The organism is Polaromonas sp. CG_9.7, assembly GCF_015752205.1.
Classification (GTDB): Bacteria; Pseudomonadota; Gammaproteobacteria; order Burkholderiales; family Burkholderiaceae_C; genus Polaromonas.
The window spans coordinates 115,343-169,925 of sequence record NZ_JADOVG010000009.1 but is presented as its reverse complement, the minus strand read 5'-3'; the positions used below and the strand labels follow the sequence as shown (position 1 = coordinate 169,925).

The 54,583-nt window shown below is 60.6% G+C and carries 58 protein-coding genes and 2 pseudogenes (2 of these 60 cut by a window edge); 23 read left to right on the top strand and 37 right to left on the bottom strand.

The window, feature by feature from the left end; translation table 11 throughout:
- Together IWX87_RS11370 and IWX87_RS11365 are read left to right on the top strand one after the other, a co-directional pair.
- Positions 1–255: the 3' portion of a DUF1415 domain-containing protein gene (locus tag IWX87_RS11370; RefSeq protein WP_196863631.1), read on the top strand. It extends 294 nt beyond the left edge of the window; 255 of the gene's 549 nt are visible here — the last part of the coding sequence; its start codon lies off the left edge, out of view; its stop codon occupies positions 253–255.
- An 82-nt stretch (positions 256–337) separates the two neighbouring features.
- Positions 338–2,671 carry a DUF1631 family protein gene (locus IWX87_RS11365; RefSeq protein WP_196863630.1) on the top strand — a complete coding sequence of 778 codons (2,334 nt, stop codon included), beginning with the start codon at positions 338–340 and terminating at the stop codon, positions 2,669–2,671.
- Between the two features lie 99 nt (positions 2,672–2,770).
- Here IWX87_RS11365 and IWX87_RS11360 read toward each other — a convergent pair whose 3' ends face one another.
- The 3 genes from IWX87_RS11360 to IWX87_RS11355 form a co-directional block, all read right to left on the bottom strand.
- Positions 2,771–3,394: a class I SAM-dependent methyltransferase gene (locus IWX87_RS11360; protein ID WP_196863629.1), complete on the bottom strand. Its 624-nt coding sequence runs from the start codon at positions 3,392–3,394 to the stop codon at positions 2,771–2,773.
- Positions 3,395–3,570: 176 nt separating this feature from the next.
- Positions 3,571–3,708: a DNA methyltransferase gene (locus tag IWX87_RS20045; RefSeq protein ID WP_370583868.1), complete on the bottom strand. Its 138-nt coding sequence runs from the start codon at positions 3,706–3,708 to the stop codon at positions 3,571–3,573.
- Between the two features lie 66 nt (positions 3,709–3,774).
- The gene (locus IWX87_RS11355) at positions 3,775–4,662 is read right to left on the bottom strand and encodes a LysR family transcriptional regulator (protein WP_196863628.1); all 888 of its coding nucleotides are present in this window, start codon (positions 4,660–4,662) and stop codon (positions 3,775–3,777) included.
- A gap of 103 nt (positions 4,663–4,765) precedes the next feature.
- On the opposite strand from IWX87_RS11355, the gene IWX87_RS11350 reads away from it, so the two are divergent.
- Both IWX87_RS11350 and IWX87_RS11345 read left to right on the top strand, forming a co-directional pair.
- Entirely contained in the window at positions 4,766–5,113 is a 348-nt protein-coding gene (locus tag IWX87_RS11350) for an HPF/RaiA family ribosome-associated protein (protein WP_196863627.1), read from the top strand.
- A gap of 38 nt (positions 5,114–5,151) precedes the next feature.
- On the top strand, positions 5,152–5,613 hold the full coding sequence (locus IWX87_RS11345; RefSeq protein WP_196863626.1) for a TerB family tellurite resistance protein: 462 nt from the start codon (positions 5,152–5,154) through the stop codon (positions 5,611–5,613).
- Between the two features lie 19 nt (positions 5,614–5,632).
- Here IWX87_RS11345 and IWX87_RS11340 read toward each other — a convergent pair whose 3' ends face one another.
- On the bottom strand, positions 5,633–6,097 hold the full coding sequence (locus tag IWX87_RS11340) for a TerB family tellurite resistance protein (protein ID WP_196863625.1): 465 nt from the start codon (positions 6,095–6,097) through the stop codon (positions 5,633–5,635).
- Between the two features lie 372 nt (positions 6,098–6,469).
- On the opposite strand from IWX87_RS11340, the gene IWX87_RS11335 reads away from it, so the two are divergent.
- Positions 6,470–7,075, top strand: coding sequence for a hypothetical protein (locus IWX87_RS11335; protein WP_196863624.1), 606 nt, complete (start codon positions 6,470–6,472; stop codon positions 7,073–7,075).
- Between the two features lie 211 nt (positions 7,076–7,286).
- Here IWX87_RS11335 and trxC read toward each other — a convergent pair whose 3' ends face one another.
- Positions 7,287–7,724 (bottom strand): thioredoxin TrxC, encoded by a 438-nt coding sequence (trxC, locus tag IWX87_RS11330; protein ID WP_196863623.1) that lies wholly within the window; start codon positions 7,722–7,724, stop codon positions 7,287–7,289.
- Positions 7,725–7,889: 165 nt separating this feature from the next.
- Here trxC and IWX87_RS11325 point away from each other — a divergent pair, with 165 nt between their 5' ends.
- Positions 7,890–8,441, top strand: a complete 552-nt coding sequence (locus IWX87_RS11325; protein ID WP_196863647.1) for a DUF2242 domain-containing protein — start codon at positions 7,890–7,892, stop codon at positions 8,439–8,441.
- A 3-nt stretch (positions 8,442–8,444) separates the two neighbouring features.
- On the opposite strand, the gene IWX87_RS11320 is transcribed toward IWX87_RS11325, so the two are convergent.
- The 3 genes from IWX87_RS11320 to IWX87_RS19685 form a co-directional block, all read right to left on the bottom strand.
- Positions 8,445–9,011, bottom strand: coding sequence for a pseudouridine synthase (locus IWX87_RS11320; protein ID WP_196863622.1), 567 nt, complete (start codon positions 9,009–9,011; stop codon positions 8,445–8,447).
- On the bottom strand, positions 9,011–9,721 hold the full coding sequence (locus tag IWX87_RS11315; RefSeq protein WP_196863621.1) for a haloacid dehalogenase type II: 711 nt from the start codon (positions 9,719–9,721) through the stop codon (positions 9,011–9,013). The genes IWX87_RS11320 and IWX87_RS11315 overlap by 1 nt, the downstream gene beginning before the upstream one ends.
- Positions 9,722–9,952: 231 nt before the next feature.
- Entirely contained in the window at positions 9,953–10,258 is a 306-nt protein-coding gene (locus tag IWX87_RS19685; RefSeq protein ID WP_231374741.1) for an SPFH domain-containing protein, read from the bottom strand.
- Positions 10,259–10,484: 226 nt separating this feature from the next.
- Here IWX87_RS19685 and IWX87_RS11305 point away from each other — a divergent pair, with 226 nt between their 5' ends.
- On the top strand, positions 10,485–11,441 hold the full coding sequence (locus IWX87_RS11305) for a YcjF family protein (RefSeq protein WP_196863620.1): 957 nt from the start codon (positions 10,485–10,487) through the stop codon (positions 11,439–11,441).
- 192 nt (positions 11,442–11,633) lie between these two features.
- Here the strand turns inward: IWX87_RS11305 and IWX87_RS11300 are convergent, their stop codons facing one another.
- The 4 genes from IWX87_RS11300 to IWX87_RS11285 all read right to left on the bottom strand — a co-directional run bounded on the left by IWX87_RS11300 (position 11,634) and on the right by IWX87_RS11285 (position 14,482).
- Positions 11,634–12,062 carry a hypothetical protein gene (locus IWX87_RS11300; RefSeq protein ID WP_196863619.1) on the bottom strand — a complete coding sequence of 143 codons (429 nt, stop codon included), beginning with the start codon at positions 12,060–12,062 and terminating at the stop codon, positions 11,634–11,636.
- 107 nt (positions 12,063–12,169) lie between these two features.
- Entirely contained in the window at positions 12,170–12,772 is a 603-nt protein-coding gene (locus tag IWX87_RS11295) for a DUF938 domain-containing protein (RefSeq protein ID WP_196863618.1), read from the bottom strand.
- Positions 12,773–12,891: 119 nt separating this feature from the next.
- Complete coding sequence (locus IWX87_RS11290) at positions 12,892–13,785, bottom strand: M23 family metallopeptidase (RefSeq protein WP_196863617.1); 894 nt, start codon at positions 13,783–13,785, stop codon at positions 12,892–12,894.
- 484 nt (positions 13,786–14,269) lie between these two features.
- Positions 14,270–14,482 carry a hypothetical protein gene (locus IWX87_RS11285; RefSeq protein WP_370583866.1) on the bottom strand — a complete coding sequence of 71 codons (213 nt, stop codon included), beginning with the start codon at positions 14,480–14,482 and terminating at the stop codon, positions 14,270–14,272.
- A 391-nt stretch (positions 14,483–14,873) separates the two neighbouring features.
- Between IWX87_RS11285 and IWX87_RS11280 the strand changes: the two genes are divergently transcribed.
- Entirely contained in the window at positions 14,874–15,617 is a 744-nt protein-coding gene (locus IWX87_RS11280; protein ID WP_196863615.1) for an SOS response-associated peptidase, read from the top strand.
- 78 nt (positions 15,618–15,695) lie between these two features.
- Here the strand turns inward: IWX87_RS11280 and IWX87_RS11275 are convergent, their stop codons facing one another.
- From IWX87_RS11275 to IWX87_RS11255, 5 genes are all read right to left on the bottom strand, one after another.
- Entirely contained in the window at positions 15,696–15,923 is a 228-nt protein-coding gene (locus IWX87_RS11275) for a hypothetical protein (protein WP_196863614.1), read from the bottom strand.
- 275 nt (positions 15,924–16,198) lie between these two features.
- On the bottom strand, positions 16,199–16,618 hold the full coding sequence (locus IWX87_RS11270; RefSeq protein ID WP_196863613.1) for a hypothetical protein: 420 nt from the start codon (positions 16,616–16,618) through the stop codon (positions 16,199–16,201).
- A complete protein-coding gene (locus IWX87_RS11265; protein WP_231374740.1) occupies positions 16,593–17,228 on the bottom strand; it encodes a nucleotidyltransferase domain-containing protein in 636 nt (211 codons plus the stop codon). Before IWX87_RS11265 ends, IWX87_RS11270 begins: the two co-directional genes overlap by 26 nt.
- Before the next feature lie 105 nt (positions 17,229–17,333).
- Positions 17,334–18,206 (bottom strand): GIY-YIG nuclease family protein, encoded by an 873-nt coding sequence (locus tag IWX87_RS11260; RefSeq protein ID WP_231376541.1) that lies wholly within the window; start codon positions 18,204–18,206, stop codon positions 17,334–17,336.
- Positions 18,206–20,071 (bottom strand): glutamine--tRNA ligase/YqeY domain fusion protein, encoded by a 1,866-nt coding sequence (locus IWX87_RS11255; protein WP_196863610.1) that lies wholly within the window; start codon positions 20,069–20,071, stop codon positions 18,206–18,208. Before IWX87_RS11255 ends, IWX87_RS11260 begins: the two co-directional genes overlap by 1 nt.
- A 134-nt stretch (positions 20,072–20,205) precedes the next feature.
- On the opposite strand from IWX87_RS11255, the gene IWX87_RS11250 reads away from it, so the two are divergent.
- Positions 20,206–20,697: a PXPV repeat protein gene (locus IWX87_RS11250; RefSeq protein WP_196863609.1), complete on the top strand. Its 492-nt coding sequence runs from the start codon at positions 20,206–20,208 to the stop codon at positions 20,695–20,697.
- A 121-nt stretch (positions 20,698–20,818) separates the two neighbouring features.
- On the opposite strand, the gene IWX87_RS11245 is transcribed toward IWX87_RS11250, so the two are convergent.
- From IWX87_RS11245 to IWX87_RS11230, 4 genes are all read right to left on the bottom strand, one after another.
- The gene (locus tag IWX87_RS11245) at positions 20,819–21,409 is read right to left on the bottom strand and encodes a DUF3455 domain-containing protein (protein WP_196863608.1); all 591 of its coding nucleotides are present in this window, start codon (positions 21,407–21,409) and stop codon (positions 20,819–20,821) included.
- 126 nt (positions 21,410–21,535) lie between these two features.
- A complete protein-coding gene (locus IWX87_RS11240; protein WP_196863607.1) occupies positions 21,536–22,183 on the bottom strand; it encodes a DUF924 family protein in 648 nt (215 codons plus the stop codon).
- 206 nt (positions 22,184–22,389) lie between these two features.
- The gene (locus IWX87_RS11235; RefSeq protein ID WP_196863606.1) at positions 22,390–23,715 is read right to left on the bottom strand and encodes an MFS transporter; all 1,326 of its coding nucleotides are present in this window, start codon (positions 23,713–23,715) and stop codon (positions 22,390–22,392) included.
- 45 nt (positions 23,716–23,760) lie between these two features.
- A complete protein-coding gene (locus IWX87_RS11230) occupies positions 23,761–25,377 on the bottom strand; it encodes a GMC family oxidoreductase (protein ID WP_196863605.1) in 1,617 nt (538 codons plus the stop codon).
- 162 nt (positions 25,378–25,539) lie between these two features.
- Between IWX87_RS11230 and IWX87_RS11225 the strand changes: the two genes are divergently transcribed.
- Positions 25,540–26,316 carry an IclR family transcriptional regulator gene (locus IWX87_RS11225; protein WP_196863604.1) on the top strand — a complete coding sequence of 259 codons (777 nt, stop codon included), beginning with the start codon at positions 25,540–25,542 and terminating at the stop codon, positions 26,314–26,316.
- Between the two features lie 81 nt (positions 26,317–26,397).
- The gene (locus IWX87_RS11220; protein ID WP_196863603.1) at positions 26,398–27,231 is read left to right on the top strand and encodes an undecaprenyl-diphosphate phosphatase; all 834 of its coding nucleotides are present in this window, start codon (positions 26,398–26,400) and stop codon (positions 27,229–27,231) included.
- Between the two features lie 958 nt (positions 27,232–28,189).
- Here the strand turns inward: IWX87_RS11220 and IWX87_RS11215 are convergent.
- From IWX87_RS11215 to mutS, 3 genes are all read right to left on the bottom strand, one after another.
- Entirely contained in the window at positions 28,190–29,032 is an 843-nt protein-coding gene (locus IWX87_RS11215; protein WP_196863602.1) for an alpha/beta hydrolase, read from the bottom strand.
- A gap of 89 nt (positions 29,033–29,121) precedes the next feature.
- Positions 29,122–29,949 carry a proteasome-type protease gene (locus IWX87_RS11210; protein ID WP_196863601.1) on the bottom strand — a complete coding sequence of 276 codons (828 nt, stop codon included), beginning with the start codon at positions 29,947–29,949 and terminating at the stop codon, positions 29,122–29,124.
- 50 nt (positions 29,950–29,999) lie between these two features.
- The gene (gene mutS / locus IWX87_RS11205; RefSeq protein WP_196863600.1) at positions 30,000–32,612 is read right to left on the bottom strand and encodes a DNA mismatch repair protein MutS; all 2,613 of its coding nucleotides are present in this window, start codon (positions 32,610–32,612) and stop codon (positions 30,000–30,002) included.
- Between the two features lie 742 nt (positions 32,613–33,354).
- On the opposite strand from mutS, the gene IWX87_RS11200 reads away from it, so the two are divergent.
- From IWX87_RS11200 to IWX87_RS19680, 8 genes and pseudogenes are all read left to right on the top strand, one after another.
- Positions 33,355–34,242 (top strand): NAD(P)-dependent oxidoreductase, encoded by an 888-nt coding sequence (locus IWX87_RS11200; RefSeq protein WP_231374738.1) that lies wholly within the window; start codon positions 33,355–33,357, stop codon positions 34,240–34,242.
- A 386-nt stretch (positions 34,243–34,628) separates the two neighbouring features.
- Positions 34,629–35,084, top strand: coding sequence for a DUF1499 domain-containing protein (locus IWX87_RS11195; protein ID WP_196863599.1), 456 nt, complete (start codon positions 34,629–34,631; stop codon positions 35,082–35,084).
- Between the two features lie 318 nt (positions 35,085–35,402).
- Complete coding sequence (locus IWX87_RS20040) at positions 35,403–35,492, top strand: hypothetical protein (RefSeq protein WP_370583864.1); 90 nt, start codon at positions 35,403–35,405, stop codon at positions 35,490–35,492.
- Positions 35,464–35,790 carry a transposase gene (locus IWX87_RS11190; protein ID WP_196863598.1) on the top strand — a complete coding sequence of 109 codons (327 nt, stop codon included), beginning with the start codon at positions 35,464–35,466 and terminating at the stop codon, positions 35,788–35,790. The genes IWX87_RS20040 and IWX87_RS11190 overlap by 29 nt, the downstream gene beginning before the upstream one ends.
- A gap of 39 nt (positions 35,791–35,829) precedes the next feature.
- Positions 35,830–36,033, top strand: a complete 204-nt coding sequence (locus IWX87_RS11185; protein WP_196863597.1) for a transposase — start codon at positions 35,830–35,832, stop codon at positions 36,031–36,033.
- 408 nt (positions 36,034–36,441) lie between these two features.
- Positions 36,442–37,140, top strand: a complete 699-nt coding sequence (locus tag IWX87_RS11180; RefSeq protein ID WP_196863596.1) for a glutathione S-transferase family protein — start codon at positions 36,442–36,444, stop codon at positions 37,138–37,140.
- The gene (locus tag IWX87_RS11175) at positions 37,137–37,838 is read left to right on the top strand and encodes an SDR family NAD(P)-dependent oxidoreductase (RefSeq protein WP_196863595.1); all 702 of its coding nucleotides are present in this window, start codon (positions 37,137–37,139) and stop codon (positions 37,836–37,838) included. Before IWX87_RS11180 ends, IWX87_RS11175 begins: the two co-directional genes overlap by 4 nt.
- Positions 37,839–37,843: 5 nt before the next feature.
- Positions 37,844–38,285 (top strand): annotated as a pseudogene (locus tag IWX87_RS19680) (glutathione S-transferase N-terminal domain-containing protein); the annotation flags it as partial.
- Positions 38,286–38,504: 219 nt separating this feature from the next.
- On the opposite strand, the gene IWX87_RS11165 reads toward IWX87_RS19680, so the two are convergent.
- The gene (locus tag IWX87_RS11165) at positions 38,505–39,491 is read right to left on the bottom strand and encodes a tripartite tricarboxylate transporter substrate binding protein (protein ID WP_196863593.1); all 987 of its coding nucleotides are present in this window, start codon (positions 39,489–39,491) and stop codon (positions 38,505–38,507) included.
- Between the two features lie 687 nt (positions 39,492–40,178).
- On the bottom strand, positions 40,179–41,672 hold the full coding sequence (locus IWX87_RS11160) for an amidase (protein ID WP_196863592.1): 1,494 nt from the start codon (positions 41,670–41,672) through the stop codon (positions 40,179–40,181).
- 416 nt (positions 41,673–42,088) lie between these two features.
- Between IWX87_RS11160 and IWX87_RS11155 the strand changes: the two genes are divergently transcribed.
- Entirely contained in the window at positions 42,089–42,307 is a 219-nt protein-coding gene (locus tag IWX87_RS11155; protein ID WP_196863648.1) for a hypothetical protein, read from the top strand.
- Here IWX87_RS11155 and IWX87_RS11150 read toward each other — a convergent pair.
- From IWX87_RS11150 to IWX87_RS11140, 3 genes and pseudogenes are all read right to left on the bottom strand, one after another.
- Positions 42,242–42,792, bottom strand: a pseudogene (locus IWX87_RS11150) (IS630 family transposase); the annotation flags it as partial. The gene IWX87_RS11155 and the pseudogene IWX87_RS11150 overlap by 66 nt on opposite strands.
- A gap of 311 nt (positions 42,793–43,103) precedes the next feature.
- Positions 43,104–45,338, bottom strand: a complete 2,235-nt coding sequence (locus IWX87_RS11145) for an FUSC family membrane protein (protein ID WP_196863591.1) — start codon at positions 45,336–45,338, stop codon at positions 43,104–43,106.
- Between the two features lie 85 nt (positions 45,339–45,423).
- The gene (locus IWX87_RS11140; protein WP_196863590.1) at positions 45,424–46,413 is read right to left on the bottom strand and encodes an inositol monophosphatase family protein; all 990 of its coding nucleotides are present in this window, start codon (positions 46,411–46,413) and stop codon (positions 45,424–45,426) included.
- A 148-nt stretch (positions 46,414–46,561) separates the two neighbouring features.
- Between IWX87_RS11140 and IWX87_RS11135 the strand changes: the two genes are divergently transcribed.
- Complete coding sequence (locus IWX87_RS11135) at positions 46,562–47,389, top strand: RNA methyltransferase (protein ID WP_196863589.1); 828 nt, start codon at positions 46,562–46,564, stop codon at positions 47,387–47,389.
- A gap of 10 nt (positions 47,390–47,399) precedes the next feature.
- Positions 47,400–48,182, top strand: coding sequence for a serine O-acetyltransferase (cysE, locus tag IWX87_RS11130; protein WP_196863588.1), 783 nt, complete (start codon positions 47,400–47,402; stop codon positions 48,180–48,182).
- Between the two features lie 28 nt (positions 48,183–48,210).
- Here cysE and IWX87_RS11125 read toward each other — a convergent pair whose 3' ends face one another.
- The 3 genes from IWX87_RS11125 to yjgA form a co-directional block, all read right to left on the bottom strand.
- Positions 48,211–48,594, bottom strand: a complete 384-nt coding sequence (locus IWX87_RS11125; RefSeq protein ID WP_196863587.1) for an ABC transporter substrate-binding protein — start codon at positions 48,592–48,594, stop codon at positions 48,211–48,213.
- A 99-nt stretch (positions 48,595–48,693) separates the two neighbouring features.
- Positions 48,694–49,284, bottom strand: coding sequence for a molybdopterin adenylyltransferase (mog, locus tag IWX87_RS11120; protein WP_196863586.1), 591 nt, complete (start codon positions 49,282–49,284; stop codon positions 48,694–48,696).
- On the bottom strand, positions 49,281–49,874 hold the full coding sequence (gene yjgA, locus IWX87_RS11115; protein ID WP_231374737.1) for a ribosome biogenesis factor YjgA: 594 nt from the start codon (positions 49,872–49,874) through the stop codon (positions 49,281–49,283). Before yjgA ends, mog begins: the two co-directional genes overlap by 4 nt.
- Positions 49,875–49,895: 21 nt before the next feature.
- Between yjgA and pmbA the strand changes: the two genes are divergently transcribed.
- Positions 49,896–51,305, top strand: a complete 1,410-nt coding sequence (gene pmbA / locus IWX87_RS11110; RefSeq protein WP_196863584.1) for a metalloprotease PmbA — start codon at positions 49,896–49,898, stop codon at positions 51,303–51,305.
- Positions 51,306–51,448: 143 nt separating this feature from the next.
- On the opposite strand, the gene IWX87_RS11105 is transcribed toward pmbA, so the two are convergent.
- The 5 genes from IWX87_RS11105 to ybiB all read right to left on the bottom strand — a co-directional run.
- Positions 51,449–51,910, bottom strand: a complete 462-nt coding sequence (locus IWX87_RS11105) for a GatB/YqeY domain-containing protein (RefSeq protein ID WP_196863583.1) — start codon at positions 51,908–51,910, stop codon at positions 51,449–51,451.
- Between the two features lie 113 nt (positions 51,911–52,023).
- Positions 52,024–52,236, bottom strand: coding sequence for a 30S ribosomal protein S21 (gene rpsU, locus IWX87_RS11100; protein ID WP_011484193.1), 213 nt, complete (start codon positions 52,234–52,236; stop codon positions 52,024–52,026).
- 116 nt (positions 52,237–52,352) lie between these two features.
- Complete coding sequence (locus IWX87_RS11095) at positions 52,353–53,603, bottom strand: NAD(P)/FAD-dependent oxidoreductase (RefSeq protein WP_196863582.1); 1,251 nt, start codon at positions 53,601–53,603, stop codon at positions 52,353–52,355.
- A gap of 132 nt (positions 53,604–53,735) precedes the next feature.
- The gene (gene cobA, locus IWX87_RS11090; RefSeq protein ID WP_196863581.1) at positions 53,736–54,503 is read right to left on the bottom strand and encodes a uroporphyrinogen-III C-methyltransferase; all 768 of its coding nucleotides are present in this window, start codon (positions 54,501–54,503) and stop codon (positions 53,736–53,738) included.
- Positions 54,500–54,583: the 3' portion of a DNA-binding protein YbiB gene (gene ybiB / locus IWX87_RS11085; RefSeq protein ID WP_196863580.1), read on the bottom strand. Its footprint extends 822 nt past the window's final position; the window shows 84 of its 906 coding nt (coding positions 823–906); its start codon lies beyond the right edge, outside the window; it ends in the stop codon at positions 54,500–54,502. Before ybiB ends, cobA begins: the two co-directional genes overlap by 4 nt.

Sequence of the window (54,583 nt, the reverse complement as noted above, 5' to 3'; positions counted from 1 at the left end):
CATGAACTCGAAGGGGTGGTGCAACTGGCCAGCTTTCATCCAAAGTTCCAGTTTGACGGCACCGAGGCGGACGACATTGGCAATTACACTAACCGCGCGCCGTTTGCGATGATTCATCTGCTGCGCGAGGAAAGCATAGAGCGTGCAGTGGCGTCATTTCCCCGTGCCGAAGCCATTTTTGAAGAAAATATCCGAACGCTTGAAAAGCTCGGGCACAACGGCTGGCAGGCCTTGAGCGCGGGTTCCTGGGTTTGATCCATGCCCAATAAAAAAAGGCTGTTGCCTGGATTCACTGTTCTGTTTTGCAAACTTTTGTCTGAATTGAGATAGCCACGTCATGACAAACCCAATACCCGCTCCCAGTGTGGCCTTCACGTCTTGCATTGACGAAGTCTTGAAGCAGAGTCCTTTTTTGATTGACCGGTGGACTGCCAAACTTGCGGATGCAATGCATGAACGTTCCATAAGTGTTGCCGATTCCTGGGAGCGGCATCAGCTTCAGGACGCGATCTCAGTGCTCAGGAAGTACCGGATCAGTATCGAACAAGGTTTTCCAGAGCGACTGGAAAAAGCCATTGCTGCAGATGGCCTCACCAAAAGTTCAGGCAAAAAGGCGGTCTCCTCCGGTCGTCTGCTGTCGTCTGTCAGCTTTGATGATCTCGAATTGATGGGCGAACACCAGGTCCAGCAAGCTGTGGAAAACGCGCGCATGCTCCAACTGGTAAAACTAGGCTGCGAAGCCGGATTGGCCAGTTTTTCCGCTCGGATGAGCACTGCACAGGGGTTGCGGGCAGTCAAGAATGACAGCAATCCCCTGCGCCCGGAAATCATGGCGCTGGTCTTGATTGAATTGCTCCAGTCCCTTCCCATGTCGGCTCAAACACGAGCCTACTGGCTGCTGGATGGCTCCAGGATCATGGGCGAGGAACTTCAGTCGCTGTATGTGTGGCTGAATGATTTCCTCGCCGCTCAGGGCGTTGCTTCTGCGGTTTATGAAGTCATGGGTGCATCCCAGGCCGGGACTTCAGGCGGCTGGCCGCCCAGAAAGCTTGTTGCAGCCGCACCTGACACCTTATTTCCCGAGCAACTCGACATTCCCAAACAGGAATCTGCCGATGAAAATACCGCCGCACCTGTCGCGCGCAAGCCCATGCTCACGCTGGATCACCTGCACCATCTGCTGGTCGGGGACTATGACGTTTCGGACCACGAACCGACTTCTTTTTCCGAGTTTGGCGTTGAAGAACTGACGCAACAGGATTTTGCGCACACGGTGCCTGCCGCGCTTGATGCACTGACCGAACTGGAAGAGATGGGCCTGGTTTCCGCCAAGACGAAATTGACCCGGCCGTTGCCCCCGACGCCGGTGGCAGACCTGCGGGCGCAGTTAAAGACCGATGCCAAGACGCTGGGCCAGTCATTGGCCATTGAAGTGGTTGGACTGATGATCGAGCAGATGGCCAACGACGAGCGGCTGCTGACGCCGGTGCGGCGGATGATTGCAAATGCGGAACCCGCGTTTTTGCGTCTGGCGGTGACCGACCCCCGGTTTTTCAGTGATAAAAGCCATCCCGCAAGAAAGCTGCTGGAAGCCATCACCCGCGCAAGCCTGGGATATGCAAGTGAAAACGCGGCGGGTTTCCCGGAATTTTTGCAACACTTGCGCGAACTCGCTGTCCTGCTTGCAGACGAGCAGGTCTGTGATTCCGAAAATTTCGCCAGATTGCTGAAGGACTTCGAACGCAGGCAGGGACGCAATAACCCTGCAAATCGAAAGGTGCAACGCCTTGCCGTCCAGACTCTTCTTCAGGCCGAACAACGAAACCTGATGGCGGTCAAGATTGCTGCTGAAATCAGGGCGCGCCCTGACTTCATCAACGACAACCGCATCATCACCGCCTTTCTGACCGGTCCCTGGTCGCAGGTCCTGGCCCAGGAGCGGCTGTCCGTGCAGGGCAAAACTCCGGGCAGTGTTCCCCTGACATTCAGCCTGACTTTGGACGATGTTCTCTGGAGCCTGAATGTCGAGCAGGTGACCCGGCACCGCAAACGGCTTCTCACATTGATCCCGAAGTTGCTCGACTCGCTGAAGCAGGGGCTGTTGTCCATCGATTTTCCAGTCGACCAGTCCCAGCCATTTTTTGATGAACTCATCCTGGTCCACCGTGCCGCACTCAAACCGGTGCCTGACATGCCTGCGCAGCAGGAAAAAGCCAGTCAATCGCTGGGCAAGATGTTTGTCGAAAATTCCGGTTTGATGCCGCTGTGGCTGGCACCGTCCGAGGTGCAGGATTCCGGCTTCATGGATGACCAGGACGATCCCATCCCATCGTTGCCCACAGTCAGCCTGCAAGAGTCTGAAGTCAGCGGGTTTGGCTCCCCGATTGATGTGAATGCAAAGATCGCGCTGGAGCTGGGCGACTGGGTTGACCTGCTCGTGGACATGCAGTGGCTGCGCGCAGAACTGACATGGGTCAGCCCGCTGGGCACCTTGTTCATGTTCACCAGCCAGGGCGGGCGCAAGCATTCGATGACCTCCCGCGTGCTGCGCAAACTGCTTTCGCTGAATCTGGTCAAGATTGTCAGTCAGCAAGGCATGGTTGAAGGCGCCTTGGACAGCGTTGCCCGCACAGCCATGCAAAACAGCGTATTGAACAAGGGCAGCGCTTGATTTGACTGAGGTTTGACTTAAAACGCAAACCTCACTGGTGCGGCCTGCGCCTGATCTTCACTGGGTGTCAAAGGCCCACCATGCTTTTGACACCCGAACTCAACCCGATAGCGTTTCACCCCAGTAGTGAAAGGTGAAGGGCCTGGGACCGGGCAGGTAGCGGGTGTGCAAACTCGCTACAGTGAAGCCAGCCTCTTGCAGCAATGCCGGAATGTCGCGCCCCAGGTGGCAGCCGCCCGCCACTTTTCCCCACAGCGGCTGCAGCCGCTCCTGCCAGCGCTGCACCGACGCATCGGGTGCGCGCCCATGCTCGCAAAACAGCAACTGTCCGCCGGGCGCCAGCACGCGGCGCATTTCCCGCAGCGCCGCCAGCGGGTCGGCAATGGTGCACAGCGTGTAGGTGACCAGCACCGTGTCAAAGCTGGCATCAGGTCGTGGAATTTTCTCGGCTGACAGGCCCACCAGTTCCACCTCCAGCCCGGCCTCGGCAATGCGTTCACGCGCCCGTGAATGCAGTTGCAAAGCGGGGTCCAGCCCGGTGATACGGGTGACGCGGGTTTTGTCGTACCACGGCATGTTCAGTCCGGTGCCAATGCCGACTTCCAGCACCCGGCCGCGCGCCAGCGGCACGATCAACTGGCGCTGGCGGCTGACAATCGGCAGGCCGCAGGCAAAGTCCAGCGCCGGGGGGAGGATGTAGCGGTCGTACCAGGAGGGGTTCATGGGTTCAGGTGCGCGTGTTTTGAGACGCTGGGCATTGCAACTTCAGCGAATTCATTATGTCGGACAGGCTCATGGTCATCCTCCACTTGACCCAAGAAAATTCTTGAATACTTTTTGTCATGGTGGGGCCTGTGCTCCGCAGGGGTGATGAGCGGACGTGCACGCCGCGCCGCTGGCTACGCCCTTGTTCCCGGTCTGGCCCGAAGACGCAACTCACGGTAACTGATGCGCAAAAAATTTCCGCATCCGCAGGCCGGGTCAAAAAACGTCAATCTGCGCAGCTTTTTTGTGAAATTCACACAGCGTGTGAGCATTTTTAGCTACTGAAAAAAAAGCATCAGTGCGATATCAAGATGCCCTTTTTTAAAGGGTCTGCGCGTTCACGCCCCCGGCTTGGCCAGCAGCATCCTGACCAGTGGATGCAGCACTTTCTTGTGCGCGGCAATGGCAAAAAAATGCTCCGCCACGCCATCGCAGGCACCGACGCGCGCCACGCCATAGTGGCTGGTCAATTCCTCATGCACCAGCGCGGCCGCCGGAAAAACGCCCATGCCGCTGGCACCAAAGGTCTTGAGCAGTGCGCTGTCCTCGAACTCGCCAACGATGTGGGGCCGGATGCCCAGGCGTTCAAACCACTGGTCGAGTGCGGTTCGAACATCGGCGTGGCCGCTTGGCAGCAGCACCGGCACTTTGGCCAGCGAACGTGGGAAATCCTGTATTGCCGCCGCTTCCCACGCCGGCGGCGCATACCAGGCCAGCGTGGACGAGCCCAGCGAATGGCTGTACACCTTTAGGTTGGGGTTGGACGGTGCCGGCCGGTCGGCCAGCACCACATCGAGCCGGTGCAGCGCCAGGTCGCCGAGCAGGTCGTCGAACTTGTCTTCATGGCAGATCAGCCGCAGGCCCGGCGCCTGCATGACCGGCTGCATCAACAGCCTGACAGCCAGCTTGGGCAGCGTATCGGACACGCCGAGCGCCAGCCGTACGGACGGCGAACCGGTGGCTTCGCGCAGAGCCGCCGGTAACTGCTCGCCCAGCTGAAAAATCTGTTCGGCCTGGCGCATGGCGGCCAGGCCGGCTTCGGTCAGCGCCAGGCCGCGTCCTGCCGGCTTGAGCAGCGCAAAACCCAGCGACCGTTCCAATTCACGCACTTGCGTGCTCACGGTCTGCACCGCCATGCCCAGGCGTTCGGCAGCGCGCACCATGCCGCCTTCCTTGGCCACGACCCAGAAATAATAGAGATGGCGGTAGCTGAAAAGAATGCTCATGGTCAGGTTTTTCAGAAGTTTTACTCAAGAATTATCTGCTTTTCAAGAACCAAGCCAACCCCTATTCTTGCTTTGATCTTCAACCCATCCCTGGAGTACTGCGATGCAAGTCATTTTTGAATCCCGCGACAACGAAGGCCGTCAGTTTCAAGCCCTGGCCGAGCAGCGCGTGCGTTTTGTGTTGCGCCGCCTGAGCTGGCTGGTGCCGCAGGTGAACATCCGGATGTCGGATGTAAATGGTCCGCGCGGCGGCATCGACAAGCGCTGCCAGGTCGAGTTAAGCGCGCAAGGCAATGGTCGCATCGTCAGCACCGCGATGGCCGCCGACTGGCGCGCAGCGCTCGAAGGTGCGCTCAGCAGGGCGGCGCGGCGCATCGTTCGCAGCGTGCAGCGCAGCCAGGTGCGCCAGCGCCCACAGCCGCGCCAGCGTCCATTCGCCGCCGACGTTTGAACCTTCAACTTCTTCAACGACCACTCAAGGCACATCTCATGCGCAGCTATCCCCGCAACAGTCCACAAGCGGCCAGCCGGATTCTGGCCTTGGCCATGCTCGCCGATGGTCACCAGTGCCCTTCGGAGCTGGCCCTGCTCGAACGGCTCGAAGTGCATGCGCAACTCGGCCTGAGCCGCACCGAACTGCACGCCGTGGTGCATACATTTTGCGAAGACCTGATGGCGGCTTCAAGCGGCATGTGCTGGGCCGACCTGTCACAGGTCCGGTCCGACCCGCTGCGCCAGGTGCTGGGCGAAGTGGACGATCCCGCGCTTCAGTGCCGAGTAATGGAACTGTGCATTTCCCTGGTCGAGGCCGACCGTTTTCTGGCCGACACCGAGTCGATTGTGCTGGCCGCAGCCATGCTGCAGTGGGGTCTTCCCCGGCAGTCGCCGCCACCTTTCTTTTCCCAATCCCGAGATTTACGCCTGGAGTCTGCAGGGCAAAGCGCTGCCTGAACCCTGTCCCCGGCCGTTTTCAGGCCAGACTGGCGGCTTCCTTGGCCCGCAGCTTGGCGCCGATGTATTCGCCGTGGGTGACATGCAGCAGTCCGGCCATTTTGCTGATCACATGATTTTCGTTCGCATGCAGGTGGTCATCTGCATAGGCGACCTGCCACATGTGCTCAACGATGCGGATTTTTTCCGGATGGCTCAGGTTGTCGTTGATGCGCGTGGTGAACTGGTGGTAATCCGAGGCATTGCGCGAGGCCTGCTCGGCCATCTCGACAAGCGGCGCCAGTTCTTCGCCCTGCAGCGCAAACTTTTCACGCAGACTGGCCAGCACGGCCTGCCGTTCTTCGGCATGGCGGGTCGGGTCGGCGCGCATCACCTCCACCAGCAGCACGGCCGTGGCCAGCTTGAGCGCATGGTCGCGCACTTCGGGGCTTTCCTCGGCCGGTCCGGTGAAAGTGTCAAACAAGTCCTTGAGGGTTCTGAACATAGGGTTTCCAATAAATAAATGGGGCAAGGGCAGCGCCTGTGCGGCAGCCAGACACGTGCGACTCCTTGAACTTGGGACGAGTTCCCGTGGTTCAATGGCTGCGTGTGACAGCATGGCTACAAGCTGTGGGAACGAATAACGCATCAAGACACGTTTGTAGTGGCGAGGTAAACAGCGGGTAAACAGCTGTTTTCTTTGCAGGATGTTCACAAATGCAAGCCAATAATGGCTTCACTGGATCACACGGAGCCCTGGAAAAGCAGCGATTCAGTGGCAGTCTGGGTGGCGCGGTTGAGGGCAGAGGGAAAAAGTTTTTCCCCACAGCCACCCGCCCCCTGACTGCCTGAAAAATCATCACTATCGGAGAACCCCATGAAATCGAAATTCCTGATCGTTTCCTTGCTGGCCATTGCCGCGTTGGGCGCACTGGGCATGAGCCCGGCCATGGCCCAGACCAGCACCCCACGCATCGACCAGGCGCAGCAGGCCATCGGCGAGCGCATCCAGCAGGGTCTGGTCTCGGGCTACATCACGCCTTCCGAAGCGCAAATTCTGATCCGCCGCGACCGCGACATCCAATTGCGCGAAGCCCAGTACAAGTCCAACGGAACGGCGACACCGCAAGAACGCCAGCGGTTGCGCAATGACCTGAGCGCGCTGAGTGCCGACGTGGAACGCATGATGGCCAACAACAACATGGTGCGCCCACCCAACAATGCCGCCCAAACCCCCGGCATCGACCATCAGGAATACCAGGCAAGCCGGCGCATTGACGAAGGCGTGCGCTCCGGTCGCATCACCCAGCGTGAAGCCCACAGGCTGCACCGACGGGAGCGCGAGATTGCGCGCCACGAGTCTTTTTTCAAATCCGATGGCGTGGTGACGCAGCAGGAACGCCGCCAGCTGCGCAACGAACTCGATGCCCTGCGTGACGAGGTGGAACGCATGATGCACAACGACCGCAATGGTCGCGGTTAAGCCAGCCCGAGGGGCGGCGACACTGCGCGCCGCCTGAGCGGGTCTGGATCAGCCAGAAAGCCTGGAACAAGCGGGTTGGGCTGACTGGTTTTTTATACTAAAAATGGCTTGGCCGCAGGTTGCATATGTATCAATAGCTATATAAACAATAGCATTCAGACTGGACAGGCCGGTCTGGATCAACTTTCCGGGAACTTGTAAAGCCATGGAATCAACGCAGGTTGGATTGCACCCAGCGCACGATGTCGGCGGCGCCCATGGCACCCGGTTGCCGGGCAATCTCCTGGCCGTCCCTGAACAACGCCAGCGTCGGAATACTGCGAATGTTGAAGCGCGTTCCCAAGCCGGGAACGGCTTCGGTGTCGACCTTGACCAGCCGCACCTGCGGCTCGAGTTGCGCTGCCGCCTGTTCATAGGCTGGCGCCATCTGGCGGCACGGGCCGCACCACGGCGCCCAGAAATCGACCAGCACGGGAATCTGGTTGCGGCTGATGTGCTTGTCAAACGCCGCCTCGTCCAAAGCGGCCGAATGCGCGGTAAAGAGTGCCTGCTTGCAGCTTCCGCAGGTCGGCGCACTGCCCATCTGGTCGGCGTGAACCCGGTTGGTGGTGTGGCAATGGGGGCAAACAATGTGAAGTGGATCGGTCATTTTTCAAAGCTTGGGGCCGCACACCGGCATTTCAAGCGCCTGGCAAGGCATGGCGTCCTGGTGTGCCAGCGGGGAAATGTGACAGCCTCGCCATAATCCCGTGCGCTGATTAGAGGAAAATGCGTTTTTGACACGCAAGGAGTGACTGGTTTGAGATTCTTCAACATGCGCCGCAGCCCCACCCTCGGGCTGGTGATGGTTGCAGGCTTTCTGGGCATTTCGGGGCTGCTGGGCGGTTGCGCCAGCCCGGTGAAATCATTTGTGTCGCAGGAGGAATTCAGCTCGACCGTGACCTATTCCCGGCTGTTCGATGCCACGCCAGCGCAAACTTGCGAGGCAGCCAGGCGGGCCTTGCTCAGCCAGGGTTACGTGATCAGCTTGTCTTCGGAAGACATGGTCGCAGGGCGCAAGAATTTTCAGCCCGAACCCGAATCGCACCTGCAAATGGAAATCCGTGTCGTCTGCGCACCGGATACGCCCGACGGCAAGGTCAGCCTGGGTTTTGTCACCGCGCTGCAGGATGTGTACTCCCTGAAGAAAAGCAACAATTCAGCGAGTCTGGGCGTGGGCGCACTCGGTTCGGTGTCACTTCCCTTCAGTTCCAGCAACGACGCCATGGTCAAGATCGGCAGCAGGACCATTTCATCCGACGCGTTTTATGACCGCTTTTTTGACCTGGTCAGGCGCTACCTGGTGGTGGACGACGCCAACAACTGATCGTTAAGCCACCATGGCCAGGCCGGCATCGGCTTTTCGCCAGTGGCCTTGCCCCAAGCCGTCGAGCGAATAAGGTCCGACAGCGGCGCGAATCAGGCGCAGTGTCGGGAACCCCACCGCCGCCGTCATGCGCCGCACCTGTCGGTTGCGCCCTTCACGAATCGCCAGTTCAATCCATCCGGTGGGAATCGACTGCCGGACGCGAACCGGCGGATCGCGAGGCCAGAGCCCGGGTGGCTCCGGCATCAGGCTGGCGCGTGCCGGCAGGCTCAAGCCGTCGTTCAGCTGAACGCCCTGGCGCAGGCTTTGCAGCGCGGCTTCGCCGGGCTCGCCTTCCACTTGGACCCAGTAGGTTTTCTCCATCTTGAAGCGCGGGTCGGCAATGCGCGCCTGCAGCCTTCCGTCGCGTGTCAGCAGCAGCAGGCCTTCGCTGTCGGCATCGAGCCGGCCGGCCACATAGACACCCGGCAGGTCGATGAAATCCTTCAGCCCGCGCCAGCGCCCCTCCGGCGTGAACTGGCTGAGCACGCCATACGGCTTGTTGAAGACGATCAGCCCTGGCAAGCCCATCAGCAGCCCAGCTGGTCAGCCAGTGCCATAAAGTCGCGGGCATGCCGGGTATTGGCCGGGCAAGGCGACACGTCCTTCGGCTGGTCCGCGCCAAACTCCGCCGGACGCTCGATGTAGGCGGTCTGCAGGCCACAGGCGCGTGCGGCGGCCAGGTCGTCCTGGTGGGCGGCCACCAGCATCACCTCGGACGGCGCCACGCCGAACACCCGGGCCACGCCCAGATAAGTCGCCGGGTCGGGCTTGTAGGCACGGAACACCTCGGCTGACAAGATGCAGTCCCACGGCAGTCCGCCGTGCTTGGCCATGTCGGCCAGCAGGCCGATGTTGCCGTTGGACAGCGTGCAAATCATGTGCTGTGACTTCAGGCGCGTCAGTCCCTGCACCACGTCGGGCCACGGGTCCAGCCGGTGCCAGGCCTGGTTCAGGTGCTGCAATTCGGCTTCGCTCAGGTCGTCAAGGCCGAACGGCGCCAGCAGCCCGTCAAGAATCAGCCGGTGCAGGTCGTCGATCAGCGTCCAGCCGAGTTCGCCCGACATCACCCGGCGCATGGCCGGCTGGTAGCCGGCGCGCCAGGCGAGCGCAAAAGCGTTGCCGTCCACTGACGGGCGCAGCGCCTGCATCTCCCGGGCAATGCCGCCGTGCCAGTCCACCACGGTGCCGAAAACATCAAAGGCCAAAACCTTGGGCGAGGGGAAGGAGGAGGTGTTCATCAACGCCATTATCAGCAGCTTGTTGGCCGTCGGCAGGTCATGGGTGGCATCACGACTGCCTGTTTTTTAGGCATGCGGCGCCAGGCCACGACTGGCGCCACTTTCGGGACTTGTCCAGTGACTTGTCCACAGGGCCATTCACAGTTGGCAGGCATAACCCCGACGCTCACTGGTTGAGGGACACGAACAGCAAAATCAGCAGCAGCACCGCTAATACGGCAAAGCCGATCTTCACCCAGCTGTAGGGCTGTTCGCCGGCCATGGCGCCGGTGTAGCCGTTGCCCACAAACTGGAAGCGGTGCGCGCCGTAGGTGTAGCTGACCCTAGTCGTTCAGGTTGCCGATCACGCCCAAGCTGGAGCGCTTGTCGATGGCCTGCTCGACCTCGGGCGGCAGCGACACGTTTTCCGTGCTCAGGCTGTGCTTGCTTGCCTGGATTGAACAGGTCGGCGTACTGGCCGGCGGCGACAAACTGCACTTGCTGGGACTCGCGCACGATGAGCTGCGCGCCGTTCTTGATGAGGTGGAGCAAGCTCATGGGACGTTCTTTTCTGTCGGTGGGGGCAAGGCTGCTGGCACGATGAAACCTGTCTGGCTGGCGGCTTAAATCCACACCAGACTGGATGAGAAATTTGCCAGACATGACGAGCCCGGCATGCTCGGTTTTATTATTGCGATATGGCCCGCCGCCCTGTGCGTGCAATGCCCTCAACGGCACGCGGGCCCTGCATTGTTGCCCACCCTAGCTCGAAAGATAACCCCTCATGACCCCTGAACAGCAAGAAGCGCTGCTTTCCATCGCCCTGTTTGCCGCTTTTGCCGATGGCAACAAAGCCGACGCCGAACGCGAGGAAATCCGCCGCATCGCCGAGTCGCTGTCCACCGAAGCCAATGCGCCCAACCTGACGCGGCTGTACCAGGACGTGCTGCTCAAGCGCATCAAGCTTGACGCCGCCGTGCAAAAATTGAGCGACCCCAGCCACCGCCAGCTGGCCTACGAAATGGCGGTCTGCGTGTGCGATGCCGATGGCCAGCAGACCGATGCAGAGCGCAGCTTCCTGACCGACTTGCGCCAGCAGCTGGCACTTGACCCAGCCCAGACCCGGGCTTTTGAGGCGCAGGCAGCGGCATTAGCTGAAGTGGACCTGCCCGACACCGCGCTTCTGGTGCCTTCGCCAGCAATGGCCGCTCTGCCGTCCACCGCCAATGAGGCAGAACTGGACCGCTCCATCCTGAACCATGCGCTGGTCAATGGCGCACTCGAATTGCTGCCGCAGTCGTGGGCGTCAATGGCCATCATTCCGTTGCAGGTCAAGATGGTCTATGGCATCGGCAAGGCCCACGGCGTCACGCTGGACCAGGGGCATGTGAAGGAATTCATCGCCGCCGCCGGCGTGGGGCTGACCTCGCAATACCTGGAGCAGTTCGGCCGCAAGCTGCTGGGCGGCCTGCTCGGCAAGCTGGCCGGTAAAACCATCGGCAAGGTCGGCAGCGCCGGCACCGGCATGGCGTTTTCCTTTGCCACAACCTATGCGCTGGGGCAACTGGCCAAGCGCTACTACGCCGGCGGCCGGGTCATGAACACGGCATTGCTGCGCGAAACCTACCAAGGGCTGCTGGCGCCGGCCAAGCAAATGCAAACCGACTACCTGCCGCAGATCCAGCAGAAGGCCGCCACGCTGGATGCGGGCCAGGTCATGGCCATGGTGCGCGGCCGCTAAGGGAAACAGATATTCCCTATGTACCCATGTCATGCCGGGCTGAGCCTGCCCCGGACCTGATCCGGGGACCCGGCATCCATGAATTTGGGTCCATGGATTGCCCCGGATCAAGCCCGGGGCAGGCTCATCAAGCCCGCAATGACAGCCATTTAAAACCGGCACTTTTGCAATTTCCGTATCCCTGTCGGCCCTCTACCCCTCGGTCAGCACGGCGCTTAGCCGAGAGTGAAACAGGCGGATCTTGTAGGCCAGATGCTGGCTGACCCTTGCGCGGTAGCCGTGAGAAATGGCGCGGACAGCGTTTTTGGACAGCCATTCACGCCAGTTCCGGGTTGCCATGCGGCCAAACCGGTCGCAGTCGGCGCAAAAGGTTTCGAACTGCGCGTATTCGCAGCCCATCGACGCGGCCATGGTCTTGAGCGTGTTGACCTCGTTGAAAAATTCCCTGTCAAACCCGCGTTTGCGGTCAAGTACTTGTTCTGCCTGCCCCAGGTAGCTTTGCGCCATTTGGGCGGACAACAAAAAGCCGTAGTCGTTGAGCGAGATGATGGCAATCCGGTGCGTGCCTTCCACGATGAAAAAGGCGATGTCGTCCGGCGGGTCCAGGGGTGGCAGCGGCATGACAAAAGTCTCCATGCCTTGCAAGGTAGACCCGGGCCAAACGACCGCCATCTGCCGACCTGCTAATTCTTGCGTAGGAAAAACCGCTTTTGACACGGCCGACAGGATTACAGCGCCCGGGACCACACCAGCAGCAGGTTGTTGGACGGCATCGCATGCCGTGCCGCCAACTGCAGGCCGGCCCGCGCCGCTTCGACTTCCACGTCTTCGCGGCGGCGCAATCCCCAGTCGGCATCCTGCGCGCGCAGGCTTTGGTTGAACGTCCGGTTGCCTTCTGAGGTGACAACGCCGTCCTCCAGGTAGGGGCCGTAGGTGATCAGCAAGCCGTTTGTTGCCAGGTGCCGTGCGCTGCCCTGCATCAGGGCGGCGCAGGTGGCCCACGGCGCGATGTGCAGCATGTTGGCGCAGACGATGGAGTCAAACCGCGCATCGTCTGGCAGCCAGCGCGGCGCCGTCACATCCAGCCGCAAGGGCGGCAGGACATTCGCCACGCCGTGCTGCGCCACCCATCCGGCAATGCTGTCCAGCGCGGTGTGCTGCAGATCGGTGGGCTGCCAGGTCCAGCGCGGCAGGCCGGCTGCAAACCATGCGGCATGCTGGCCGGTGCCCGAGGCGATTTCGAGCGCGTTGCCGGCGTCGGGCAATACCTGGCGGAGCATGGTCAGGATGGGTTGCTTGTTGCGGTCGGCGGCGGGGCTGAAGTCGGGCATGGTCAAAAGCGTTGACGCTTGGGTTTAAGTATAAAAAGTGGCTTTAGCGCACGATGGACGTGCTCTGGCAGCTATGAAAAAAAGAGTGTTGACCGTTTTGCAGCGGGCGCAGCGCCGGCTCAGGCCGGCAAAAACAGCGACGGATCGACCATGGTGCGGTTCAGCATCACGCCCCAGTGCAGGTGCGGCCCGGTCACGCGGCCGGTGGCACCCACTTTGCCCAGGGTTTCGCCGGTTTTCAGCACATCGCCTGTCGTGACGCCGATGGCGCTCAGGTGGCAGTACATGCTCAGCAGCCCGCCGCCGTGGTCCAGCCAAACGGTGTTGCCGTTGAAGAAATAGTCGCCCGTGTCAATCACCCGGCCCGGCAGCGGCGCCACGATGGCCGTGCCCGTGCTGGCCGCAATGTCCATGCCGCTGTGCGGATTGCGCGCCTGGCCGTTGAACACGCGCCGCAGGCCGAACGAGCTGGAACGCCGTCCCGGCACCGGCACGCGCATCTGCAATGCGGCGGCTTGCGGAAGGGGTTCGCTGAAGGTCTCCATCACCGTGGCCTGGTGCGCGCGCTCGCGTTCGTACCGGGCCTGGTTCTCGGGCGACAGGTCCACCGTGCCCGGCGCGACCTTCAGGCGCTGCTCGGTGTAGCGCTTGGGCGCCACGGTGTAGCCAACCTGGCGCGGGCTGTTGTCCTCCGCAGTCGTTACCGTGATGCTTGCCCGGCCGGGCGCCGCCGACAAGGGTATGCCGACCAGCGCCGTCCATTCAATGACATCGCCCAGCACCAGCAGCGGCACCTCGCCCGCATGCGCCACCGGACGCACCGCCGCCGGTCCCAGCGACAGCCGCGCCACGCCGCCCGGAACCTGCAACGCGTTCGGCCAGACATCAGGTGCCGGTGGCACGGCAGCGGCCGCCAGTTGCGATGCAGGCAGCGCCAACAGGCCAACGGCCCCCAGCACAGCGGCGCGGCGGTTCAGCAGTGGTGAAGTGAGGTCAATGTGGTCAGTGGGCATGGGTGTAAATGATAAAGATGATGCTCAAGATTGATATGGCTTTGATGATGAGCCCGTTGTGCAGGCTCTGCGTCTGTACAGGCTCGCTGCTGCGCTGCTGCGCTGCTGTCCCGCAACTGCACCGTTACCGGGTGTGTGCTGATTGACCTGATTGCGTGCATCAGCAGCTCTGGCGCAAGGCCGACAACGGACGCGCCCAGTGGGCCGTCTGCGTTGTGTGGCTGACGTCGAGGGTGGGTTTTGAAATGGACTGTGACTGGCTGCTGGCTGCTGCTTCATGGCAGCCATTGGCTGCTGACTGCAACCCTGCGCAAGGCGGGTTGCAGAGGTTGGGAATGCTGTGGCTGATGTGTCCGCCTGGACTCACGGCGCTTGTACGCCGAAAGCAGGCTTCACTCGGATTCATTGAAGCCCTGTGAAGCCAGAAGCAGATCGGGCCAGGCAGTCCGGCGCTGAAGCTTGTTGCCAGCACCACTGGGGCTGTTTAGCTGGCTTGCTCCGGCGTCATGGTGATCTTGCCGTCGCGAATGTAGTCGTCGAACTGCGTGCGTGGAATGGCGGTCAGGCCGGCGATGCCCTCGGCGGCTTCCCAACTCATCGTGGCGCTGTCGGGCGCCAGTTCCACTTCCACGCGGACGCGCGGGATTTCGATGGGCGTACCGTCACCCGGGGTATAGGTGACGTCACCGGTAATCATGGCGAACTGGGACATGGTAATTTCCTTGAGAAGGTGGAGGACAGTCTGAAAAAGTCACTAAGGCCTATTGAGCTTCAGCTTTTGAGCATAACCTGTCGGCAAAACACTTCAACTGCGCGCGGCTTGCTTTGAGCCATGCGCAAGCGTTGCGGCATCGACACGCCCTGTATTTCGAATGAAAAAGTGCTCTGGCGCACAGGGGATGGACGTAAGCAGCTATCAATTGCATAGCAATGAGTGTCACACTGACGGATGCGATTCTTGGCGAGTCACATCAGGCGGACCTGTCAGCACGCCCGCTCCCGAAATTTCCTTGCCCAGCGCATGCCGACCCAGGATTTTCCAGTCACGCCCGCAGCGGCGAAGGGTTGCAGTGCGATAGCATCGCCGCATGAGTACCCATTACCAGAGCGTTCACAGCGCCTTGCTTTACCCCGATGCGTTCCGTGTGGACGCCCCTGTCGTCCCCGTGGGGCGTGAAGTCTGGCCACGCCAACCGGGTGTTTTCATCCGCGTGGCCCAATCCCGGCCAACCGATGAGACTGAAGTGGCCGAAAAGGTTGAAAAGGTTGAAAAGGCCGAAGAGGGCGCAGAAGCCGACATGCCGCCCCGCGAGCCGCTGGCCCGTGCGCTGGTCGCCGGGCAATTTGGCCTGGTGCCGCGTTGGGTCAAGTCGGCTTCTGACGCCAAGCTGCGTTCAACCAAGCTGGTCAACGCCCGCTCGGAAACCGTGACCACGTCCAACAACTTCCGCGACGCCTGGCTGGCCGGGCAGCGCTGTATCGTGCCAATGATGGCGTTCATGGAAGACGACTGGCGCAGCGGCAAGGCCGTGCCCACCCGCATTTCCCGAGTCGATGGCAAGCCCTTGGGCGTGGCGGGCCTGTGGGAAAGCTGGACCGGGGCTGACGGCGAAGTCATCGTCAGCTACACCTTGCTCACGGTGAACGCCAACAGCCACGCGCTGATGAGCCGCTACCAGCAGCCCGGCAATGAAAAACGCATGCTGGCGATACTGAACGAGGGCGCTTTCGACGCCTGGCTGGGCGCCCGCCCGGAGAAGGCCAAAGAGTTCATGCGGGCCTATCCGGCCAACTGGCTGACGGCGAACCCGGTTGAGAAAAGCCGCCAGTAAGCGCTTGGGGTGGCCGCTGCGGAGCATGTGCGCCGCTGCGTCATGGTCAATGCCGCCCGCCCGGGTCCTCGCGTCAGCTCAAAAATCCAGGCGCTTGATCGCGACTTGATTGGAGGCTGACTCCGAATTCTCTGATTTGTTCGCTTTGACGGGGCTTTTGGGCTTGATGCCCGGCACGGTCATGCCAAAAGCGGCGGCCAGCTTGTGCGCTTGCTGTGCTGACTGGGCCAAAGCCTTTTGCAGTTCTTTGGGTGTGAGCATCAGACGGCTTGACTGAGTTTTTGCAGTTTTTGCAGTTTGTGCCATGTGACGGCCTCCGTGATGGTGAGTTGGTTGGCAAATTGCGTGGCGACTGGCAGCGCTTGATGGGCAGATGAATTGTTAAACAAAGCCCATTCATCGGCCGATGGAAGGTAGAGCTGTAAGAAATTTTGCAGACTGCGGCCAAATCGTCGTTTGAGCACATCCGCCGGCACATCATGCCCGCCAAGGGCCACTCGCAGCTTGACGCAGCGAATCAGATATTCGTCAGGTCGCGCTGGTGTTCAGAAACTTTGCCATGTCGCGTGTTGTTTTCAGGTTCAAGTCGGCGCGTTGAGCGCATCAGCCACTTTTTGTGTGGCCTCTATCAGGTCCAGCACCAGGCGCAGATCAATCTCCAGCAAGCCTTCATATTCCCCCAGATTGCGTTTGTTGTGGCACAGGTCCAGCACCCGCCAGACTTCGGGGCCCAGTCCGAGCGTGTGGGGCAGCAGCTGGAACACGATGTAGCGGTTGCTTGCGCGAAAGCCTTTGGCGCGCAGCGCAGCCAGGCACAGCGCATGGGCTGCGTTGTAGGCCAGGTCAAAACGGCTTTCCAATGCCAGCGCAATGTTGCGGGCATCCGTCAGACGGGCCTTTCCGGTGCGAACCAAGCCTGCCAGTTCAGCCGCGTCTGGTGCTTCGGCTTTGAGCGCTTTGCCGGGGCCGCTGAGGTTATGCAGTGGTGTGTTGGTGGCCATGCGGCAAAGTGGTTTCCTGGCCCAAAAGCCAGATCTTGGGTTGTTGCATCACGCGGACTAAAAAGGCATTGTCGTCCTGCAGCCGCGCCGCAAAATCAGCCCGCGTATAAAGGGCCGGGTTGATGGTGCGACCCAGTGTTTGGGTGGCAGCTTCCAATGCCGAGAACACATCGCCATAACCCAGCGAGTCACTGACCACCAGCAAATCGACATCACTGTGCGCGGTATCGGTCTGCTTGGCGATGGAGCCAAACACAAAGGCCTGCTCAATTTGCGCGGCCAGCGGCACCAGTGCAGCGCGCAGCACATCGGCCAAACCGGTTGTCTTGAGCACCAACCCACGCAACTCGGCAAACACAGGCGCCGCTGCATTGGCCTGGTAATGTTTCTGGTTGCCCTGCTTGGTGACCGTCAGCAAGCCCGCCTCGCTCAAACCCGCCAGTTCGCGCTGTACCGCTCCTGTTCCAGATTGCGCCAGTGCAATTACCTCGTTGGCGTAGAAGCTGCGATCCGGTGCGCCAAACAGCACGGCCAGAACCCGCTGGCGCACCTTGGGGAAGAGGGCGTCTGCGATGGATGATGAATCAGGCTGTGTTGTTAAAATACCCATATTGGGGTGCATCGTACCCTGATTGGGATTCTTTTGGTTTATTTAGATGAAATAGGCTTCTGCTGCATGTAAAAAAAGCGTTGGCAGCTATCAAAAACGTAGTGACTATTGGTTTGGAGTGGCTATCGCTTGCCGCTTCACATCATCCAGCGTTCTGCCCTTGGCGTTTTTCCATTCCAGCCAGCCGTTGGCAGAGCGGCCTTGCAAAGCCACCGCGGCCATGCTGGGGCTGGAGAACAAATAATCGCGAGTGAGCACCACGTCGCTGCCGTTGGCGGCAAGGATGCCTTCCGCTAAAAGTTTCTCGCGAAAGCGCTCATTGGCTTTGCCCTGGATGGATGCCACGTTTTCCAGCCGACCGCGTGAGCCTTTGAGTACGACAAAACCCTCGGCGGTGTACTCGCCCATGCCATCAGCTCCCGAGCCTTTGCAATAGAACAGTTCTGCCTCGCCCTTCGGCGTTAGCACATTGATCAGCGGTTCAAAAATGGGCTGTCCCAGCGTGGCGAGCAGGGTGGCGGCAGTCTCGTGAATTTCATGGCAATCGGCTTGCAGCGGCGCGGGGGTGTAGGGTTGCGAGCCGGTGTTGCCGTTCTCCAAGCAGTACCGCCCAGCTTTAGTGGCCTCTGCAATCGCGAACCACTCCAGAAAGAGCGCATGCGTCTGCGTCATGCTGTTGGTCAGCGAGATCACCACCATTGCTCGGTTCCAGAAGTCTTTGCCCTGGTTGTGCTGCACCAGCCGACTACCGACGCTGCCGGACTGGCCTATGTACACGCGCGGCAAGCCCGCCTCAGATAGCTCGCCCATCAAGAAGTACACGCCGACCTGCTGCGCCTCGGGCGTCTTGATGAACTCTGCTAGCTGGCTGCGTGGAACTTCAATCACGCGAATAATGCGGGTCGTGATTTCGGCCACGCGCATGCCACGCGGATCGCCTGCAGGGAGGAATATTTGGATGGTTTGTGGGCGGGGCATTACTTGCCCCATGAGTCCTTCAACCCCACAGCCAAGTTAAATACCGGCTTCCCCGCCACATGGTCCACCCGGTCCGCCACAAAATACCCGTGGCGCTCAAACTGGAACTTGTCATCGGCCTTGGCTTCAATCGAGCCGCCGCTGGCCAGCGAAGGCTCGACGTAGGCGTTCATGACCTTCAGGCTGTCGGCGTTCAGGTTGGTCAAAAAGTCCACGCCGCCGCCTTCAGGCTGCGCTTCCCTGAACAGGCGGTCGTACAGGCGCACTTCGGCCGGCACTGCATCGTTCACGCCAACCCAGGTGATCACGCCTTTGACCTTGACCGAATCCGAGCCCGGCGTGCCGCTCTTGGTGTCGGGCAGCAGCTTGGCGTGGACTTCCGTAATAAGGCCTTCGGCGTCTTTCACCGCGCCGACGCATTCAATGACGTGGCCGTATTTCAGGCGCACCTTGCTGGCGGCAATGGCCTGGCCGCTGGCATTGGTGTGTGCGGGGAACAGGCGGAAAAAGCCCTTGGGCGGGGTTTCTTCGTAGTCGCTGCGCTCGATCCATACTTCATTGCCGATCTTGAATTCGCGCTTGCCCAGTTCCGGGTGGTGCGGGTGAATCGGCGCGCTGCAATCGTCGAGCGCACCTAGGCCCATCACGTCGTCCCAGTTGGTCAGCACGAGTTTCACCGGGTCCAGCACGGCCATGGCGCGCGGGGCGCTGCCGTCGAGCGTTTCGCGCAGGCAGCCCTCTAACGTGCTGTAGTCGATCCAGCTGTCGCTCTTGGTCACGCCGATGCGCTCGGCGAACAGTTGCAGCGCTTCGGGCGTGTAGCCGCGCCGGCGCAGGCCGACGATGGTCGGCATGCGCGGGTCGTCCCAGCCGTTGACGCGCTTTTCATTCACCAGTTGCGCCAGCTTGCGCTTGCTGGTCAGCACATAGGTCAGGTTCAGGCGGGCAAATTCGTACTGGCGCGGGTGCGGCGTGGAAATCAAGCCCCCTTCGGCCAGGCGGTCGAGCAGCCAGTCATAGAACGGGCGCTGGTCTTCGAATTCGAGCGTGCAGATGCTGTGGGTGATCTGCTCCAGCGCGTCTTCAATCGGGTGGGCAAAGGTGTACATCGGGTAGATGCACCATTTGTCGCCGGTGTTGTGGTGGTGGGCGCGGCGAATGCGGTAGATGGCCGGGTCGCGCAGGTTGATGTTGGGGCTGGCCATGTCGATCCTGGCGCGCAGCACGGCGGCGCCGTCGGGCAGATGGCCATCGCGCATTTCGCGAAATCGGGCCAGGTTTTCAGCCGGGGTGCGGCTCCGAAACGGGCTGTCGGTGCCGGGTTTGACGAAGTCGCCACGGCTCAGGCGCATGGCTTCGGCGCTCTGCTCATCGACATAGGCGTGGCCAGCGCCAATCAGGTATTCGGCGGCGCGGTACATGAAGTCGAAGTAGTCGCTGGCCTGGTACAGGTTGGTTTCGCCATGGTTGCACCAGTCAAAGCCCAGCCAGTGCACCGCGTCCTTAATGGAATCTACGTATTCGGTGTCTTCTTTTTCCGGGTTGGTGTCGTCAAAGCGCAGGTGGCACACGCCGCCGTAGTCGCGCGCCAGGCCAAAGTTCAGGCAGATGCTTTTGGCGTGGCCGACATGCAGGTAGCCATTGGGCTCGGGCGGAAATCGCAGGCGCACCTTGGCGGGGTCCAGCGGACCGCTGGCATGGTGCGCGGCATCGCCGGGGCTGCCTCCCCATCGGCGGGTGGCATAGGTGCCTTCGGCCAGGTCTTTTTCAATGATCTGGCGAAGGAAGTTGCTGGGCTTGTTGGCTTCCTTGTCAAGGGCAGCAGGGGCAGGCGCGACGGCTTTGGAGAAGGCGGGTGAAGTCATCTCCTGATTTTAGGGGGTAGAAAGTTGAGCTTACGTTTGGAAACGTTCTTAACTGTGCATGCAGTAGGCGACATTGGATCTGGCGCGTTTAATTAAACATACGGGCATTTAGCGCCCTTCCTTAGGAGTCGTTCATGAACACAAGCATCCGCAGAATCAAGTCTGCCATCCTGGCAGGCGCCACTGCTTCGTTGGCGGTGGTCGCCTTGGGTTTTGCAGGCGCTGCCCAAGCGCGTGACAACATAAGCTGGTCAATTGGCGTAGGCATTCCAGGCTCGGTGGTCAGTTTTGGCAATGTGGGGTCGATCTACCCACAACCCGTCTATGTCCAGCCACAGCCGGTGTACGTTCAGCCTCAGCAGGTTTATGTACAACCTCAGCCGGTATATGTGCAGCCCGCGCCTCGCTATTACGATCCGCGTCCGGTTTTTGTAAGGCCAGCGCCGGTGTACCTGTCGCCTCAGCCTATTTATTACGAGCGCGAACGTCGCCATGGCCACAACTGGCGCCATGACGGCGGAAACTATATTCAGGGCAACGGCTACGGCCCGGGTTATGGCGAGGTGTATTACCAGGGTGGCGACCGCGACAGTTATCGCGGCGACCGGCGCGACGGCCGCCGCTGATCCGCTCACGCAACGTCGGTGAACATAAAAAAGCCCGCAAGGCTGAAGCTTGCGGGCTTTTTACGTTTGTGGTGCCGTTATGAAGGGCGCGTGGTGATCAAACACCGTTCAATTGGTGGTATCAAGCCGCTTTCCAGAAAATATAGTCAGCCTGATAAGGCAGCGTCAACTTGTCGCCGACATCAGTCTGGGTGCAAGCCTTGCTTAAATCCTGCCCGCCCTTGGTCTTGATGCGCTGGATATAGGTGATGTTTTGCATGGCACCTGGCGCCACGCCAGGCGTTCCCTTGGACAACTGGTAGGCGAGGTTGGTGGCGCCCGTGCGCGGTGCAAGGGCGACTTGCGTGCCGACAACGCTGGAACCGTCGGTGTGGATCCAGGTGGCCGGCGGGCCGGTGTATCTGGCGACGGTCTTGCCGGTGCGGTCCATCAGCTCAGCCTGCGGGCTGGCGAGCACCCAGCCGATGGCGCCGCCCATGGCGGGGTTGGCCTTGCATTCATAGTTGAGGATGCCAACCGCTGTAGTTTCAAGCGCCACTACATGGCCTGATGGCACCAGGATCTGGTCGTCCAGCCGGTCCTGGCTGTATTCCTTGGGCGGCGCCTTGACACCGGCGCATCCGGCCAGCAGGGCGACCGAGCCGGTCACGAAAGCCAGCGCCAACAGGGCGTTTTTGCTGCGCATGCCGACGGGAGAATGTGCGTTTTTCATCAGTTTCCTCAGGGGTTGTTGTGCGCTCAAGTACACAGCGGCGCGGCAAGCACGACAGTAGGACGCTGCGCTGACTCACTGAGGGGCATTTCCAGCATGTGAAAAAAGCCAGGCAGCCAGAACCGCTTATTGCCCGAAGCGCGGACCATTGCGCAGGAACTCTTTTTCCTCTGCACTGCTTTTGCGGCCCATGACCGCATTGCGGTACGGAAATCGGCCGAACCGCGCAATGATGCCCTGGTGCTTGATGGCAGAGTCGAGGCTTCCTTGAAGCTTGGGCTTCAGGGGGGTCGGCGCGTCGGCCACCAGTTGCGAAAAGGAGGCCACGCATTTTTCCTGCAGCACTAGGTCTTCGGCGTGCATCAGCGGCATGTACAAAAACACCCGGCCGACCCACGGCAGTTCTTGGTCTTCTTGCTGCGCCAGGGTGTTCAGCGTGAGCTGCCGGGCCTGCACGTCGCCGTCAAAAGCACGGGCCGTGCCGCGAAACAGGTTGCGGGTGAACTGGTCGAGCAGAATCACCAGTGCCAGCCGGCTGTGAAGCGATGACTCCCATGTCGCCAGTCCACCTTGCAGGGCGGATTGCACCGCCTGGCCGAAGCGGACCCGGATTTCATCGTCAAGCGTGGCACCACCCAGGAACCAGCGCCGGTTCATGCCTTTGGACGGCCAGCCCAGCGCCAAGCCATCACCCAGCCAGAAACTCAGGATGTCGGTGGGCGTTAGCAGGTGGACGCCGGGTGGCAAAGTGGCGTGTGGTGTGCTGGTGGTCATGGTGCGGGCCGCTTCATTATTTTCCACTCTGCGAGGCAACCCTTCCTTGTTCGCGCTCGCAACAAGTCGAAATCTGCTTTTGAACAGGATTCTTGACGAATGGCGGTGCTTGGGTTGGTCAATGCAATAAGAAACGACCGGGACAAGCAATGCTTGTCCCGGTCGTTCGGCTTTCATGGACTGCAGGCTTGTTGCCTGCGTCAACCTCAAGCGCGCTGCGGCTGTCTTGCTGGCGTGCCAAGCGCCGCGAGCTTGAGCTTGTCGCGTCCTATGGACCATGCACAGGCCGCCGACACAGCGCCTGCAAACAGCACGTACAGGGCAATGTGCCAGGGTTGTCCGCCACCCGTCTTGAGCAGCGCTGTGGCAATGATGGGCGTGATGCCTGAGGCAAAAATCCCCGAGAACTGGTAAACGAAAGAAATGCCGGTGTAGCGCACCTTGGCATCGAACAGGTCACAAAACAGCGCCGCTTCAGGACCATAAATCGCTGCGTAAAGGATGCCCAGAGGAATGACGATCGAGATCCAGATAAGCGTGACATTGCCGCCTGAATTCGTCATCAACCAAAAAGCAGGAAAGGCCGACAGCGCCGTAATGATGGAGCCCCACATGAAGACCTTGGTCCGGCCCAGGCGGTCGGACATCCTGCCAAAGAAGGGAATGCTGACAATCATGACCAAAGCCGAAATCATTACGCCCAGCAGGGCATCGGTGCGGGTAATCTTGACTGTGTTGGTCAGGTAATTGATCGAAAACACGCCAAAGATGTTGAAGAACACACCGTCGATATAGCGTGCGCCCATACCTTTGAGCACATTGGCCGGATAGCGCCGCATCATGTCGAAAAACGGAATAGCTGCTTCGGCATTGTTTTCTTTTACGGCGGTAAATTCCGGGGTTTCCTGCACCGACAGCCGGATGTACATGCCGACGGCAACCATCACGCCTGACAGCAGAAAGGCAATGCGCCATCCCCAGGCCATGAACTGCGCATCCGTCAGCGCCCAGGACAACAGTCCGACCACGCCAGAGGCCATGCACAGGCCGATAGCCAGGCCGATTTGCGGCAAGGATGCGTAAAAGCCGCGCTTTTCCTTGGGCGCATATTCGTAGGCCATGAGTACAGCGCCGCCCCATTCACCACCCAGCCCGATGCCTTGCATCACGCGCATCAGCAGCAGCAGCAAGGGTGCGGCGATACCGATCTGGTCGTACGTGGGAATCAGGCCGATCAGGAAAGTGGCAATGCCCATGATCATCAAGGTGATGACCAGCATGCTTTTGCGGCCCAGCTTGTCGCCGAAATGTCCAAATATCACACCCCCCAACGGACGGGTGATGAAGCCGACAGCAAACGTGCCATACGCCAGCATGGTGGACACCGTGATGTCGTCCGACGGGAAATACAGCTGGTTGAAGACGATGCCGGCAACGACGCCGTACAAAAAGAAGTCATACCATTCGAGGCTGGCGCCAACCAGCGCCGATATGACGACCTTGCGGATCGCCTTTTCATTGTGCGTGCTCATGTCTTGTCTCCTTTGTATAAATGAAAGCTGTCGGTTGCGCTGCGTCTAGCGTGCATAAGACGCTGTTTTCCTGGCATCCTCCCGAATCATGTCGGCCGCTTTTTCGGCAATCATGATGACGGGGGCATTGGTATTGCCGGAGACGATTTCCGGCATGATGGAACAGTCGACCACGCGCAAACCGGTCAGGCCATGCACCCGCAATCGGGGATCGACCACTGCCATGGCGTCAATTCCCATCTTGCAAGTGCCGCTCGGGTGGTAAATGCTCTGGCTGTAACGGCGGGCAGCGTCAAGCAACTCCGCATCTGTCTGGAACTGCGCCCCCGGCACAAATTCAGAAATGATGTGCGGCGCCATCGAGGAAGACTGCGCAATACGCCGAGCCACCTTGACACCACCAATCACCACCGCATGATCGCGCTCGTCGGACAGATAGTTGGCGTAAATGGCGGGGTAGACCAGCGCATCGGGGGAGGTGATTTCTATGTGGCCACGGCTGTAGGGGCGCAACTGGCAGACCGACGACGTGAAGGCCGAGAACTTGTGCGCCCCTTCGCCCGGCTTGTCGGCACTCAGGGGCTGCATGTGGAACTGGATGTCGGGACGCGTCACGTCCGGGCCCGAACGGGTGAAGATGGTGACCTGACTGGCCGCCAGCGTCAGCGGCCCGGTGCGGCTGAACGCATACTGCATGCCGACCTTCAACTGACCGAGGTAGGTGTTGACCTCATCGTTGAGCGTGCGCTCCCTGGTCTTGAAGACCAGACGCACTTGCAGGTGGTCCTGCAGGTTCTGGCCAACCCCTGGCAAGGCATGCACCACCGGCACGCCTACCCTGGCCAGCAGATCTGCCGGACCGACGCCCGAGCACTGCAGCAACTGCGGTGAACCGATGGCACCAGCGGCCAGGATCACCTCGGCCCCGGCATGGGCTTGGAGGCGTTGCCCGTCCTGGATATATTCCACCCCGACGGCGCGCTTGTCTTCGAACAGCACGCGCGTGGTCTGTGCTTTGGTCTTGACGGTGAGGTTGGCGCGCTTGCGGGCAGGGCGCAAAAAGCCGCGGGCGGTACTCCAGCGAAAGCCCTTGTAAGCGGTCTGCTGGAAGTAGCCCACACCCTCTTGCACTGCGCCGTTGTAGTCTTCATTGAAAGGAATGCCAATGTCCATGGCGCCGGCAATGAAATGGTCTGCAATGGGGCGACGCAGCCTGAGGTCAGAGACTTTCAGCGGACCACCGACGCCGTGGTATTGACTTGCCCCGCGCTCCTGGTCCTCGGATTTCTTGAAGTAGGGCAGCACGTCGGCGTAGCTCCAGCCCGGATTGCCCAGTTCAACCCAGTGGTCGTAATCTTCATGCTGACCGCGCACATAGAGCAAGCCGTTCAGCGAACTTGAACCTCCCAGCACCTTGCCCCTTGGCCATTGCAGTTGGCGATTGGCGGTGCCAGCCTCGGGCTCGGTCTTGTAGCACCAGTCCAGGTTGGGGTCATGCATGGTCTTGAAGTAGCCCACCGGAACGTGGATCCAGGGATTCCAGTCCTTGCCGCCGGCCTCCAGCAACAGCACCCGGGTTGCCGGGTCTTCAGACAGCCGGTTGGCGAGGACGCAACCTGCGGAACCAGCGCCGACAACGATGTAATCAAATTCTTTGGTCATACTTCTTGCTTTGCCTGTTCGGTTTGCCATGGCATTGCTGCTTTGAGATTCATTTCCTGCCCTTCAATAAAGGGTGAAAAATTACCGGACCTTTTCATTCCATTTATTAAACATGAATAATTATTTATTGGAACGTTTAGTTCCGATATTAGAAGTTACCCTATGACCAAAAAAAATACTTCGACTTCAACTTCTTCAACCGGCTCTTCAGCCGAGCGCAGCTTGCGATTGCTGGCGCGCCTGGCCAGGGAAGGCCGAGCGCTTTCACTGGCGGATCTGGCTGCCGACCTGGCCTTGCCTAAAGGCACCGCCCATCGTTTGTGTGCACAGTTGCTGGAGACAGGATTCATTGCGCGTGACATCAACGAGCGCGACTTCGTCGTCGGGCCAGCCCTGCGCAAGCTGTCTTTTGACACGTTGACCCACGGCACAGTCCGGGGCCTGCGGCATCAGGTGTTGACGGAGCTGGTCAAGGAAGTGGGGGAAACCTGTAACTTCACCACCCTGGACGGCGCCTCGGTGCTGTACCTGGACCGTGTCGAAGCGCCTTGGCCGTGGCGACTGACCTTGGAAGTGGGCGAGCATGTGCCCCTGCACTGCACAGCCAGCGGGAAAATGTTCATGGCACTGATGCCCGCCAGGCAGCGAGAGTTACTGATTTCAGAGCTGAGTTTGACGGCCATGACCGACGCCACGATCACGTCCAGAGCGCAGTTGCTTCAGGAGTGCGAAAGTATTGCCCGTGCCGGTTATTCGCTGGACCGCCAGGAGTTCATCGACGGATTGCTCGCGCTGGCCGTGCCGGTGTGGGATGAAAACGGCATCATGCGCGCGGCTTTGGCTGTGCATGCGCCGGTTTCCCGGCTTTCTGCCGAGCAGGCGCTGCAACGGCTGCCGGCGCTGCAGGCGGCAGCCCAGCGCCTGAGCCGGCTTTTGTAAGGCCCCTGACCTGTTGGCGCCGGAATAACCACAGGGCTAAAAACCAGCGACGATAATCGCGCCTTCATTCAAGGAGTAAGCGTGGATACTGTTTTGCTGGTCAAAGCCGCCATCATGGGCATTGTCGAAGGACTGACCGAATTTCTTCCCATTTCATCGACCGGGCACCTGATTTTGGCGGGCGCATTGCTGGGTTTCGACGACTCAAAAGCCAAGGTGTTCGACATTGCCATCCAGACGGGCGCCATTTTTGCCGTGATTTTGGTGTACTGGCAAAAAATCCGCAGTACTGTTATCGCGCTGCCGAATGAAAAGCAGGCGCAGCAGTTTGCGTTGAATGTTCTGGTGGCTTTTATACCGGCTGTGGTGCTGGGGTTGCTTTTTGGTAAGGCCATCAAGGCGCACCTGTTCACGCCAGTGGTGGTGGCCAGCGCGTTTATCGTCGGCGGCTTCATCATTTTGTGGGCCGAGAGGCGGCAAAAGCGCAACCCGGCGGCTGTCCGTATCCACAATGTCGAGTCGATGACGACGATGGACGCGCTCAAGGTCGGTCTGGTGCAATGCCTGGCCATGATCCCGGGCACCAGCCGCAGCGGCTCGACCATCATTGGCGGCATGCTGCTTGGCCTGTCGCGCAAGGCAGCGATTGATTTTTCGTTCTATCTGGCGATTCCGACGCTGATTGGCGCAGGCGTCTACAGCCTGTACAAGGACCGAGCACTGCTGTCAATGGCGGACGTGCCTATGTTCGGCGTCGGCTTGCTGTTTTCTTTTCTAAGCGCCTGGATGTGTATTCGCTGGCTGTTGCGCTACATCGCCAACCACGACTTTGTGTACTTTGCCTGGTATCGCATCGCCTTCGGCATCGTGGTGCTGGCCACAGCCTGGAGCGGCCTGGTGGTCTGGGCGGACTGAGCAAGAAATAGTGATTGCTTACCTGACTGCAGGTCAACTTGCGGTCTCTGTTCTTTAGTTTTGGTTTTTTTGTTTTTTGTTTTTTGGCTTTGGAGGCTTCTTCTGTGGTTTGAGGGGTGAGCGCCTTCCCGGCGGGGGTAACTTTCTTTTCTGGCAAAAAAGAAAGTCACCAAAGAAAGTTGCCTGGAAGCGGGAGCGGGTTAGAGCTGAACGCTCTGACAGGCCATCGCTTCGCTAGGCCCTGGGTTCTTTGATCGGCGGCTGGTGGCTCTGACTTGGGCTGGCTGGTTCTACCGCTCGTTCGCCAACAGCTTCACGCTCTGCTTGATCTGCTTGATCTGCTTGATCTGCTTGGCTTGCGCTTCGCTGTTTGCTGTCGGCAACTCCAGTTTTCTTTCTGGGGGTCAGTGGCTGTGGAACCACCATTGCCCTTTTTTTACTGTCCCTTGTCAGCCCACGCCCCGCCCTAACAAAGAAAAAATTTAGAAAAAGAAACTGCCATAAGTGCTTAAAGCACAAAGAAAAAGATCAAGCAGAGCGTGAAGCTGTTGGCGAACGAGCGGTAGAACCAGCCAGCCGCCGAAATTGCTAACCGCCATCAAATCAAGGTGCCAAGGGCCCAGCGAAGCGATGGCCCGTCAGAGCGTTCAGCTCTAACCCGCTCCCGTTTCCAGGCAACTTTCTTTGGTGACTTTCTTTTTTGCCAGAAAAGAAAGTCACCCCCGCCGGGAAGGCGCTCACCCCTCAAACCACAGAAGAAGCCTGCTAAAGCCAAAGCCCAAAGCCCAAAGCCCAAAACCAAACAATAGAAACAGCGATCAAACGGTAAGCGTTCGCAGCTAAAAAAATAATAAAAAACCGATTTTGCGCAAGCTGCATAAAGCTTTACAGCTATCTATTGCATAGCAGGCCACGAGCGCTTGGCCTGCAGCATACAGAAATGCCTCGAAAGCCGCCTTCACCCCATGAAGTTCAGCAGCGCCGCTTCGATGGCGGCCGCTGTGGCCAGCGGCTTTTCCATCGGAAACAAGTGGCTGCCGTCGAGCATCATGATGCGGCCCTGGGTGACTTTTTGCGTCATCGCCATGCCGACCTGCTTCATCTCGGCCGACTGGCGCCCGCCGATGAAGGTCGATGAGCATTGCAGCGGATGCGATCTCAGCAGCTGCTCCAGGTTGTCGGGAAGGGTGTTGTAAATCGCCGTTTCCACGTCGCGGTCAAAACTCAGCAGGCGCTGGCCTTGCGCAGTGCCACCTTCGTCGTGGGTGCCGTGGTCGATGTAGTCGCGCAGCACCTGCTCGTCCCAGCAGGCAAAGGCTTTCTTGCTGCGAAAGTGCGCCAGCACCTCGTCCCGGCCCAGCCACTGGTGGCGGCGCTTGCGGCTGATGGCGCCCGGCGAGATCGACCCCACCAGCTTCGCGCGCTTGGCCACGCTGAGCGCCTTGGCGCGCCAGCCACCCAGCACCGGCGAGTCGAGCATCAGCACGCCGCCGACCTTCTGGCCGCCCAGCTGGGGGTGGCGGGCAGCGCACATCAGGCTCAAAAAGCCGCCCAGCGAATGGCCGACCAGAAAGGCGGGCTGGCCCGACTTTTCGACTTCCTGGCTGGCAAAGTCGGCCAGTTGCTGCACCAGGTTGGGCCAGTTGCTGGTGACCGGGTAACGCGGGTCATGGCCGAATTTTTCAATTGCCTGGATTTGAAAACCCCGCGCCTTCAAACTCTGGAACAACACGCCGTAGGTGCTGGCCGGAAAGCTGTTGCCATGGGAAAAAATGATGAGGGGTAGGGTACTTTTGGACACGGGGATAAAGGGGAACTGGAGCGCGCAGGCTGCAATTTTGCCCGGAGGTTAATGTCAGTGAAAAAGCAATGCGGGAGCAATAAAAAGGCCTAGATCAGTTTTTCATGCGGCGTGCTGATTTTTTTCAGCACGGCATGGCGGCCAGCCGGCATCTTGATCGGCGTTTCAGTGTGCGCATCGTCCCACACCGGGTCTTCGATGCTGTCGAACACCTCGCGCAGCTTTTGTCCCCAGCTGTTGTGCATCATCTGGTAGTAAGGGTTGTCCTGGTCGATGCAGACGATCTTGTCGCTTTTCAAGCTGTCGACTTCGTACACCACCAGGTCCAGCGGCAGACCGACCGACAGGTTGGACTTCATGGTTGAGTCCATCGACACCAGCGCGCACTTGGCGGCCTCGTCCAGCGGCGTTTCAGGCCGGATGACCCGGTCCAGTACCGGTTTGCCATATTTAGATTCACCGACCTGGAAGTAGGGCGTTTCTTCGGTGGCCTCGATAAAGTTGCCGGGCGAATACACCTGGAACAAGCGCATGCCTTCGCCCTTGATCTGGCCGCCGAAGACCAGCGACACGTTGAAGCCGACAGCGTCGTTGCGCAGCGCCTGGGCGTCGTGCTCGTAGACGCGGCGTATGGCCGACCCCAGCACGCGGGCGGCGTCGAACATGCTCTTGGCGTTCCAGATGGTGATCGGCTCGCCGCCAGCGGGATCGGGTATTTCCTCGGTCTGCAATATCTCGCGCACCGACTGCGAGATCGACAGGTTGCCGGCGGTCAGCAGCACCATGAAGCGGTCGCCTGGCTTTTCATAGACGATCATCTTGCGAAAGGTGCTGATGTGGTCCAGGCCCGCGTTGGTCCGGGAGTCGGACAGGAAAACCAGTCCGGCATTGAGTTTGATGGCGACGCAGTAAGTCATGGCGTGAAGAGGGGTTGAAGAGTACATGGGATGCCTGGAGGGCTGCGGATCTAGGCGGCGTTCGCAAGCTTTTTAAGCCGGTACAGCGCATCAAGCGCTTCCCGGGGGCTCAAGATATCAGGATTTATGGAGGCCAGTGTTGTTTCAATGGCCGAAGGTTCGGTCGCCGGCAGTTCTGGCGGTGCGGCAAACAGGTCAACCTGCGCGCTGGCCTGGCTTTGCTGGGTTTCCAGCGCAGCCAGCGCATGCCGCGCATGGTTAAGGACAGCGGCGGGCACGCCGGCCAGCTTGGCCACGGCAATGCCGTAGCTCTTGCTGGCCGGACCGGGTTCGATATGGTGCAAAAACACGATGTCGCTGCCCGACTCGACCGCGCTGACATGTACATTGACTGCGCCATGGTGCTGAGCCGGAAATCCGGTCAGCTCGAAATAATGCGTGGCAAACAGCGAGAACGCCTGCGACTTGTTGTGCAGGTGCGCGGCAATGCCGCCGGCCAGCGCCAGGCCGTCGAAGGTCGAGGTGCCTCGCCCGATCTCGTCCATCAGCACCAGCGAATGGGGTGTGGCGGCATGCAAAATCTGCGCGGCTTCGAGCATTTCGAGCATGAAGGTCGATTGCGCGTTGGCCACGTCGTCAGCCGCGCCGATGCGTGTGTGAATCGCATCGATCGGCCCGAGCCGGCAGCGGCTGGCAGGTACATAGGAGCCGATGCTGGCCAGCAAGACGATCAGCGCGACCTGGCGCATATAGGTCGATTTGCCGCCCATGTTGGGGCCGGTGATGATCTGCATCCGGCTTTTTCCGGTCAGGCTGCAGTCGTTGGCAATGAAGGCACCGCCGCCCGTCTCAAGCAGCCGGGCTTCCACCACCGGGTGCCGCCCCTGCGCAATGTCGATGCACGGTTCCTTGACGAAATCGGGAGCGCACCAGCCCAGCGTCAGCGAGCGCTCGGCCAGCGCGCACAGCGCATCCAGCGCGGCAATGGCGCGTGCCAGCCGGCTCAGCGCGGGGATGAAGGCCTGCAGCTGGTCGAGCAGTTGCTCGTACAGCCACTTTTCGCGCTCCAGCGCGCGTGTCGAGGCCGACAGCGCCTTGTCCTCGAAGGCCTTGAGTTCGGGCGTGATGTAGCGTTCGGCATTCTTCAGCGTCTGGCGGCGCCGGTAGTCGGCGGGCACCTTGTCCAGCTGGCCCTGCGTGACCTCGATGTAAAAGCCGTGCACCTTGTTGTACTGCACGCGCAGGTTGGCAATGCCGGTGCGGGCTTTTTCGCGGCTTTCCAGTTCCAGCAAAAAGCCGTCGCAGTTGGTCTGGATGGCGCGCAGCTCGTCCAGTTCGGCGTCGCAGCCCCGGTTGATGACGCCGCCGTCGCGGACCAATGCCGCCGGCTCGTCCAGGATGCAATGGCGCAGCAGTTCGGCGCAGCCGGGTGGCGGCTGCAAATCCTCGAAAATAGTGGTTAAAAGTGCCGTTTGCTCAATACCCACGGGCACAAGCAGCTCTGCTTTTTGTAGCGTCAACTGCAGCGCGACGAGTTCGCGCGGGCGCACTTGGCGCAACGCGATGCGCGCCGTGATGCGCTCGACGTCGCTGCTGCCCTTGAGTTGCGCGCGCAAACCTTGCTGGCTGCTGGCGCGCAGCTGCGTGATGGCTTCCAGGCGGCCGGCGGCCTGGGCGCGGTCGCGGCGCGGGCTGAGCAGCCAGCTTTTCAGCGCCCGGCTGCCCATGCCGGTGGCGCAGGTGTCAAGCAGCGAGAACAAGGTCGGCGCACTTTCGCCGCGCAGGGTCTGCGTGAGTTCAAGGTTGCGCCGGGTCGTCAGCGGCAGTTCGATCAACTCGCCCGAACGCACCACCTGGAGGCCCTGCACATGCGACAGCGCGCGCCCCTGGGTGTGTTCGGCATAGCCCAGCAGCGCCGAGGCGGCAGCATGCGCTTCGCCCAGGGCTTCGGCCTGCCACGCCGCCAGCGAAGCCACCTTGAGCTGCTCCAGCAGGCGGCGCGCGCCCAGGGCCGCGTCAAACTGCCAGGCCGGCCGCGCGCTGGCGGCGCAACGCCAGCTTTTCAGGCGCTGCTCGAACGCCGGCGTGATATCGGCGTTGTAGAGCAGTTCACTCGGGGCGATGCGCGCCAGCCAGGTTTCCAGCTCGCCATTGACGCAATGCGCCAGATGGATTTCGCCTTGCGTCACACTGAGCCAGGCCAGCCCGCAGGTGTTGCGCGCGCCTTGGTGCACCGCTAGCAAAATCAATTCGGTCTTGTCGTCGAGCAGTTCCGCGTCCAGCAGCGTGCCCGGCGTGACCACGCGCACCACCTTGCGCTCGACCGGGCCTTTGGCTGTAGCCACGTCACCGGTCTGCTCGCAGATTGCTACCGATTCGCCGAGCTTGATCAGCTTGGCGAGGTAATTCTCCAGCGAATGAAACGGCACGCCGGCCATCATCACCGGCTCACCGGCCGACTGGCCGCGCCGCGTCAGCGTGATGTCGAGCAGGCGCGCGGCCTTTTCGGCGTCGCCATAGAACACCTCGTAGAAGTCGCCCATGCGGTAGAACACCAGCGTGTCGGGGTACTCGGCCTTGATGGCGTGGTACTGCTGCATCATCGGCGTGTGCAGCGCGGCCTTGTCCGGGGGTTGGACGGCCGGGGATTTTTCTCTTTGCATTCAGTTCGCTGGCTTTGTCGGTAAGCCGTTAGTTGGGTTCAGGGTTCTGGCGCAAGGGCGGGTTTTCATTGTTCTTCCGGAACAGGCCGGTTGATCGAACAAGGCATATTTTCGGCGGCATAACAAACCCCCGATTGTCGCTGCCGCCGGCAAGCCGCATGAAATCCCTTTCAACCGGTGCGCCTGAAGTCGGCTTTGCAAGCTTTCAGACATGTACCCGTTTGGCCGCCAGGCGCAGTTCACTGGCAATGGCGAAAGCTGAGTTCAAGCTCGTCTGCCTGGCGCTCAATCTGCGCAGCATGGGGCGGTGCAGGCCTGTTGAGTCGCAAAGCGGACCCATATTGCAAAAATCACGCCCCTGAGCCCGATGAGACCGGTCTTCGCAGATAGCGCCGACGGTGGTGACGGACACGTTCTCCATGCGCCAGACCGCATGAGCGGGCTAAGAACCAATTCGCGCCTGTTTGAATCCTTTTGCCGCCCAGTCTCCTTGCGAAAGACCACGGGTAGAGCATATTGACCCGGACCATATTTTGATTTCGTGGACGTTGCGTTCAAACCTGCCGCGATGGATGGTCCGGACGGTATTGTCAAAGCTCATCGCCTCAACTGTATCTTTTACAAACTACCCGTGGCTTTTTCGGATTAATGGTTCATTGGTTGTAAAGACGCAAAATATTGCGGTTAGCAACTCAACTGCGAATGTGCTTCACTCGATAAGATAGCGTGAGCAGTCACCTTTTTGCACCCCAGTACCTATCCAATACGAAAGATAAACTCCATGGCGAACATCACATTTCTTGGCACCGGTTTGTTGGGCAGCGCGTTCGCAGAAGCTGCGGCCAAGCGAGGCGAGACCGTCACTGTCTGGAACCGGTCATCCGAAAAGGCTGAAGCGCTTAAGGCGTTCGGCATAGCGGTCGCGGCAACCCCTGCCGATGCCGTCCGGGGCGCGTCCCGGGTTCATCTGATACTGAAAGACGATGCGGTGGTTGAAGAGGTGCTGGCGGCCGCACGAACTGCCTTGTCACCCAGCGCCTTGGTGCTGGACCACACCACCACGCTGCCCGCCAGTACGGCGACTCGCGCTGCGCGGCTGAATTCAGAGGGCGTGAACTACCTGCATTGTCCGGTATTCATGGGGCCAGCAGCGGCCCTCGCTGCTCAGGGGTCCATGATGGTGGCAGGGCCTCAAGCCCTGTTTGAGCAGGTCAAAGGTGATCTGGCGCGGATGACTGCACGCCTGGAATATCTTGGGGAGCGTCAAGACCTGGCAGCAGTCAACAAGCTGTTTGGCAATGCCATGATCATTGGGATGTCGTCCACCTTGGCTGACATCCTCACCATCGCCAAAGCCAGCGGCGTCAAGGGGGACGATGCGATCGAGTTGCTGGAGCTGCTGGACCTTAACGCCATGGTGGCTGGGCGCGGCAAGAAAATGGCCCAAGGCAACTTTTCGGTGAGCTTTGAATTGGCAATGGCTCGCAAGGATGTGCGGCTGATGTTGGAGACTGCGGGTGATCTCCCTATGTCCGTGCTGCCAGGCATTGCCCAGCGGATGGACCAACTTATTGCTCAAGGGCATGGGGCCGAAGATGCGAGCGTGGTGGGTGTTGATTCGTTGTCGTAATGACCTTGCCCCTTAAACATAGACCACGCCAGTCGGCTTTGCCAGGGCTATTGCTGTCAAACATTGCGCACCCTCGAATTTCGCGTGCCGCAGACGCTGCCGTTGTAATGATGCATTACACGTCAGCTGTGGACCCAATCCAGCTTGCGAAGTCGAAGCCCTGCAAATCTGGACTTTGTCCGTCTCCAGACTGACTGGCAACGAAGCGATCTTGATGCTGCAGTTGCAGCGCAAACTGCCGTTGACCCGTAAGCTCTTATCAGCGCGCCGGCTGTAACGTGGGCGAACTCTTTAGATTCGTTTTAATGCAAGCGCTGATCCCCCATAACGATATTTACTATTGAACGGAGCTATGGATGTATCGGCAACGCGAACCCAAGATTACTTTGAGCATCATTGCGCTGTTGGTCGCAGCTGGCTGTGCCTCAACGCTCCCAGCGCTGACCCAGGAAAATACCGAGATCGATCCGAGGATAAACTGCGTGCTTCCAACGAATTGCGTCAATTCGCGTGCCAGTAATGGTCTGTCGCCACTGCGTTTTACCGGCACCGGGGCGCAGGGACTGGCACTGCTTGAAGCGACACTGGCAAGTTTTCCGGAGGCGACCATCTATCAGAAGGACGAGAGCATGGTCAAGGCAGTCTTTAAGACGCCTGCGGGTTTTCGGGATGACGTGATTTTCCTGCTCGACCCGCAGCAGCAACAAATCGATTTCCAGTCGCACTCCGGGTTTGGCCTTTACGACTTCGGCAAGAATCGTTTGCGAATGCAGGGAGTAACAATGCGCTTCGCGGAAGCGACAGCAGAGGCAAATGCAAAGGCAAGGGCAAGGGCAAAGTAATCGGTCAATCGGTCAATCGGTCAATCGGTCAATCGGTCAATCGGTCAATATGTTGTAACGAACTACGTGCTTGCTAGGCCGTGATCGGAAAGTTTGATGCGCTGAAGTTGTGCGACCTGAAGAAAAAGCTTCAGATGACCGCCGCACGCTTTTTGGAGCGCTAGAGCAGTGATGTAATCCCCCGTTTTGGGCAGCCAAATGACTCAAGAACGCCACATCTTCACCGATGCGCAATGGCAGCGTATCGAGCCGTCAATGCCGCCTTGCAAAGGCCGCCCCGGCGGGGCTTAGAGGGCGTTTTTCGATGCCCTGCTGTGGATGGCCCGCACGGGCTCGCCCTGGCGCGACCTGCCCGAGCGGCTGGGCGAATGGAACGCAGTTGTACCAACGCTATGCGTATTGGTGTAAAAAAGGGCACTTCGAGCACCTTTTCCAGGGCGTGCAGCAGCCCGACATGGAGGATATGACGGTGGATTCAACCTGCTGCCGGGCGCACCTATCCTCGGCAGGGGCAAGGAAAACCAACGGCCCACAGTCCATCGGCATCACGCGCGGCGGGCGCAACACCAAAATCCACGCCATATGCAACGCGCTGGGCAACCCGCTGCGCTTTGTGCTGACCGCAGGCCAGCGTCACGACTCCAAACCCGTACCCGAACTGCTGGGTGGGCTGCAGGCCAAGGCGCTTTTGGCAGACAAGGCATAGGACTCAGACAAAATTGTCCAGGCTGCACAAAAGCAGGAAATGGACATCATCATCGCCTGCCGGGTCAACCGCAAAAAGAACCCACGCGTGCTGGACACGCACCGCTATAAGGCGTGCCACCTGGTGGAAAACCTTTTCCAGCGCATGAAGGTTTTTCGCCGTGTGGCTACCCGCTATGACAAGCTCGACGTCACGTTCCTGGGCTTTGTGCATATCGCCGGCACCAGGAAATGGCATCATTGACTTTCTGAACACGGCCTGGATCGATGGATAACGACTACGTTTTTAACAGTCGCATTTATACGAGCGACAGCTTTATCGCGGTAAGCTGGAGCCGATCAGATCTAGAGTCTGGGCTTTTATCGTCGGTCTGTGCTCTCACGATGAGCGGCAGTATTGCTGCGATTTCCGTCCCTCGGCTTGGGCAGATAAATTCACACATTCGCCCAAGAGCCGCCAGTTGCAAACTGTACCGATTCCAGACATTCGCTTACTGATTTCCTCACGGGAATACCCGACGGCAAACGATGCTTTCGATTTGGCCATCAGGGTTTAAGCAGTGTGTCCAAGGTTAAACGTATAACAAACTTACACTGCCAGAGCCTAGCAAAAGCTCCAGCAGTCGATCGCACAACTCTGATAAGGAACCCCATGATCAAGTTTTACTACCACCCGTCCCCCAACCCCGCCAAAGTTGCTTTGTTTCTTGAGGAGGCAGGTCTGCCTTACGAAGTCGTTCCAGTGGATACGCGCAAGGGAGATCAGCACTTGCCTGAGTTCACCGCTATCAACCCGAATGGTAAAACTCCGGCGCTGGTTGACGGAGACGCTGTTGTCTTTGACAGCAATGCTATTTTGATCTACCTCGCTGAGAAAACGGGTGCATTCCTGCCGGAGAACACGCCTGCGCAGCGCGCCCAGATGCTGTCGTGGCTGATGTTGGTTGCCACTGGTGTTGGCCCCTATTCAGGCCAAGCAGTGCACTTCAAACATTTCGCGCCTGAACCTAAGGCTTACGCAGTGAACCGTTACGATTTCGAGGCGCAGCGCCACTGGGCGTTGATTGACGCGCAACTCGAAAAACACCGCTTCATGCTGGGTGATACCTACACCATCGTAGACATGGCCGTGTGGGGCTGGGCGCGCGCCGTGCCCTTCATTCTGGGGGCTGAAGCCTGGGCGACGCTACCGAACGTCAAGCGACTTCTCGACGAGATCAATGCGCGCCCTGCTGCCCAGCGTGCCGAAGCCCTGAAAACCAAGCACGCCTACAAAACCGAGATGGACGAAGACTCCCGCAAGGTGATGTTCCCACAAAACGCTCGACTCGCCACGCCGGCGGCCGCATGAGTGATACACAGTATCGGCGGGCGTTGATTGTTGGTGCCGGCCCCGGGCTTGGCGCGAGTTTGGCGCGCGCCTTTACCGGTAACTGTGGAATGCGTGTGGCGATAGCGGCGCGCAGGCGTGAGCCACTCGAGGCGATTGCGGCCGAAACCGGCGCCGTCCCGCTCGTTGCTGACGCAAGCAATGCAGCCTCAGTTGAAGCTCTGTTTGACGCTGCTGCGCTGGCGTTGGGTGGCTCGCCGGATGTTGTTGTTTACAACGCCAGTCAACGCGTTCGCGGCGCTTTCGTTGAGGTGGATGCCGATGCTGTCGCGCGGGCGGTTGACGTGACCGCGATCGCTGCTTTTCGCGTTGCCCAGCAAGCTGTGCGCCGCATGCTGCCTCACCGAAACGGCGTGGTGCTCTTCACGGGCGCGTCGGCTGGGGTCAAGGGATACGCGCAATCGGCCGCGTTTGCGATGGGCAAGTTTGCGTTACGCGGCTTGGCGCAAAGCATGGCGCGCGAGCTGTCGCCACAAGGCATTCATGTCGCCCATGTGGTCGTTGACGGCTCCATCCGACCTGCCGGCGCGCCCAATGACGGCCAGGACACGCAACTTGACCCTGACGCCATTGCTGCCAGCTATGTGCACCTACTCACGCAACCGCGAAACACCTGGTCCTGGGAGATCGAGGTGCGTCCCTGGGTCGAGCGCTTTTGATATGAATAAGGTCACGTTATAAGTGCACCACCGAATACGTCCCACCCAAAGTCTGGCTTTGGGACAAAGAAAGCGGCGGCAAGTTCGCCAGCATTAACCGGCCTATCGCTGATGCCACGCACTACAAGGACTTGCCAGTCGGGAGTCGCTCCTACAGCGTTACGCACTGGCAACGCCCAGTAGTGTCAAGGTGACGTTCATGCGTGAACTGCTGGCGCTGGGCCACAGCGGCACCGAGCACGACGTTTGGCTGATTTGTATCCATGATGATGATAAGTTCAGCAGTAGCTTTATCGCCTGCGAACCCAAACTCAAAGATTCCTGCATTGATGGGCCATCAATGGTGCAAAGCCGGTGCGGGTATGCGAGTCCGGCGCTTTTTTGCAATACCTGGCCGAGAAGTTTGGCGCTTTTGTGCCTGCCAGTGGCGCCGCGCGCGCTGAATGTTTTGTAGTGATACCTCAGCGCTGGGTGGTGGAACGCTCTTTTGTTTCAAGTCAATCCGGGAAACATGGGGCAGTGACCTTGACATCTTCGGTGAGTACGTTGATTCGATCTCTGGTTTTGCAGCGGGCGAGCAGGTCTGGAAAAGCCGTCGATATGGATCATCAGTAAGACCGGTCAGAAAGCTTTTGAAAAGTCAGAACAGCGCCAAAATCTTGCACGTCAATCCAGTTTAGCGCCTGACTCCTTCACCACTTTGGCCCATTTGATGGTCTCGCTCTGGATGAATGTAGCCAGTGCTTCCGGTGTTCCCGGTGCCGCGTCCAGCCCCAACAGCGCCAGCTTTTCGCGCACATCGGGCAACGCCAGCACCCGGGCAGTTTCAGTGCTGATGCGGGCCTGCACCTCCCGGGACAGTCCGGCGGGGGCCAGCAGGGCAAACCAGGACGTGGCTTCAAAGCCCGGCAGGCCGGACTCGGCAATCGTTGGAATCGTCGGTGCGGCCGCCGAGCGGGTCGCGCTGGTGACGGCAATGGCACGCACTTCGCCCGACTTGATCAACGGCAAAGCCGAAGGCATGTTGTCGAAAATCATGGTGATACGCCCGCCCAGCAGATCAGGTACGGCCTGCGCGCGGCCCTTGTAGGGAATGTGTTGCATCTTCACACCCGCAAGGGTGTTGAACAGCTCTCCAGACAGGTGAATCGATGTGCCGCTGCCAGAAGAGCCGAAGGTCAACGGCGTCTTGCCGGCCAGGGCGATCAGCTCCTGTACGTTTTTGGCCGGCACCGCGTTGTTGACAACCAGCACATTAGGCGTGGACGCCAGAAAGCTGATGGGTGTGAAGTCCTTGATGTTGTTGTACGGCATGTTGGCGTACAGCGCCGGGTTGATGGCGTGGGTGCCTACCGTGCCGACCAGCAGCGTTGTGCCGTCACCGGGGCTTTTGGCCACGAAGTCGGCACCGATGTTGCCCCCAGCACCAGGCTTGTTGTCCACGGTGAATGTCTGGCCCAGCGACTGGCTCCATTTGTCGGCCAGTATGCGGGCCAGGGTGTCAGGGGCGCCCCCTGGCGTAAAGGTCACCACGATCTTCACCGGCTTGGTCGGCCAGGCACCAAGCGCCGGCTGCGCCTGGGCGCCTGGGAGCAGCGGGTTGAGCAACAAACCCAGGACAGCGAACGCGTGCTTGAGCGACTTCAATGACATAAATATCTCCTGTATTTTCAAAGGGTAGGAACTGCGACCGCATAAGTCCAAGCATCTCACCGTATCGTGTCTTGTGAAAACGTGTTTACCCTCAGGCAGAAGTTCTGTTGCCTCAAGCAAATTTCAGAAAATTGATTCAACTACCTCCAAAGGGCAACGCCATTGGTATCGATCACGAAGATGTCCAGACGTGCATACCCACAGGCACAACCCAACCCAACCTAGCCACCAGTGCTGTAACTCACATGTACTTCATCAAGACCCGTGTTGGCGCTGAAATTGATTTGACCCAGGGCTATCGTTTTTGAGCGACCCAACCTTGGGCCTCTGCCACCGCGATTGGCACAGGGTCCAGTAAAATCGTGTCATTTGGCGTGACCTTTAGACGCGAAAGGCGACTTGTTTGTCGATTCAACAGAAAAGTTTTCGCCGCCTTTTAAATCGATTCGACTGACGCCAAGATCGTGAAAATCTTGGTACGAATTGTGCAAAGAAAAAAAATTGGCTTTGCTATTTAACGGTTGCTACTGTTCGCAGATCAATCCAATGCCAGCAAGCGCTCAGCAAAAGTCGTTGTACCACTTTGTGGCGTCTTTCCAGGTCATAAGGCCTTGATCCCGGCTTGAACGGCTACGGCGCGCATGGATTGAACCAAAAAACAAAAAGACGATGAATCATGTACAGGCTTCAACCCAGTAGCGTGCTGCGCGCGTGCGCGTGCCCGCTGGCCTGGTCATAGGCGTGGCCAATTTGCAGTACCGACCAGTCGGCCTGTGTCGGCCCCAGGATTTGCAGGCCTGCGGGAAGGCCATTGACGCTAAAGCCAGCCGGCACGCTTAGAGCGGGCAGGCCTGCCATGGTGGCGGGCACCACTACCTCCATCCAGCGGTGATAAGTGTCCATGTTGCGGCCATTAACCTGGGCGGGCCAGTGCAGCGCGGCGTCGAACGGCAGCACTTGGGTCGCTGGCAGTATCAGGTAGTCGTAGGTCTCGAACAGGACGCGCAGAACCTGGTACCAAGCCGAGCGGTCGCATGCCGCGTTGAACACATCTGGCCCGCTGAGCGCCAGGCCGCGCTCGATCTCCCACACTGCTTCGGGCTTGAGCAGGGCGCGCTGGGCCACGTCGTTGTACAGGGCCGCATTGCTGCCCGCCACATTGAAGCTGCGCAGCGTGAGCCAGGCGCGCCACAGGCGCTCCAGGTCGAAGGCTGGCAGCACCGGCTCGACCTGGCAGCCGATCGTTTCAAAGGTTTTACATGTTTGTTCGCACAGGGCCAACAACTCGGGCTCCATAGCGAGGTGGCCGCCCAGGTCGCCTAGCCAGCCGATACGGCTGCCTTTGAAACTGCGCTGCAACGGCGCGGTGAAGTCGATGGCTTGATCGCGGCGCGTGAGCGGCAAGCGTGCATCGAAGCCAGCCTGCACGGACAGCAACAGCGCCAGATCCGGAATGTTGCGCGCCATCGGTCCAGACACACTGAACTGCTGGAAGAACACCTCATCGGTCGGCCCGTGCGGCACGCAGCCCGGCGTGGTGCGCATACCGTAAACGTTGTTGAACGCGGCCGGCGTACGCAGCGATCCCATCATGTCTGAGCCGTCGGCCACCGGCAGCATGCGCAGCGCCACTGCTACGGCGGCCCCCCCGCTGCTGCCGCCCGCCGTCTTGTCAGGGTTGAAGGCGTTTCCGGTGGTGCCGTAGACGCTGTTGAAGGTATGGCCGCCCAAGCCGAACTCGGGGGAGTTGCTGCGGCCAATGAACACTGCACCGCCCTGGCGCACGCGTTCGAACACTGCCGCGTCGGTGCTGCTCACTTGTCCCTTGAATATGGGTGAACCCTTGGTGGTGACCATGCCTTTTGCCGGCATGATGTCCTTGGGCGCCTGCGGAAAGCCATGCATCGGTCCCCGCCAATTGCCCCGCGCGAGCTCTGCATCGAGTTGCTGTGCCTGCTGGCGCAGTCCTTCTGCCGGCTGCAAAGCAACCAGCGCATTGACCCGCGGATTAAGCCAGGCCACCTGGTCTAAAAACGCATTTAGCGTTTCCACGCACGACAGCTGTCGCGTCTGGATGGCGCGCGAGAGACTGACCGCATCGAGTTCGGTAATGTCGTTGGCGGGGTTGGCGGGGTTGGTGGCAGCACCAGCGGCGGCGGCGGGAGGAGGGGTGGTAATCATCCAACCGAGGATAATTCACACCGCAAAAATGCCTCACGTTTTTCTTAATGAGGGAATCAATGTTTGGCTGCTCCGCGTTCGCGCAGTGTTTGGTGAGCATCAGCGAACGCCGGACCGAGACTCAAATGCTCGGCAGGCCGGATTCGGCAATCGTTGGAATCGTGGGTACTGCGGCCTTGCTTTCCGATTGGCTCAAGTGATTTCGTGTATTTGTCCATCTACATCGGCATGGCAAAATTGAAATCCCAACATTGCGTGTGCGTCTACAACGACGAACTCGCCCCTCGGCGCCGTCATGGTTTTCGCGCGGCGGCTTGAATGGTCTCGATGCCGATTTACCAAGCTGTCAGTGACATGCTCAAAATTTTTGAGTGCAGCTTAAGTCCTGGCGTCGCCACGGCCATGTCTGCAAACGCATGGAAGCCGTCGATGCGGTTGTAGCAAAGCCCAAGAAAAATAACTTCTTCAAAAGCATCCAGGGACTATTTCTGTCCGCGTTGTGCGTTCAGGACTTGTTCCGCAAAAACTCTGAAGTTTTAAGCTGCATAGTGAACCAGACGATCCTAGAATTAGGCCACAACACGTTCAGGGTTTTGCTCCAGCATCGCCATGTGATCGTTGGCAGCTTCGCGTAATTTACGCCTTGGTTCTGACGGGCACACGTTTGCCCATTTCCTGTTTCAAGTCTGCGTTGAGCCGTTCTTCCGGGTTGAGCTGCGGGCTGTAGCGGGCCAGGTAAAACAGTTCAATCTGATCATGCCGCTCAGCTACCCAGGCCTTCACCATGCGGTTGTGATGCACCCGCAGGTTGTCCAGAATCAAAAACACCTTCTTGCCTGCATCCTGGGTCAAGGCCGGCAAAAATTCGATGAGTTTTCCGGCATCAAACGCCTCATCAATGATCATCCATCGCGTTTTCCCCTGACTTGTAACTGTAGTGATCATTGAGAGTTTGTGGCGCGTGCCGCCTACCGCCATGGCCACCGGGGTTTTGCCCGCTGGCGAGAAGCTTCTGCCCCGCACGTCGGTATTGACCAAGGCTGTTTCATCGCCCCAGTGAATCTCACCCCCCCTGGGCCTTGGCGCGTTGCTCAATGGCCGAGCGCACTGTCGGGTAGCTCAGTCCCGTCATTGGCACGACTTGCTTGCGCCGCTCGTGCAGTCGCTCCAGTGTTTGGTTTCTTGCGTCTTGTTTTTCCATGAAAATTTGACCAGAAAAACCTTGCAAAGATCAAACTTTACGGGGCCTTGTCTGTGGGTGGGTTCGGGGTTCTGGCGCAAGGACTGGTTTTCATTGCTCTTCCGGAACAGGCCGGTAGATTGGACAAGGCATATTTTCGGCGGCACAACAAACCACCGACTGTCGCTGCAGCCGTCAAGCCGCATGAAATCCTTTTTAACCGGTGCGCCTGAAGTCGGCTTTACAAGCTTTCAGACGTGTACCCGGTTGGCCGCCAGGCGCAGTTCAATGGCAATGGCGCAGGCCAGCTGCAGGCGGCGCAGCAGCCAGGGCGTCAGGTCGGCCGCCAGCAACACATCCGGCCGCGCTAGGTGGGGCTGGCCCGAAAGGCTGAAACCGGGCGGGTTCATGCTTGAGGTGGCTGGCGCCTGGCCCGACAGTTCGGCTTCGATGCAGCGGGCGGCCTGCTCGAGCGCCGGCGTGGCCTGGGCCAGGTCCAGCTGGCCGCGCCTGAGCAGCAGCAGCGACTTGACCGCCGTCAGCTGCGCCAGCAACTGGTAGCTGCGCGCCTGCAGCACTTCAAGCGGCTCCAGCGGTAAGCGCACCTGGCGCGGTTCGGCCAGGCTGCGCTGGGTGGCCAGTGTCAGCGCCGACAGGCTGTCGTAGGCTTCGCGGCGCGCCAGTCGCCAGTTCACATCCGCTGTCTGGGGGGTGTCCAGCAGCGCCAGCGCCAGCGTGGCATGCTGGCTTTGCGCCTCAATGCTGCGCTTGACCAGGCCGGGAATCTGGCTGCGTTCCCATGACGGCAGCACATAGCTGAACAGCCAGGCCAGCAGTGCACCGAGCAGCGTGTCGGCCAGCCGCTCGCCGATGGCAAAGGTGGGCTGCAGGCCGACCAGCATCAGGTGCGCTTGCAGCAGGCCGGTCACCGTGCCGGCAATCGTCGTGTAGAGGTAGCGCCGCAAGGCAAAGGCATGCGCCAGGCCGGCGCTGAGCGCGACGATCAGGAATAGCACCTTGGCGCCCGAATGGACAGTCAGCAGGCCCATCACCAGCAGACATGCGAGCACAGTGCCGGCGACGCGCGCATTGCGCCGCTGTACCGTTTGCGCCAGGTTGCCGCGCATCACCACGACGATGGTGATCAGGATCCAGTAGTCGTGCGTGGCCCATGGCAGCTGCAACGCCACGACATAGCCTGTCGCCACGGCCAGCGTGGCGCGCAGCGCATAGCGCAAGGTCGGCGCGCGCCAGCCCAATTGCCCCAGCAGCGGCTTGACGCTCCATTTGGTGGTGCTCACGAACAGCTGCCACTGGTTGCGCACCAGGCTCAGCTCGGGCGCCACGTCGCCGCGTGCCAGCGCCGCGATCTTTACCGCCTCGTCATTGATGTGGCCAATGCGGTCGGCCATGTTGCGCAGCAGGGCGGCGGTGTCGGGCGGGTCGGTGCGGACCGGTTCGAGTGCCAGCTTCGGGTTGTCGGTCGGGCGGGGCGGCAATGTGCCGGCCAGCTTTGGCCGCAGGTCGGGAATCGGCCGGATCGACATCTGGCGCCGGCCCAGCAGCAGCGCCATACCCAGCGACTGCAATTCATCGGCCGTGGCGTTCAGCGCCTGCTGCAGTCTGGGCAGGTGGGGTGCGATGGCGCGCCGGTCCAGCAGCACGTCCAGGTCCAGGTCGCAGGCCAACTGGTGGTCGCGCGCTTCGAGCAGGCTTAGCAGCATGGCAGCCACCTGTTGGCGCGGACGGGTGGTGGGCGACTCCAGCACCACGTTGCGCGTGTCCTGCAGCTGGTCGGCAAAATTGGCCTGCTGCGCCAGCATGGCTTCAAGCAGCGCCTGGTGGTTGGGCTCGTCGTCAAAACGCTGCGCCTGGATGCGCAAGATGGCGGCAAAGCTGTGCAGGCATTCGGCCAGCAACTGCAACCGGTAGCGGCGGTTGAGCAGGTGCGTGGTCAGCACCGCCCACAGCAGATAAAGCACCGAGCCGGCGACAAACCAGCCGGTATGCGCCAGCACCTGGTTGAGCGAAGTCATCGGCGGCGCGGCCATGGAAAACAGCATCGAGAACAGCAGCGAAAAGCAGATCGGCCCGCCGCGCTTGCCCCAGGCCATCAGCATCACGGCCAAGAAAGTGCCGCCCACCAGCACACAGCCCAGCAACAAATCGTCCTGGCGCGTCAGTTGCACCAGCATGAACAGCGGCGTGCCGAGCACCGGCGCAGGCAGCACCTGCATGATCTTGCGCCGTCGCGGCGAGGGAACATCCGGCAGGCTGGTGATGAGCACGCCGACGGCGGCGCTGGCGGCGGCCCCGAGTCCGGCTGTTTCGAACAGCGCCAGCATGATCAGCACCAGACCGAAAGAGACGCTCAGGCCGTTGGTAACGTAGTGGCTCAACGACACGCGCAGCAGCTCTTGTGCCCTGCTGCGCAGCCGGCCTGCCAGCACGGTCAAGGGGGATGGGTCACTCGGATGGCGGTTCATGGTGTGGCCACCACTGTACCCAAACCTGCCCGCTCAGTGCGCCGGCCCTGCACGCTGTCGGGGCGTGCAGGGCCGGCGCAGGGACTCAGAAAGGCGCGTCGGGCACTTGGGCTGCGCTGCCAACGGGCGCGGCGGCGCTGTCGGCCTTGACGCGCCTGGACTTGAGCGTCGGCTTGGCGACGGGCGCGGCTTCTTCGTTGCCGCTGGCCGCTGTCTCGTCCTCGGCGCCACTCAGGGCCTGGCGAACGCTTGCCTTGTCGCCCGCACCGGCAAACTTGCTGTACTTGCCCAGCGTGCCGACCAGCTGGCCGTAGATGCGCGGGTTACCGGCGACACATTCGCTGTGGTCCATGAAGTCCGACTCGCCGGTGAAGTTGCCGATCAGTCCTCCCGCTTCGGTGATCAGCAGCGAGCCCGCAGCCACATCCCAGGGCTGCAGGCCGGTCTCGAAAAAGCCGTCGGTGTAGCCGGCCGCGACATGCGCCAGGTCCAGCGCGGCAGCGCCCGGGCGGCGCACACCGGCGCATTGGCTCATGACTTCACCCAGCATGTTCAGGTAAGGCTTGAGCTTGTCGCCGGGGCGGTAGGGAAAGCCGGTCGAGATCAGGCATTCCTGCAGGCGCGTGCGCTTGCCGACACGAATGCGGCGGTCGTTGACGTAAGAGCCGCGGCCCTTGCTGGCGCTGTAAATATCGTTGCGGTTCGGGTCGTACACCACCGCCTGCTCAATCTTTCCGCGTACCGACAGCGCAATGCTGACGCAGTAGAACGGAAAGCCGTGGATGAAATTGGTGGTGCCGTCCAGCGGATCGATGATCCAGACGAATTCGGAGTCTTTCGCCCCATGTTCGCTGCCCGATTCCTCGGCCAGGATGCCGTGGTCGGGGTAGGCGGTCAGCAGGATTTCGATGATCGCGGCCTCGGCGGACTTGTCGACTTCGGTGACGAAATCGTTGGTCTGCTTGAGCGACACACGGACCGCTTCGACGTCAAGGGCGGCGCGGTTGATGAGGGCGCCGGCGGCGCGCGCAGCCTTGACGGCCACGTTGAGCATGGGGTGTAGATTGCTGGACATAAATTGTAAGAAAGAGCGGGCAAGAACTGCAAAACCGGGAACCGGTGGCAGGCGACAATAGCGGATTTTACCGGCTTCGCCCGCCTGGCCCGGAATCACGACGGTCGCCGGGTTTTTTGCAGCGGCCCTCCGGCCACTTTTTATCTCCATGAAAACCCGCTTCATCCTGATCAACACCAGCCACGCCGGCAATGTGGGCGCTACCGCCCGCGCCATGAAAACCATGGGTTTTGACGACCTGGTGCTGGTTGCGCCGCGTTGGGCGAATGTGCTGCGGCGCGAGGAAACCATCCAGCGGGCCAGCGGCGCGCTCGATGTGCTGAACAACGCGCGCATCGTCGAAACGCTCGATGAGGCGCTCGACGGCATGGCGCACCTGTGCGCCACGGCCATGACGCCGCGCGACTTCGGCCCGCCCACCCGGGCGCCGCGCGCGCACTTTGCCGAACTGCTGGGTGCGACAGATGTGCTATCGAAAGATGAGCTGTCTGTTCTCGACCGTATTGCGCAAAAGCCTGATTCGGTTGCTTTTTTGTTTGGCTCCGAGCGTTTCGGCATGCAGAACGACGACGTCTACCGCTGCCATGTGGCGCTGAGCATTCCGACCGATCCAAAATTCGGCTCGCTCAACCTCGGTGCGGCGGTGCAGCTGGTGGCCTACGACTGGCGTGAGGCCCTGGGCGGCTTTGGCATTCAGGCGGCGCCTGAAGAAGTCCGGCTGGCCGATGCCGCTGCCGTGGGCGGCATGCTCAGGCACTGGGAAGAAGCGCTGGTCCACATCGGCTTTCTCGACCCGGCTTCGCCCAAGAAACTGATGCCGCGCCTGAACCAGCTGTTCAACCGCGCCCAGTTGAGTCCTGAGGAAATCCACATCCTGCGCGGCGTGGCCAAAATGATGATGCGGCAGACCGCCATTCAAGCCCGGCCGGCACAGGACAAGGCGCCGGCGTCAGCGGACACGCCCGCCAACCCCTAAACTCCTTGCAATGTTTTCCAGACTCCGCTCCGACATCCAGTGCATCCTTGAACGCGACCCCGCCGCCCGAACCCGCTGGGAGGTGCTGACCTGCTACCCCGGTCTGCACGCGCTGGTGCTGCACCGGCGCGCGCACTGGTGCTGGACGCATGGCTTCAAATGGCTGGGGCGCTTCATTTCGCACCTAGCGCGCTGGTTCACCGGCATCGAGATCCATCCCGGTGCGCAAATTGCCGGCTGCGTGTTCATCGACCACGGCATGGGCGTGGTGATTGGCGAAACCGCTGAAATCGGATCGGGCTGCACGATTTACCACGGTGTCACGCTGGGCGGCACCTCTCTGTACAAGGGCGCCAAGCGCCATCCGACGCTAGGCAAAAACGTGGTCGTTGGCGCTGGCGCGCAGGTGCTCGGCGGCTTCACCGTCGGTGATGGCGCGCGCATCGGCTCGAACGCCGTGGTGGTCAAGCCCGTGCCGGACGGCGCCACAGCCGTGGGCAACCCGGCCCGCATCATTCAGGCGGGTGCTGATGTCAAGCGCGAGGAGGCGGCCAGCCAGATGGGCTTTTCAGCCTACGGCGTGACGCAGAGCGACGACCCGCTCAGCCAAGCCTTGCGAGGGCTGATCGACAATGCCTCGGGCCAGGAGTACCAGATTTCGCTGCTTTGGCAGGCGATTGAAAAGTTGTCGAATTTGCCCGCTGCTGAGCCGCACCGCAATTGCGTTCCCAAGGATGCCGCGCTGGAAGAAAACTTTGAAGCCGACAAGCTGAACCAGCTGATCGGTAAATAGCCGGCGGCGGCGCCGGCCCTGAAAAGATTTATTTGGCGGCGGCAGGGGCCGACGCCGCTGCGGCCGCTTTTTCTGCTGCGGCTTTTTGTTTTTCTTCCGGGTTCATCGTCCCGGCGATGGCGCTGCCGGCCATCGACCCCACCACCGCACCCAAGGCCATGGAGCCCATGGTGCCCATCATGCCGGAGCCTGCTGCTACAGGGGCCGCGGCGGGTGCTGCGGCTGCTGTAGGGGCTGGTGCAGCTGCTGCCGGCGTTGCCGCTGCAGGGGCTCTGGCAGGCGCCGGGGCTGCCGCGCGCGGTGCCGATTTCATGCCGCCGCCCATGCGCTTGGCATGGGCCAGCGAAGGCAGTGTCAGGGAAGCCACAGCCAGGGTCACGATGGAAAGGCTGGTGCGAAAAGTAGCGTTCATGAAGTCACTCGGGTAAAAAAATCAAACAAAAATGCCAAGGCGCTGTGGCCCGGCTTTTTCCGCTGCATGCACGGGTTGCGAATGCAGAGATGTTTGCTTTTATACCGCGCGAATGGCGTTTTTGGGCCTAAAAGCCTTGCAGACTGCCGGGTCGGTTTCCAGGTAAGGCCCGCCGATCAGGTCGATGCAATAAGGAATGGCGGCAAAAATACCCGGCACGACGGATTCGCCCGTTTCGTTCTTCAGGCCTTCGAGCGTTTCGGCAATCGCCTTGGGTTGGCCGGGCAGGTTCAGGATCAGGCTCTGGCCGCGAACCACCGCCACCTGGCGCGACAAAATGGCCGTCGGCACGAATTTCAGGCTGATCTGGCGCATCTGCTCGCCAAAGCCGGGCATGACCCGGTGCGCCACGGCCAGCGTCGCCTCGGGCGTCACGTCGCGCAGTGCCGGGCCGGTGCCGCCGGTGGTCAGCACCAGGCAGCAGCCGGCATCAACCAGGTCGATCAGCGCGCTGCTGATGCCAGCCTGTTCGTCGGGAATCAGGCGCTCTTCAAAGGTGACCGGGTTGCGCAGCGCGCGCGTCAGCCAGTCTTTCAGCGCGGGCAGGCCCTTGTCCACATAGACGCCGCTGGAGGCCCGGTCGCTGACCGACACGATGCCGATCTTGACCGCATCGAAATGCGCACTCATGGCTTGGCTTCCTGCGCCATGGCCAGCTTGACCAGCTGGAAAATCTCGCGGTAGGACTTGGCGTGGCGCGGCGCCTCACCCGGCGTTTCGGGCTTGGCCATGTCTTTTCTGGCCTGGCGGATCAGCGCGCGCAACTGCTGCGAGTCGGTTGACGGGTAGTCGGTCAGCCACTGGCTGAGCGCATCGTCCGATTCCATCAGCTTGTCGCGCCACTGCTCGGCCAGGTGCAGCGCCAGCGTCAGGTCGGCCGAGCCATTGGCCTGCTCGTCAATCGCCGCGCGGATCGGCGTCATGTCGAGCGTGCGCATCAGCTTGCCGATGAACTGCATCTGGCGGCGCCGGCCCTCGAAGTTGGTGATGCGCTTGGCTTCCTTCAACGCGTCGAGCAGCTTGTCGGGCAGGTCCAGCCGCACCATCAGGTCGGTGCGCAGGGTCAGCAATGCCTCACCGAGCGCCTGCTTTTCATCCGCCTCTGCTTTCAGTTGGGTCTTGCTGGGCGGGCCCACTTCTTCGAGTGCAATTTCTTCGGGTTTCACGAATCGGCCGTTGGACCAGTAGCCTTTGATGGCCTTGGGAGTCTTGTTGTTCATAGCGCTTAGTATCATAGATACATGACCCAAAAAACTCCCTCCCGTTCACCTCGCAGCGTTTCCCGCACCAAAACCCGCCAACCCGAGGCAGGTTTCAGCTACCACCGGGACTTTTTTGAAGACCTGGTCGATACCGCGCTGGGCCATGCCAAAAAACTCGGCGCCACCGATGCAGCCGCCGAAGCCTCGGAAGGCTGCGGCCTTTCGGTCAGCGTGCGCAAGGGCGAGCTTGAATCGGTCGAGCGCAACCGTGACAAGTCGCTGGGCATCACCGTGTATGTCGGCAAGAAGCGCGGCAATGCCTCGACCAGCGATTTTTCAAAGGCCGCGATACAGCAAACCGTGAGCGCCGCCTACGACATTGCCCGCTTCACGGCGGAAGACGAGACCTCGGGCCTGCCCGACGAGCAGGACATCGCCCGCGAACATCCGGCGCTCGACCTGTTCCACCCGTGGGTCATCACGTCCGAGGAAGCCGCCCATCTGTCCTTGCAGTGCGAAGCCGCCGCTTTCGCCACTTCGCGCCTGATCACCAACAGCGAAGGCGCGGGCGTGTCCGCGCAGCAAAGCCACTTCTTCAGCGCCCATACCAAGGGCTTTCGCGGCGGCTATGCGAGTTCGCGCCACAGCATTTCCGTGGCGCCGATTGCCGGCAAGGGCAAGCACATGCAGCGCGACGCCTGGTACAGCTCGATGCGCGATGCGGGCCAGCTGGCCAGTCCTGAAGCGGTAGGCCGCTATGCCGCCGAACGCGCGCTGGCACGCCTGAAAGGCCGCAAGATCCCGACCATTGAATGCCCGGTGCTGTTCGAGTCGCCGCTGTCGGCCGGCCTGCTGGGCGGCTTTGTGCAGGCCGTTAGCGGGGGCGCGCTGTACCGCAAGAGCACTTTCCTGGCGAACAGCCTGGGCAAGATGGCTTTTCCCAAGCACATCGACATCCACGAAGACCCGCACCAGCTCAAGGGCAAGGGCAGCGCGCCGTTTGATGACGAAGGCGTCATGACCAGCGCACGGCAGGTGGTGGACGGCGGACGGGTCGAAGGGTATTTCCTCAGTACCTACTCGGCCCGCAAGCTGGGCATGCGCACCACTGGCAACGCCGGCGGCTCGCACAACCTGACGCTGACAAGCCGCAAGACCAAGGCGGGTGACGACCTCGACGCCATGCTGCGCAAGTTAGGCACCGGCCTGTTCGTCACCGAGCTGATGGGGCAGGGCGTCAACTACGTGACCGGCGACTATTCACGTGGCGCTTCGGGATTCTGGGTCGAGAACGGTGAAATCGCCTTCCCGGTGGAAGAAATCACGATTGCCGGCAACCTGAAAGACATGCTGATGGGCATTCAGGCCGTGGGCGCCGACGTCTACAACTACGGTGCCAAGAGCGTTGGCTCGATCCTGGTCAACCGGATGAAGGTGGCGGGGAGCTGATAAGCCCCCACGCTCCCCACTTCGTGTGGTTCGCTGCCCCCCGAGGGGGCGCTGCGCCTGCAGTCCGGCAAAGCCGGTCCTGCGGCCCCTGTTGGTGGAGATGGGTCAGGGGATGTGGCTTTAATGCGGCTGGTCTTGTCTGGTCAGCCGGCCAGCGCGGCTTTCACCGCTGCTGACACTTGGCCCATGTCGGCCTTGCCGGCCAGTTGGGTTTTCACGGCGGCCATCACCTTGCCCATGTCGCCGGGACCTACGGTGCGGCCCAGTTCGCCGGCCAGGGTTGCGACGATGCTCTTGACTTCGGCTGTGACTTCTTCGGCGCTCAGGCGGGCCGGCAGGTAGGCCTGCAGCACCAGCAGCTCGGCCTTTTCCTTGTCGGCCAGATCCTGGCGCTGGGCTTTTTCAAACGCCTCGATCGAGTCCTTGCGCTGCTTGATCAGCTTGTCCACGATGGCGACGGCCATGACGTCATCGACCACCACGCGCTCATCCACTTCCTTTTGCTTGATCGCCGACAGCAGCAGCCGGATTGTGCCCAGGCGTTCGCTGTCCTTGGCGCGCATGGCGGTTTTCATGTCATCGGTGATTTGTTCTTTGAGTGTCATGGCAGGCTCCTGAAGGGTGCGGCTAAAAAGTTAAGAGGGTTTGAAAAACAAAAAAGCCCGCAGAGCGTCCTCTTGCGGGCTTGTGCTGCCGTGAGGCAAGTACCGATGATGGATCAGTACAGCTTCTTGGGCAACTGCATGGCGCGAATGCGCTTGTAGTTGCGCTTGACGGCGGCTGCCTTCTTGCGCTTGCGCTCGGCGGTTGGCTTTTCATAGAACTCGCGTGCGCGCAAGTCGGTCAGCAGGCCGAGTTTTTCGATGGTGCGCTTGAAGCGGCGCAGCGCGACGTCAAAGGGTTCGTTGTCTTTTACGCGGATGGTTGTCATTGATGAATCGATTCAAAAGATGCACTTTACATTGATCTGATCAGGATCAGGCCAGGTGCGGGTTTGCTAGCAAAGCCTGTGATTATAGCAGTCTATAACTCGGCCAGAATCGATGATCATAGCGCCCGCTCGGCCTGCCGCGCCGCCAGCGCCTGCGCGCAGGCAAAGCCGCTGGCCCAGGCCCACTGGAAGTTGTAGCCACCCAGCCAGCCGGTCACGTCCACCACTTCGCCGATGAAGTACAACCCCGGCTGCTTCGACTCCATGGTTTGCGACGACAAATCGCGGGTATCGACGCCGCCGATCGTCACTTCGGCTTTTTTGTAGCCTTCGGAGCCGTTCGGCGTGAGTTGCCAGTCGGCCAGGCGCTGCGCCAGGGTTAGCAGCGCCTTGTCGGAGGCATCGACGATCGGGCGCTGCAAGGCTGCATCTTCGCTGACCCAGGCGTCGGCCAGGCGGCCGGGCACCAGGCTGGAGAGTTCGTTGGCGATCAGCTTTTTCGAGCTGGTCTTGGCGCGCAGCAGCAGCTTGGCCACGTCCACGCTAGGCGCCAGGTTGATGCGCACTGGCTGGCCTTCGCGCCAGAAGCTGGAAATTTGCAGCACCGCCGGCCCGCTCAGGCCCCGGTGGGTGAACAGCAGGTCTTCGGCAAACACGACCGCTTTCTTGCGCTGTTTGGGGCTGGCGTCCGGTGGGCCGGTTTCGATCAGCACTGGCAGCGCCAGGCCGGCCAATTGGGCATAGGGCGCCCAGGCCTCGCCGTCGAAGGTCAGCGGCACCAGCGCGGCCCGGGGTTCAATCAGGCGCAGGCCGAACTGTTGGGCGATGCGGTAACCGAAATCGGTCGCACCGATTTTCGGGATCGACAGGCCGCCGGTGGCAATCACCACCTGATCCGCTTCGATCAGTCCCCGATCGCTCTGGATTTGATAGCTGGTGGTGCCGGCCTGTTCTGCGTAAACCACACTTTTGATGCCGCAAGACTGCCAGTGCGTGACCTGTCCGGCAGCGCATTCGGCCAGCAGCAGGTCAATGATGTCCTCGGCCGAGCGGTCGCAAAACAGCTGGCCCTTGTGCTTTTCGTGAAACGGAACCTGATGCCGCTGCAGCAGTTCAATGAAGTCCTGCGGCGTGTAGCGCGACAGGGCAGAGCGGCAAAAGTGCGGGTTGTCGCTCAGGAACTGGGCAGGCGTGGCGTCTCGGTTGGTGAAGTTGCAGCGGCCGCCGCCCGAAATGCGGATTTTCTCGGCGACCTTGTCGCTGTGGTCAACCAGCAAAACCTTCAGGCCCTGCTGGCCCGCCTGGCCCGCGCAAAACAGGCCGGCCGCACCGGCGCCGATCACGACCACATCGAATTTATAAGTCAAATCAGCCTTTTGCGCAGGCAGGGCGGGCGAAATTAGCTATGAATATCATAGCGGTCTAGCATATCCTGTGGCTGCGTTTCATCAAACACCGGAGTGTAGCCGCGCCAAGGCGGATGAGCTGAGCGTGGTGTTTCAGGCGCTGCGGCGCACTTCCGGATGCTCGGCGGCCTGCGCCAGCGCGCTGACGACGTCGCCAACGACGATGACCGACGGGCTGGCCAGGCCCGACTGCTTGAGGTCGCGGGACAGCCGGGCGAGCGTGGTGGCGATGTGGCGCTGCGTCGGCAGCGACGCGTTCTGGATCACGGCCACCGGCGTGTCGGCGGGCAGGCCGCTGAGCAGTTCGTGCTGGATGTGCTCGGCACCGCTGACGCCCATGTAGATCACCAGCGTCAGCCGGGCACTGTGGGCGGTGGCCGCCAGCGCGCGCCAGTCAGTGCCGCTGTCGCCGGGCTTGGCGTGGCCGGTAACGAACACCACGCCATGCGCATGCTGGCGGTGCGTCAGCGGCACGCCGAGCGATGTGACCGCCGCCAGTCCGGCGGTGATGCCGTTGACCACCTCGACCCGGATGCCGGCGGCCTGCAGATGTTCCAGCTCTTCGCCGCCGCGGCCAAAGATGAAGGGATCGCCGCCCTTGAGGCGGACGACGTTTTCGCCTTCCCGGGCGGCAATGACCATGAGTTTTTCGATGAAGGCTTGCGGCGTCGATTTGCAGCCGCCGCGCTTGCCGACATACACGATGCGGGCACCGGGGGCAGCGAACGCGACGATTTCTTCGCTGACCAGGTCATCGACGAACAGCACGCTGGCCTGCTGGATGGCCTTGACGGCCTTGAGGGTTAGCAGTTCAGGATCGCCTGGACCGGCGCCGACAAGGGTGACTTTGGGGTTGTTCATAGTTGCCTGAGCAGTTGCAAGATATGCGCCACCTGCTGCGCAATCGACGGCGGCAGCGGGCTGTCACCGGCCAGCACCGA

What these genes read in the sequence shown, in the direction of transcription:
- IWX87_RS11365 (WP_196863630.1), top strand. Translation starts at nt 338, where the DNA reads ATGACAAACCCAATACCCGCTCCCAGTGTGGCCTTCACGTCTTGCATT.
- IWX87_RS11360 (WP_196863629.1), bottom strand. Translation starts at nt 3,394, where the DNA reads ATGAACCCCTCCTGGTACGACCGCTACATCCTCCCCCCGGCGCTGGAC.
- IWX87_RS20045 (WP_370583868.1), bottom strand. Translation starts at nt 3,708, where the DNA reads ATGCTCACACGCTGTGTGAATTTCACAAAAAAGCTGCGCAGATTGACG.
- IWX87_RS11355 (WP_196863628.1), bottom strand. Translation starts at nt 4,662, where the DNA reads ATGAGCATTCTTTTCAGCTACCGCCATCTCTATTATTTCTGGGTCGTG.
- IWX87_RS11350 (WP_196863627.1), top strand. Translation starts at nt 4,766, where the DNA reads ATGCAAGTCATTTTTGAATCCCGCGACAACGAAGGCCGTCAGTTTCAA.
- IWX87_RS11345 (WP_196863626.1), top strand. Translation starts at nt 5,152, where the DNA reads ATGCGCAGCTATCCCCGCAACAGTCCACAAGCGGCCAGCCGGATTCTG.
- IWX87_RS11340 (WP_196863625.1), bottom strand. Translation starts at nt 6,097, where the DNA reads ATGTTCAGAACCCTCAAGGACTTGTTTGACACTTTCACCGGACCGGCC.
- IWX87_RS11335 (WP_196863624.1), top strand. Translation starts at nt 6,470, where the DNA reads ATGAAATCGAAATTCCTGATCGTTTCCTTGCTGGCCATTGCCGCGTTG.
- trxC (WP_196863623.1), bottom strand. Translation starts at nt 7,724, where the DNA reads ATGACCGATCCACTTCACATTGTTTGCCCCCATTGCCACACCACCAAC.
- IWX87_RS11325 (WP_196863647.1), top strand. Translation starts at nt 7,890, where the DNA reads ATGCGCCGCAGCCCCACCCTCGGGCTGGTGATGGTTGCAGGCTTTCTG.
- IWX87_RS11320 (WP_196863622.1), bottom strand. Translation starts at nt 9,011, where the DNA reads ATGGGCTTGCCAGGGCTGATCGTCTTCAACAAGCCGTATGGCGTGCTC.
- IWX87_RS11315 (WP_196863621.1), bottom strand. Translation starts at nt 9,721, where the DNA reads ATGAACACCTCCTCCTTCCCCTCGCCCAAGGTTTTGGCCTTTGATGTT.
- IWX87_RS19685 (WP_231374741.1), bottom strand. Translation starts at nt 10,258, where the DNA reads ATGAGCTTGCTCCACCTCATCAAGAACGGCGCGCAGCTCATCGTGCGC.
- IWX87_RS11305 (WP_196863620.1), top strand. Translation starts at nt 10,485, where the DNA reads ATGACCCCTGAACAGCAAGAAGCGCTGCTTTCCATCGCCCTGTTTGCC.
- IWX87_RS11300 (WP_196863619.1), bottom strand. Translation starts at nt 12,062, where the DNA reads ATGCCGCTGCCACCCCTGGACCCGCCGGACGACATCGCCTTTTTCATC.
- IWX87_RS11295 (WP_196863618.1), bottom strand. Translation starts at nt 12,772, where the DNA reads ATGCCCGACTTCAGCCCCGCCGCCGACCGCAACAAGCAACCCATCCTG.
- IWX87_RS11290 (WP_196863617.1), bottom strand. Translation starts at nt 13,785, where the DNA reads ATGCCCACTGACCACATTGACCTCACTTCACCACTGCTGAACCGCCGC.
- IWX87_RS11285 (WP_370583866.1), bottom strand. Translation starts at nt 14,482, where the DNA reads ATGATTACCGGTGACGTCACCTATACCCCGGGTGACGGTACGCCCATC.
- IWX87_RS11280 (WP_196863615.1), top strand. Translation starts at nt 14,874, where the DNA reads ATGAGTACCCATTACCAGAGCGTTCACAGCGCCTTGCTTTACCCCGAT.
- IWX87_RS11275 (WP_196863614.1), bottom strand. Translation starts at nt 15,923, where the DNA reads ATGGCACAAACTGCAAAAACTGCAAAAACTCAGTCAAGCCGTCTGATG.
- IWX87_RS11270 (WP_196863613.1), bottom strand. Translation starts at nt 16,618, where the DNA reads ATGGCCACCAACACACCACTGCATAACCTCAGCGGCCCCGGCAAAGCG.
- IWX87_RS11265 (WP_231374740.1), bottom strand. Translation starts at nt 17,228, where the DNA reads ATGGGTATTTTAACAACACAGCCTGATTCATCATCCATCGCAGACGCC.
- IWX87_RS11260 (WP_231376541.1), bottom strand. Translation starts at nt 18,206, where the DNA reads ATGCCCCGCCCACAAACCATCCAAATATTCCTCCCTGCAGGCGATCCG.
- IWX87_RS11255 (WP_196863610.1), bottom strand. Translation starts at nt 20,071, where the DNA reads ATGACTTCACCCGCCTTCTCCAAAGCCGTCGCGCCTGCCCCTGCTGCC.
- IWX87_RS11250 (WP_196863609.1), top strand. Translation starts at nt 20,206, where the DNA reads ATGAACACAAGCATCCGCAGAATCAAGTCTGCCATCCTGGCAGGCGCC.
- IWX87_RS11245 (WP_196863608.1), bottom strand. Translation starts at nt 21,409, where the DNA reads ATGAAAAACGCACATTCTCCCGTCGGCATGCGCAGCAAAAACGCCCTG.
- IWX87_RS11240 (WP_196863607.1), bottom strand. Translation starts at nt 22,183, where the DNA reads ATGACCACCAGCACACCACACGCCACTTTGCCACCCGGCGTCCACCTG.
- IWX87_RS11235 (WP_196863606.1), bottom strand. Translation starts at nt 23,715, where the DNA reads ATGAGCACGCACAATGAAAAGGCGATCCGCAAGGTCGTCATATCGGCG.
- IWX87_RS11230 (WP_196863605.1), bottom strand. Translation starts at nt 25,377, where the DNA reads ATGACCAAAGAATTTGATTACATCGTTGTCGGCGCTGGTTCCGCAGGT.
- IWX87_RS11225 (WP_196863604.1), top strand. Translation starts at nt 25,540, where the DNA reads ATGACCAAAAAAAATACTTCGACTTCAACTTCTTCAACCGGCTCTTCA.
- IWX87_RS11210 (WP_196863601.1), bottom strand. Translation starts at nt 29,949, where the DNA reads ATGACTTACTGCGTCGCCATCAAACTCAATGCCGGACTGGTTTTCCTG.
- mutS (WP_196863600.1), bottom strand. Translation starts at nt 32,612, where the DNA reads ATGCAAAGAGAAAAATCCCCGGCCGTCCAACCCCCGGACAAGGCCGCG.
- IWX87_RS20040 (WP_370583864.1), top strand. Translation starts at nt 35,403, where the DNA reads ATGGCCCGCACGGGCTCGCCCTGGCGCGACCTGCCCGAGCGGCTGGGC.
- IWX87_RS11185 (WP_196863597.1), top strand. Translation starts at nt 35,830, where the DNA reads ATGGACATCATCATCGCCTGCCGGGTCAACCGCAAAAAGAACCCACGC.
- IWX87_RS11180 (WP_196863596.1), top strand. Translation starts at nt 36,442, where the DNA reads ATGATCAAGTTTTACTACCACCCGTCCCCCAACCCCGCCAAAGTTGCT.
- IWX87_RS11175 (WP_196863595.1), top strand. Translation starts at nt 37,137, where the DNA reads ATGAGTGATACACAGTATCGGCGGGCGTTGATTGTTGGTGCCGGCCCC.
- IWX87_RS11165 (WP_196863593.1), bottom strand. Translation starts at nt 39,491, where the DNA reads ATGTCATTGAAGTCGCTCAAGCACGCGTTCGCTGTCCTGGGTTTGTTG.
- IWX87_RS11160 (WP_196863592.1), bottom strand. Translation starts at nt 41,672, where the DNA reads ATGATTACCACCCCTCCTCCCGCCGCCGCCGCTGGTGCTGCCACCAAC.
- IWX87_RS11155 (WP_196863648.1), top strand. Translation starts at nt 42,089, where the DNA reads ATGGAAGCCGTCGATGCGGTTGTAGCAAAGCCCAAGAAAAATAACTTC.
- IWX87_RS11145 (WP_196863591.1), bottom strand. Translation starts at nt 45,338, where the DNA reads ATGAACCGCCATCCGAGTGACCCATCCCCCTTGACCGTGCTGGCAGGC.
- IWX87_RS11140 (WP_196863590.1), bottom strand. Translation starts at nt 46,413, where the DNA reads ATGTCCAGCAATCTACACCCCATGCTCAACGTGGCCGTCAAGGCTGCG.
- IWX87_RS11135 (WP_196863589.1), top strand. Translation starts at nt 46,562, where the DNA reads ATGAAAACCCGCTTCATCCTGATCAACACCAGCCACGCCGGCAATGTG.
- cysE (WP_196863588.1), top strand. Translation starts at nt 47,400, where the DNA reads ATGTTTTCCAGACTCCGCTCCGACATCCAGTGCATCCTTGAACGCGAC.
- IWX87_RS11125 (WP_196863587.1), bottom strand. Translation starts at nt 48,594, where the DNA reads ATGAACGCTACTTTTCGCACCAGCCTTTCCATCGTGACCCTGGCTGTG.
- mog (WP_196863586.1), bottom strand. Translation starts at nt 49,284, where the DNA reads ATGAGTGCGCATTTCGATGCGGTCAAGATCGGCATCGTGTCGGTCAGC.
- yjgA (WP_231374737.1), bottom strand. Translation starts at nt 49,874, where the DNA reads ATGAACAACAAGACTCCCAAGGCCATCAAAGGCTACTGGTCCAACGGC.
- pmbA (WP_196863584.1), top strand. Translation starts at nt 49,896, where the DNA reads ATGACCCAAAAAACTCCCTCCCGTTCACCTCGCAGCGTTTCCCGCACC.
- IWX87_RS11105 (WP_196863583.1), bottom strand. Translation starts at nt 51,910, where the DNA reads ATGACACTCAAAGAACAAATCACCGATGACATGAAAACCGCCATGCGC.
- rpsU (WP_011484193.1), bottom strand. Translation starts at nt 52,236, where the DNA reads ATGACAACCATCCGCGTAAAAGACAACGAACCCTTTGACGTCGCGCTG.
- cobA (WP_196863581.1), bottom strand. Translation starts at nt 54,503, where the DNA reads ATGAACAACCCCAAAGTCACCCTTGTCGGCGCCGGTCCAGGCGATCCT.